This is a genomic window from Streptomyces sp. NPDC028298 (assembly GCF_055565895.1).
This window is the reverse complement of sequence record NZ_JBVHTL010000006.1, coordinates 1-55,036: the sequence shown is the minus strand read 5'-3', so window position 1 is coordinate 55,036 and position 55,036 is coordinate 1. Positions and strand designations below refer to the sequence as shown.

Sequence of the window (55,036 nt, the reverse complement as noted above, 5' to 3'; positions counted from 1 at the left end):
CGGTGTACGTGCTGCCCTGCTGCCAGCCGACGACGGCCGCGCGGCGGAACTGGTCGTTGATGAGGTCGGGGAAGATCTCGGCCGGCTTCTTGTAGGACTCCGCGTAGTCCGTCAGGTCCATCCAGCCGTCGTTGCCCACCCAGTCGGCGCTCTTCGCGCCCTTCGGCCGGCTGATCAGCAGCTTGCGGAGGTCGCCGTTCGTCTTGACACGGTGGTCCTGGGCCGCGGACAGGGGCTCGGGGCCGGGACCCTTCGCCTGGTTCAGCACCGGCTGCGACAGCGAGGGCAGCCGGGTCGGCTCGCGGTGGGCCTGGACCACGAATCCGGTGCAGGTACCGGCGACGAGGCCGAGCACGGCGGCCGTGACGATGAGCAGAGTCGTACGACCGCGTCGGCGGGGCCTGGGCCCTGACGGAGCGTCCGCCGTCGTAGCCGGATCGACAATCGGCGCGCCATCGGACACGCTCGGTCTTTCCGGTGATTCGGATCCTTCGGGTACTACCAAGACGTCCCCCCACAGAAGGTGAAGCACGGATTCCATATCCGCGCACAGGAGACCCATGGCCCCCACACGGGGTTGCACCGGCGTTGATCACGATTCGGACTACGATGGCGGCCATGGCGAACAAGCTCGTGATCAAGGTGACGGCGGGGGCCGACGCCCCGGAGCGCTGCTCACAGGCGTTCACCGTCGCCGCGGTGGCCGTGGCCAGTGGCGTCGAGGTCTCCCTCTGGCTGACCGGCGAGTCCTCGTGGTTCGCGCTGCCGGGCCGCGCCGCGGAGTTCGAGCTGCCGCACGCGGCACCGATGCCCGATCTGATCGACTCGATCCTGGCGGCCGGGCGCATCACCCTGTGCACCCAGTGCGCGGCCCGGCGCGACATCACGGAGAAGGACGTCCTGGAGGGCGTGCGGATCGCGGGTGCGCAGGTGTTCGTGCAGGAGGCGATGACGGACGGGACGCAGGCGCTGGTCTACTGACCGCCGCCCGGCTCCCGGAGCGGGCGCTCCCGCCGGCGGCCGCCGTCGCGGGCCGCCGCCGACCCGCTCGCCCGTGCCGTCAGCCCCGCCGACGTCGCGTGCGCGTGTCCACCCAGAGGCAGAAGGGGTGGCCCGCCGGGTCGAAGAGCACCCGTACGTCGTCCTGTGGCTGGTGCTCGGCGAGCCGGGCGCCCTGTTCCACGGCGCGGGCGGTCTCCTCGGCGAGGTCGTCGACCTCGATGTCGATGTGCAGCATCATCCGCTGGTCGCCGGGGCCCGCGGGCCACACCGGCGGCGTGTAGAGCGGCTCGGTCTCGAAGGCGAGCCCGATCCCCTCGAACGGCGGCCCGATGAGCACCCAGTCGGGCTCCTCCGACCGCACCTCGTACCCGAGCAGCCTCCGGTAGAAGTCGGCGAGTTCATGGGCGTCGGGTGCGTCGAGCACCACGGTGGACAGCCTCGTACGCGACATAGACGCCTTTTCCGCTCCTGCTGCTTCCTACTGCTGCCGCCGCTTCTTGCCGTCCAGTTCGTCCCACCACTCGTCGGACTTCGGGTCCCCGGACGGATCGTCCCACCATCGGTCCTCGGGCCCCCGCCGGTTGGCCACCATCGCGGCCACCGGAGGAATCAGCATGGCCACCACGCACATGGCGACGGCCGCGGGAACCGACCACAGCCGTACGACCGACCACGCGAGGACGAACAGCACGATGCACGTCCCCATCATGGCGAAGTACTGATGCCGCCTGCGCGCGTACATACCACCAGCGTAGGCCCGGACAACCCGTCCGGCGCAGTGCCGGACGGGCCCGGAGGCGGCGGACGAGCCGGGCGGGCCCGGAAGCGGACGAGCCGAAGGGCCGCACCCCGATCCGGTAAGCGTCCAACCCCCGGGGGTGCGGCCCTTCGGCCGTTCAGTCGACTGCCGTCATGGACGGCGGTCCGCCGTTCAGACGGCGATCGCGACCTCGGCGAGGCCGCCCGTCTGGGCGACGACCGTGCGGTCGGCGGTGCCACCGGGCACCAGCGCGCGGACGGTCCAGGTGCCCTCGGCCGCGTAGAAGCGGAACTGGCCCGTCGCGGAGGTGGGGACCTCCGCGGTGAACTCGCCGGTCGAGTCCAGCAGACGGACGTAGCCCGTCACCGGCTCGCCGTCGCGGGTCACCTGACCCTGGATGGTGGTCTCACCGGGCTTGATCGTCGAGGCGTCGGGGCCGCCGGCCTTCGCTCCACACATATTTCGATTCCGTCCTTCAGGCCTTGGGGGTTACTTGTTGGCGCCGAGCTCGATCGGCACGCCGACGAGGGAGCCGTACTCGGTCCACGAGCCGTCGTAGTTCTTGACGTTCTGCACACCGAGGAGCTCGTGCAGCACGAACCAGGTGAGCGCGGAACGCTCACCGATGCGGCAGTAGGCGATCGTGTCCTTGGCGAGGTCGACCTGCTCGGCGGCGTAGAGCTCCTTGAGCTCGTCGTCCGACTTGAAGGTGCCGTCGTCGTTGGCGTTCTTCGACCACGGGATGTTGCGGGCGCTCGGGACGTGGCCCGGACGCTGCGACTGCTCCTGCGGAAGGTGCGCCGGGGCGAGCAGCTTGCCGCTGAACTCGTCGGGCGACCGGACGTCGACCAGGTTCTGCGAGCCGATCGCGGCGACGACGTCGTCGCGGAAGGCGCGGATGGCCGTGTTCTGGGCCTTGGCCTTGTACGAGGTGGCGGCGCGGTCGGGAACCTGCGAGCCGTCGACCAGGTCGCGGGAGTCGAGCTCCCACTTCTTGCGGCCGCCGTCGAGCAGCTTCACGTTCTCGTGGCCGTAGAGCTTGAAGTACCAGTAGGCGTAGGACGCGAACCAGTTGTTGTTGCCGCCGTAGAGGACGACCAGGGTGTCGTTGCCGATGCCCTTGGCCGAGAGGAGCTTCTCGAAGCCCTCCTGGTCGATGAAGTCACGGCGGACCGGGTCCTGGAGGTCCTTCGTCCAGTCGATCCGGATGGCGTTCTTGATGTGGTTCTTCTCGTACGCCGACGTGTCCTCGTCGACCTCGACGACCGCCACGTTCGGGTCGTCCAGGTGGTCCTGGACCCATTCGGCGTCTACCAGGACGTCGCTGCGGCTCATGCTCGTTCTCCTCCGGGGCAGTTGCGGCGGGGTGGTGCGATGGAGAGGCTGCGCGGTGCGGTGCTGCATGCCGGTGAGGGCTGCGCGGCGCAATGGTGGCCCGGACAAGAGAGGTCCAGGGGCCCGGCTCGCGGAAGACGGGAACGCTTCCGCTCAGAAGGTGCGACAGAGCATGGCGGCGACGCGGCACAGGTCTACTGCCCGCCGCTTCGTGAGATCCGCCTGTCGCTTCATGGGTCCGATCGTAGGGACGGACAGGCGGGCATGTCACCGGTGTGTCGGATATTGAGACGCGATCGTCCGCACTGTGAAACGAACATGCCGTCGGGGCCCGTCCCGCACGGATTCCGGAGGGCTCCGCCGGTCACCGCACCGCCCGCCATCTGCGGTACGGACGGGGCCGTCTCGCCTTTCGGACAGCACCCCTCGCGCCGAGACCACGACCGGCCCGGCCGGGTCCCGTCACGGGTCCGGCCGGGTTCATCACCGGTCCGTTCAGGCCTCCTACCGACTACCCGACCAGCCGGACGTCCGAACCCTTCACCGAGATCTCGACCCCGTCGTGAGCCGCCTCGACCTTGTCCAGCTTGATCCCGCCGGGAAGCTGTTCGATCTTCTGCTCGAAGTCGGTGATCGAGCGGATCCGGCCCTCGGCGAGCTGGACGCCCAGCTTGGGCAGGGAATCGGCGTGCACCTTCACGGTGTCGCCGGAGACGGACACGGAGCTGAGCACCGAGAGGGTCTTGGACGCCTTGGAGCCGGGGACGGTCAGCTTCACGGCGACCTTGACCTTGCCGTTGCCGCCGTCGGAGAGGCCCGTGACCTGGGTCTTGATGCCGAACCCGACGTCCAGGGGCTCGGGCTTGGCGGCCTTCAGCAGTTCGGCGTACGAGATCGACGCGGTGCCGGTGGCGCTGCCGGCGGTGGCGGAGCTGTAGTCGCCGCTGAAGGCGACACCGTGCATCTCGGCGTTGAGGTCGTCGATGCGGATCGTGCCCGCGGAGGCGCCCGTCCCGCCCGTGGACGCCTGGTAGTCCTTGATGCCGACCTTCACATCGTCGAGTTCGCCCGAGGCGACCTGGGTGAGGAACGGGAAGCCCCCGATGGACACGTCGGGAGTGGACGCGAGGCCCTCGCTGGTCTTGATGCGGCCCGCCGCCTCGTCCTCCGCGAACCAGACCGCCACCCGGTCGGCCAGTACGAACAGTCCGCCGAGAACGACTAACAGAACCAGGGTTATTCGCAGTGCGCGCATGCTCGTTGTTCCCCTACCTGGGACGGCCCCGTCTGGACGGCCGAGTGGCCACCGGACGCGAGCCTAACCCCGAAGGGCCCCCGATTCGGGGGCCCTTCAAGGTAGTTGTCGATCACCTGTGACGAATCGGCGCGGCCCCAGGACCGCGGACGGCCGCCCGCTCCGCCGGTCAGCCCAGGGCGCGGCCCAGCAGGTAGACCGCCGGGGCGGCCGCGGCCAGCGGCAGCGCCACGCCCGCGGTGAAGTGGACGAAGCGGGAGGGGTAGTCGTAGCTCGCCACCCGGTGGCCGATCAGCGCGCACACGCCCGCGCCGAGACCGAGGAAGGCGCCGTGCGTGCCCAGGTCCGTCATCCCGCCGACCGCGATGCCGGCGCCGGTGGCGGCCAGCAGCGCGACGACCACGGAGGCCGCCGTGGGCAGCGGCAGCGCGCGGGCCAGGATCGCGACGGCCACCGCGGCCGCGCCCACCGTGACGGCGTCCGGCTCGGCGGCCAGATGACCGGCCGCGATGATCGCCAGCGCCGCGGAGACGACGGTCGCCATCAGGCCGTACATGCGGGTGTCCGGGTCGGCGTGGCTGCGGAGCTGGAGCACGAGGGTCAGCAGGACCCACACGCCGAGGGTGCCGAGGATCGCGGCGGGCGCGTTCTCCCGGCCGGCGGCGAGCAGCGCCACGTCGGCGGTCACCGCGCCCAGGAAGGCCAGCGCGATGCCCTGCCGGGCGGGCCACATCCCGTTCAGCCGGAACCAGCCGGCCGCGGTGACGGCCTGGAGCAGGACGAGCGGTACGACGAGCGCGTACTCCCCGATCGCCGCCGTCCCGGAGAGCAGCAGCGCGAGCAGCGCGGTCAGCGCGGCCGGCTGGATCCCGGGCTCGATGATCGGCGACCGTCCCTCGGCGCGGGCGCGCTGCGCGTCGGTGATCCGGCTCTGGCCGGTGACCGTGGCGGGCCCGTAGGCGACGTCGGTCCCGTCGGCGTTCTCGGGCAGGGTCCCGCCGTCCCGCGCGGTCCCGCCGGGGCGGGAGGGGTCTCCCGGGCCGCCGGCCGGCGCGTGGGCCGGGTTCCACGGCTGCGCCGGGGCCTCGGGGGGCAGGGTCGCTCCCGCGGCGCCGTACCCCTGGGGCTCGCCGAAGCCCTGGTACCCCTGCGACGGGGGCAGGTAGGAGGTGTCGGCCTCCTGGACCGGGGCCTGTGCCTGCGTCTCCCAGGTCCGCCCCTCCCACTGCTGGGTGTGCTGCGGCCAGTCGGCGTGCTGCTGGGGCTCCTGGGACTGGTGCTGCTGTGCTTGCTGATAGGGGTCGTACGCCTCGCGGCGACCCTCGTACGGCTGGTTGCTCATCGTCTCGCTCACCCTCCTGCGAACGGCGGGAGCACCTCGACCGTGCCGCCCTCGGCCAGCCGTACCGTCTCATGCCCGCGGGTCCCCACGGGATCACCGTCGATCAGGAACGAGCATCGCCGCAGGACGTGGACGAATTCGCCGGGGTGTCGTTCGCGGGCCGCGTCGAGTGCCTCGGCGAGCGTGCCGGCGTCGTACGGCTCGTCGCCGACGCCTGCAGCGGCCTTGGCGGCGGCCCAGTAACGCACCGTGCCCTTTGCCATCTCGTTCCTCAATCAGCGATCTGGTGTGTGGTGTCCGCGCACCTGTTTGCGTGAACCCCGCCAGGCTAGGCCACGTGGGCGGCGGCCCAGTCGCGGATGCGGGCCAGCAGGGCGTCGGGGGCGGCGTTCTCCGCGTGGCCCATGCCGTGCTCCAGCCACAGCTCGGCGTGCCCGGCGGAGGCCTCGGCCAGCATGCGCGGGTGGTCGACCGGGAAATAGCCGTCCCGGTCGCCGTGGACGATGAGGAGCGGGGTCGGGGCGATGTGCGGGACGCACTCGACCGGGGACGCCGGCACCGGATCCCAGTCACGGTGATGGATCCGGGTCCGCAGACCGACGCGGCCCACGATCCGGCCCTCCGGACGGGTCACCAGCCAGTGCACCCGCCGCATGGGGGCCGTACCCCGGTAGTACCAGCGGGCCGGCGCGCTCACCGAGACCACCGCGTCCGTACGCGCCTGCGCGCGCCCCTCGTGCTCCCGGGCTGCCGCCGGTTCACCGCCCGCGGCCTGCGGACCCTTCTCCCCGTAGAGCGCCGCGTGCCGCAGCACCACCGAGCCGCCCATCGAGAAGCCGACCGTCACGATCCTGGTGTGCCCGAGTTCCCGCGCCCAGGCGACGGCGGCCGCCAGATCGAGGACCTCGCGGTCGCCGACGGTGGAACGGCCGCCCGATCCGCCGTGGCCGCGGAAGGAGAAGGTGACCACCGCCCCGCCGCGGGCGAGGACGCCGGCCGCCCGGCGGACGTGCGGACGGTCCAGATCGCCCGTGAATCCGTGTGCGACGATGAACGCAAGGTCACCGGACGACTCCGTTCCGGGGTCGTAGGCCGCGTCGATGTCCACCCCGTCGGCCGTACGCAGAAACCTCCGCAGAGGGGTGCGCGCCGCCGTCTCAAGGCGTGGACTCTTGAACGAACGCGTCATGTGACCTGCCGGACCTGGGCTCATGTGGGCTATTCTGCTGGGCATGAGGACTCGGGCAGAGTAGCCCCCGGGTCCTTTTGTGCTTTCAGAAGCGTTGTATACGAAGCGGGAAACCGCAGGTGTACGGGCCGCGAAGGCGCGGCGGATCCCGGAGGCGCGGGAGCCGTCATGTACAGGGCAGTGCCGCAAACGTCCTCGCAGGGACCGAGGAGGAACCAGACGTTATGGGCGAGCGAACCGTGCACGAAGGCAGGACGACCCGGGTGGGTGAGGCTCGATGAGCTCTCTCCTGCTCCTGACCAACGCCCTCCAGCCGTCGACGGAGGTGCTTCCCGCGCTCGGCCTGCTGCTGCACAACGTGCGCGTGGCTCCGGCGGAGGGCCCGGCCCTCGTCGACACCCCCGGTGCCGACGTCATCCTGATCGACGGACGACGCGACCTTCCCCAGGTCCGCAGCCTGTGCCAGTTGCTGCGCTCCACGGGACCCGGCTGTCCGCTCGTCCTCGTCGTGACCGAGGGCGGCCTCGCGGCCGTCACGGCCGACTGGGGCATCGACGACGTACTGCTCGACACGGCGGGTCCCGCCGAGGTCGAGGCACGGCTGCGGCTCGCGATGGGCCGCCAGCAGATCGTCAACGACGACTCCCCGATGGAGATCCGCAACGGCGATCTCTCCGTGGACGAGGCGACCTACAGCGCCAAGCTCAAGGGCCGGGTCCTCGACCTCACCTTCAAGGAGTTCGAGCTCCTGAAGTACCTCGCGCAGCACCCGGGCCGCGTCTTCACCCGCGCCCAGCTCCTCCAGGAGGTCTGGGGCTACGACTACTTCGGCGGTACGCGCACGGTCGACGTCCACGTACGCCGTCTGCGCGCGAAGCTCGGTCCCGAGCACGAGTCGCTGATCGGAACCGTCCGGAACGTCGGTTATCGATTCGTTACGCCGGAGAAGGTGGAGCGCGCCGCGGACACCGCGAAGGCCAAGGCGGCCCAGCCAAAGCCGGATGATGCGGACGAGACGGCGCGCCCGGACGGGACCGCTCCCACGCAGGCCGCCGAGCAGCCCCAGGAAGCTGCCGTACGCCCTGCCCAGAGGTAGGTCCATCCGCGTAGACTCCGCGCGTGGCCAAGGTGACTAGGGATGATGTGGCGCGACTGGCGGGTACTTCCACCGCCGTCGTCAGCTATGTCATCAACAACGGACCCCGGCCGGTTGCCCCGGCCACGCGCGAGCGCGTTCTCGCCGCGATCAAGGAGCTGGGGTACCGGCCCGACCGGGTCGCCCAGGCCATGGCCTCGCGGCGGACGGAGCTCATAGGCCTGATCGTGCCGGACGCGCGCCAGCCCTTCTTCGGGGAGATGGCGCACGCGGTCGAACAGGCCGCCGCCGAGCGCGGGAAAATGGTCCTGGTCGGCAACTCCGACTACATCGCCGAGCGCGAGGTCCACTATCTGCGCGCCTTCCTCGGCATGCGGGTCTCCGGGCTGATCCTCGTCAGCCACGCGCTGAACGACCACGCGGCCGCCGAGATCGACGCCTGGGACGCCCGCGTGGTGCTGCTGCACGAGCGCCCCGAGGCGATCGACGACGTCGCCGTCGTCACCGACGACATAGGGGGCGCCCAGCTCGCCACCCGGCACCTCCTGGAGCACGGCTACGAGTACGTGGCCTGTCTGGGCGGTACGGCCGAGACCCCCGCCGTCGGCGACCCCGTCTCCGACCACGTCGAGGGCTGGCGGCGCGCCATGCAGGAGGCCGGCAAGCCGACCGAGGGACGCCTCTTCGAGGCCCCGTACAACCGCTACGACGCCTACAAGGTCGGCCTGGAGCTGCTCGCGGGACCGCACCGGCCGCCGGCCATCTTCTGCTCCACGGACGACCAGGCGATCGGTGTCCTGCGCGCGGCGCGCGAGCTGCGCATCGACGTGCCGGGACAGCTCGCGGTCGCCGGGTTCGACGACGTCAAGGAAGCGGCTCTGACCGACCCCCCTCTGACAACGATCGCATCGGACCGCTCGGCGATGGCCCGCGCGGCCGTGGACCTCGTCCTGGACGACGGACTGCGAGTGCCCGGCTCCCGCCGCGAGCGGCTGAAGCTGTTCCCCTCGCGCCTGGTGGTACGGCAGTCCTGCGGCTGCGAGTAGCCCGCCCCCGGGCGGCGGCCGTCCGCGGCCACCGCCCCGCCCCACGCCTTCTCCACCCGCACACAGAGATCCCCGCGGCCCTGACGGGACGCGGGGATCTCTGTGTGCGGGTGCGGGCCGAAGGGGCCCGGCAGGCCTCTGGAGCTATAGGCCTAGAACAGCAGGTTGTACTGGTTGAAGCCGGTGCCGAGGCTCTTGCGGGTGCCGAAGAGGCTGCTGGAGGCCTTGTTGGTGCCCGGGTAGAGCCACAGCGTGCCGCCCGAGTCGCGGGCGATGACGTCCGCGATGCCGTCACCGGTCACGTCGCCGTTGGCCACGTACGAGGTGAAGTTCCAGCCCGTACGAGCCTGGATGCGCGCCGAGAACGGGGTCTTCTCGACCTGCGTGCCCCGGTAGAGGTACAGGACGCCCGAGCTGTTGCGGACCAGCAGGTCGGCGCGGCCGTCGCCGGACAGGTCGCCGTGACCGAAGATCTTGACGTTCTTCCACGCCCTGTCGACGATCTTGACGCGGCCGTAGAACTGGCCGGTGCCCTTGCCCGGGTAGAGGTAGACCGAACCGTCGGAGTCCACCGCGACCAGGTCGGGGCGCGAGTCGCCGGTCAGGTCGCCGGGGATGGCGTACGACTTGTAGCCGCCCCACACCGAGCTGATCTGCATCCACTCGAACTCGCCCGAGCTGTGGTTCATGTAGCTGCGGTAGAGCTTGCCGTCGCCCTTGTCCCGCATGATCAGGTCCTGGTAGAAGTCCCGGTCCAGATCGGCCTGGAGGACCCAGCTCGCGTTCTGCCAGCCGTTGCCCTGGTAGGCGCGGGCGGCCAGCGAGGTGCCCTTGCTGTCCTGCTCGAACAGACCGCCGGACGGCGTGCGCTCCAGCAGGTCGGCGCGGCCGTCGAAGGTCAGGTCGGCGTCGTCGATGCGCGGCTGGGCCGCCCAGGTGTACGAGGACACCTTGGTGAACACCGGGTAGGCGCCCTTGGCGGTGCAGCCGGAGACGCCCCACGAGACGATGCCGATGATCTTGCCACCGAACATCACCGGGCCACCGGAGTCACCGTTGCACGGGCTCTTGGTGCCCTCGTCGACGCCGGTCGCCGGGGTGCCCGCGCAGAACATCGAGCCCTCGATGAAGTCGTCCTCGCCGAGGACGGTGTTCATCGCGCTGTTGCAGGTCGAGTCCGACACCAGCGGCAGGGTGACCTTGCGCAGGTTCGCCGACAGGTCGGCGTCCGCGGCGCCCGAGGTCAGGCCCCAGCCGTAGACGGTGGCGGAGTTGCCGGCCTTGTACGAGGCGCTGTCGCCCGCGGCCGACAGCTTCGCCCACTGCTGCTCCAGCGGACGGTCCAGGGTGAGGACCGCGACGTCGTTCTGGAGGGTCGAGCCGTCGAAGTGCGGGTGGTTCCACTGGCGGTAGACGCCCGCGACGGTGCCGTTGGTGGTGTCGAGCAGACCGGTGGCACCGGCGACGACCGCGCCGTTGTCCACCCAGTCCAGACCCGCGACACAGTGGGCCGCGGTCAGGACCTTGTTCGGGGCGACGAGGGTGCCGCCGCAGAAGTAGCCGGTCCCCGCCGCACTGTCGTAGTAGGAGAGCTGGACCATCCACGGCGCGGAGGAGATCGTCGTCTCGCTGCCGCCGATGATGAACGGCGTCTTCTTGGGCGCCGTGCCGGGGGTCGCCTGGGTCTTGGCGGCCTCGACGACGCGGTGGCGCAGCTCCTTGTCGGAGGCGGTCGGCGCGGGCGCCGCCGTGGACTGGGCGACGCTCGCGTCGGGCAGTCCGGCCGGGTCACCGGCCGCGGAGGCGGGCTGTGCCGCGATGGCGCCGGCGCAGGTCAGCGCCAGCGCGAGAGCGGCCGTCGGCAACGCCGTGGCGGGGCGTCTCCAACGGGCGCGCAGAGCAGGTATCACTAAGGACTCCTGGGTGTGGGTGCGTACATCTCTCGTCAGTGGCCCGAGAAGGGCGTACGACGCACCGGCCCGACCGTCGACGGCAATCGCTTGCATCGACATCGGGCGTAACCGCGGAGCCCCCCTCCGGCCCGGGAATCGTAGGCCTCACCGATCTCTGGGCACACGGCCTTCACAGGGGTCGGAGAAGTGTTCGCCCCCGGCGTTCCCGGACATCGCCGACGCGCAACCCGCCGTTCACCGGAAGGGGACGGAACCACGCACGGTGCGCGACCGGGCACACGCCGGAAGCGCTGTCTGTACGGCCGCGGAGACACCATTCGCCGGGCGCGGCGCGGACGACGGCGGACGCATCCGGCGAGTGACCCGGCGACGGCGAAAACATCCGGCGAGCGCGCACAGACCGTTCTCACGGTGCCCGCAGGCGTCTCCCGGCCGGCTCACAGAAAGCGTCTTTATATCGGGCATACGAGGTTCTGTCGGGCTTCTCAGAGGCCACTCAGGGAGCTCTCATGATCGGGGGACAGTCTTTTTTCATGACCGAGAGCTTCCGCCGTAGCGGCGAGTACCCCCAGGGCGACCACCACGGGTCCGCGTACCCGGAGCAGCCGTCGCACCCCTCCTCCCCCGTGAACCCCGAGTGGCCCCCGCCCCCGGCGTACGACCCGGCCGGGCCGGTCCACGTCGAGCCGGGCACCACGGTGTGGCCGGGCTCCGGCTCCGGCTCCGGCCACGGCGGCGGGGGTCACCCGGCCGGCCCGTACGCCGGCCACCCCGAGCACGACCCCGCCGGCACCACCGCCGCGTTCGCCACCGTGGCCCCCGGCCACACCGAGCCCCCCGCGAGCCCGGCCGGAAAGCGGCGCGCCAAGGGTCCGTTCGCCCTCCTCGCCGCCGTGGCGATCGTCGCCGCGGCGATCGGCGGCGGCACCGCGTACGCCTTCCAGGAGCTGACCGGCAACGACACCGTCGCCACCTCCAGCACCACCAGCGCCAACGTGGTGCCCACCAGCCAGCGCGGCACCGTCTCCGGCGTCGCCAAGGCGGTCAGCCCGAGCATCGTCGAGATCGGCGCGACCTCGAACGCGGGCTCGTCCACCGGCTCGGGCGTGATCATCACGACCGGCGGCGAGATCATCACCAACAACCACGTCGTCTCGGGCGCCTCCGAGATCAAGGTGCAGCTCGACGACGGCAAGTCGTACGCCGCCACCGTGGTGGGCACCGACAGCAAGAAGGACCTCGCGCTGATCAAGCTGGACCACGCGCCCTCCGGCCTGAAGCCCGCGACACTCGGCAACTCCGACGGCGTCCAGGTCGGCGACCAGGTCGTGGCCATCGGCTCCCCCGAGGGCCTGACCGGCACCGTCACCAGCGGCATCGTCTCCGCCCTCGACCGGGACGTGACCGTCTCGACCGACGAGAGCCAGAGCCAGAGCCAGCAGCAGGACGGCGGCAACGGCCAGTGGCCGTTCGAGTTCGGCGGCCGGCAGTTCAACGGCGACACCGGCTCCTCCACGACGACGTACAAGGCCCTGCAGACCGACGCCTCGCTCAACCCGGGCAACTCCGGCGGCGCCCTCATCGACATGAACGGCAACATCGTCGGCATCAACTCCGCGATGTACTCGGCCGCTTCGGACTCCTCGTCCTCCTCGTCGAGCGCGGGCAGCGTCGGCCTCGGCTTCGCCATCCCGATCAACACCGTCAAGTCCGACCTGGCCACGCTGCGGGCCGGCGGTTCCGACAGCTAGCCGGGAGGTCACCATGATGATCAAGAGCGTCCAGCACACCGCCGCCGCGGGCGACGCCGCCGCACTCGGCCTCGCCCTGGCAATCGCCCGCGAACTGCACCCGCCCGTCCGGCGTGCCCCCGAACTGGCCTCCGCCGTGTCCCGGCCCGCCCGGGGCCGGACCTCCGCCCGCCGCCGCACCGTGCGCAGCTGATCCATTCCGGCACGGCCAGGAACGTGCAAGGCTGAAAGCACCGGATCACCACTCATACCACCCGAGGAACCCGACGCCCATGAGCTCCGCCGAAGGCGACCGTGACACCCAGCGCATCCTGATCGTCGACGACGAGCCGGCCGTGCGCGACGCACTCAGGCGCAGCCTCGCCTTCGAGGGATACGACACCGAGGTCGCGGTCGATGGCGCGGACGCCCTGGAGAAGGCGACGGCCTACCAGCCCGACCTCGTCGTCCTCGACATCCAGATGCCGCGCATGGACGGCCTCACCGCGGCCCGCCGGATGCGCGGCGCGGGCACCACCACGCCCATCCTCATGCTGACGGCCCGGGACACGGTCGGCGACCGCGTCACCGGGCTGGACGCCGGGGCGGACGACTACCTCGTCAAGCCCTTCGAGCTCGACGAACTCTTCGCCCGTATCCGCGCGTTGCTGCGGCGCAGCTCGTACGCGACAGCCGCCGGCGCCGTCGTCGAGGACGACGCGCTGACCTTCGGCGACCTGCGCATGGACCTGTCGACGCGCGAGGTCACCCGTGCGGGGCGGCCGGTGGAGCTGACCCGCACCGAGTTCACCCTGCTGGAGATGTTCCTGGCCCACCCGCGCCAGGTCCTCACCCGCGAGCAGATCCTGAAGGCCGTCTGGGGCTTCGACTTCGAACCGTCGTCGAACTCCCTCGACGTGTACGTCATGTACCTGCGCCGCAAGACGGAGGCGGGCGGAGAGCCGCGCCTGGTCCACACGGTGCGGGGCGTGGGGTACGTGCTGCGATCCGGTGGCGCGGAGTGATGCCACGCTTCACCTCACTGCCGTTGCGCTCCCGGCTGGCCCTCCTGGTGGCGGCCGCGGTGGCCTTCGCGGTGGCGGCGGTCTCGGTGACGTGCTGGTTCATCGTCCAGGGGAAGTTGTACGAGCAGGTCGACACTCAGCTTGATGACGCACACTTCAGGTTGACCGAACCTCAGATCACGGCGCTGCTCGCATCCTGCCCGAAGACCGTGGCAGGCACTTCCGATGCCATGCGCCCCAGGGACTACTACGTACAGGTGGTCAAGCCGAACGGCACGGCATGCGTGTTCAGCGACTCCGCCGGTGTCGTGAAGACCACGGAACAGGACAAGGGCGTCGCAGCGAACCCTGATCAGGGCACACAGACGTTCCACAACACCACTGACACGAGTGGCGACGATGTCCGAGTCATGACCTCACCCCTGGTGATCGGGTTCGGCCCCGGCGCCCAGCTCTACCCGGACGTGGCGCTCACAGTCGGCGTATCTCTTCAGGACACCCAGAAGACCCTCAACGACCTCGCCCTCGTCCTCCTGCTCGTCGGCGGCATCGGAGTGGTCGGTGCCGGAGCGGCCGGGCTCTGGGTCGCGCGGGCCGGGCTTCGGCCGGTGGACGAACTCACCGAGGCCGTCGAACACGTCGCCCGCACCGAAGACCTGACCATCCGCATCCCCGTGGACGGGGACAGCGACGACGAGATCGCCCGGCTCTCCCGGTCCTTCAACTCGATGACCGCCTCCCTCGCGAGCTCACGCGACCTGCAGCAGCAGCTCATCGCCGACGCCGGACACGAACTGCGGACCCCCCTCACCTCCCTGCGGACGAACATCGAACTCCTCACCCGGAGCGAGGAGACGGGCCGCCCGATCCCCCCGGCGGACCGCAAGGCGCTGCTCGCCTCGGTGACGGCGCAGATGACCGAACTGGCGGCGCTGATCGGCGACCTCCAGACGCTGTCGCGCTCGGAGGCGGGCCCCACGGCCGACCGGGTGGAGGTCGTGGCCCTGCAGGACACCGTGGAAGCGGCCCTGCGCCGGGCCCGGCTGCGCGGCCCGGAGCTCACGATCACGGCCGAGCTGGAGCCCTGGTTCGTCCGGGCGGAGCCCTCCGCCCTGGAGCGGGCGATCGTGAACATCCTCGACAACGCCGTGAAGTTCAGCCCCGCGGGCGGCACGATCGACGTCCGGCTGAAGGACGGCGAGCTGACCGTGCGCGACCACGGCCCCGGCATCCCCGGTGACGAACTCCCGCACGTCTTCGACCGCTTCTGGCGTTCCCCGGACGCCCGGGCCCTGCCCGGCTCGGGTCTCGGCCTGTCCATCGTGGCCCGCACGGTCCAGCAGTGCGGGGGCGAGGTGACGCTGAACCCCGCGGAGGGCGGCGGCACGATCGCGGCCGTCCGGCTTCCGGGAGCCCCGACCGCCCCGCCCGACACCCGCTGACCTGCTCGGTCCTGCTCCTCGGTCCTGCTCCTCGGTCCTGCTCCTCCAGCCTGCTCCTCCAGCCTGCTCCTGACGCGGGCGAGCCCCCACCCGGCCTCGGGTGGGGGCTCGCTCGTATGCGGTGCGATGTGACGCGGTGCGGGCGCGGGACCGGTCCGGCGGTCGTCCGCCGGCCCGGTCGCGCGCCTCCGGCTACTTCAGGACCGTGATCCGGTCCGCCGCCGGGACCGGGTACGGCGTCGCGGCCGAGGAGTTGGCCGTCAGGTAGGTCTCCAGGGCCGCCAGGTCGTCGCCGCCGACACGGACGTTGCCGCCCTTGCCGAGCTCGGCGAATCCGTCGCCGCCGCCCGCGAGGAAGGAGTTCATCGCGACGCGGTAGGTGGCCGCCGGGTCGATCGCCGTGCCGTCGAGCTTGACCGAGTCGGCGACGACACGCGCCGCGCCGGTCTTGGTCAGGTCGAGGGTGTAGGTGAGGCCCTTGGAGATCTGGAGGATCTTCGGGGAGGCCTCGTTGGCGCCGCTGACCTGCTGCTGGAGCGCGGTGATCACCTGTGCGCCGGTCAGGTCGACCAGGTTGACGGTGTTGGCGAACGGCTGGACCGTGTACGCCTCCCCGAAGGTCACCACCCCGTCTCCCTCGGTACCGCTCGCGGTGTAGGTGAGTCCGGCGCGGATGCCGCCCGGGTTCATCACCGCGAGGTCGGCCTCGGGGTCGACGGACTTGGCGTACGCGAGCTGCGCGTCGGCGATCAGGTCGCCGGCCTGGGACTCGGTGCCGGTGTTGCCGATGTCGCCCGCGATGTAGCCGATGGGCCGCGAGGCGACCGGCGCGGAGAGGGCCTTCCACTTGGTGACCAGCGACGTCATGTCGGCGGCCTTCGCGACATCACGCGTGACCACGTGGTTCGCGGACTTCACCGCCGTACGGGCGATGTCGCCGGTCCAGCGGTCGTACGTCAGCGTCGTGTCCGTGTACAGCCGGCCGAAGGAGGAGGCCGAGGTGACCATGCGGGGCCGGCCCGCCGGGTCGGGGATGGTGCACGCGTACGCCTGGTGGGTGTGACCGGTGATCAGCGCGTCCACGGCCGGCGTGACGTTCTTCGCGATGTCGACGATCGGCCCGGAGATGCCGTCACCGGCGCCGGGGCTGTCGCAGTCGTAGTTGTACGCCGTCGACGCGGGCGCGCCGCCCTCGTGGATCAGCGCGACGATCGACTTCACGCCCTGGCGCTGGAGCTCCTTGGCGTACTTGTTGATCGTCTCGACCTCGTCGCCGAACTTCAGGCCCTTGACGCCCTCGGCCGACACGATGTTCGGCGTGCCCTCCAGCGTCACGCCGATGAAGCCGACCTTGACGCCGTTCTTCTTCCACACCCAGTAGGGCTTGAGGATCGGCTTGCCGGTCTTCTCGTCGGTGACGTTCGCCGCGAGGTAGGGGAAGTCGGCGCCGGTGAACTTCTTGCCGCCGGCGCAGCCGTCCACCGGGTGGCAGCCGCCCTTCTGGAGCCGGGCCAGTTCCTTGGCGCCCTCGTCGAACTCGTGGTTGCCGACCGAAGTGACGTCCAGGTCGAGGCCGTTGAGCGCCTCGATCGTCGGCTCGTCGTGGAAGAGACCGGAGATCAGCGGGGAGGCGCCGACCATGTCACCGGCGGCCGCCGTGATCGAGTACTTGTTGCCCTTGCGGGCGTTGCGCAGATGCGTGGCCAGGTACTCGACACCACCCGCGTCGATGGTCTTCGTCGTGCCGTCCGCCTGCAGCTCCGTGACCCGGCCCGAGGAACCGGTCGGCGGCTCCAGATTGCCGTGCAGGTCGTTGAAGGACAGGAGCTGGACGTCCTGGTAGCGGCCGCTGCCGTGGTGGTGCGACGGCGTCGCCTCGTCCTGGTGCGCACTCGCCGGGATCGCGGCGGCCAGCGCCCCGAGGGTGGCGAGACCGGCGGCGGCCGCGAGGAGGCGATGAGTACGTCTGGACCGGATCGTGGGCGGCATGGTTCCCCCTGGAGAACGGTGAAATGGCCGAAGCGGTGTGCGGTGCGTGCGCCGAGCGGATGGTGCGTGCCCCGTGCGTCGCACATGAGCCGAGCAGGTCGTACGTGCCCGGTGCGTCGTACGTGAACCGAGCGGATGATGCGTGCCCTGGGGCCCGTGCGGACCGTGGGCGGGCTGATGAACAGCCGTGGCTTTGCACGCACTTTAGAATCAACGCGCGTAGCGCGAAAGGGGGTTAGGGGTTACGGACTGATTGCCATCACCGCACCGCGAGCCGAAAACCACGTCACCGCGGCTCCCGCCCCACCCCCTCGCCCTCCTTCCGCGAACCCGGGAAGCCCGCTCCCGGACTCCCCCGCCGAGGCACGATCCACCCTCCCCGCCGGGCCCCCGCCCGCCACGATCCGTGTCCGCGTCGCCCAACTCCTTGTCCCCCGATCGCCGGGCCGTACCCTCGTATCCATGACCAGCGACGACGCGGCGCCCTTCTCCCTCTCCCGCTCCATCGAGACCTACTCAGCGCTCTCCCCGGCCCAGGCCGAGGACGTGCTCCGGCTGCTCGTGGAGGCCGCTCACACCGATGGACAGCAGGCCGTGTCCGAGCAGGGGCGGCTCCAGCTCAAGGGCGGAAGCCGTGAGGGCGTCCGGCATCTGCTGCTGACCGTCGGCGCCGAACTGGTCGGCTACGCACAGCTCGAGGACACCGACCCGGTCGAGGCCCCGGCCGCCGAACTGGTCGTCCATCCGGCGCACCGGGGGCACGGGCACGGGCGGGCGCTCGGCTCGGCGATGCTCAACGAGTCCGGGAAGCGGCTGCGGGTGTGGGCGCACGGCGGTCACTCCGCCGCCCGGCATCTCGCCCAGGTCCTGGGCCTCACCCTTTTCCGCGAACTGCGCCAGATGCGCCGCCCGTTGGACTCCCTCGACCTGCCCGAGCCGAAGCTGCCGGAGGGGGTCACCGTCCGGAGCTTCGTACCGGGCGAGGACGACGCCGCCTGGCTCGCCGTGAACGCCGCCGCCTTCGCCCACCACCCCGAGCAGGGCTCCCTCACCCAGCGCGACCTGGACGACCGGATCGCCGAACCGTGGTTCGACCCCGCCGGCTTCTTCCTCGCCTTCCGCGGCGACGAACTCGTCGGCTTCCACTGGACCAAGGTCCACGCCGAGGAGGGCTTGGGCGAGGTGTACGTCCTCGGCGTGCGGCCCGGGGCCCAGGGCGGCGGACTCGGCAAGGCGCTGACCACGATCGGACTGCGCCACCTCGCCGCACAGGCCCTGCCCACCGCGATGCTCTACGTCGACGCCGACAACAAGGCGGCGGTCAGCGTCTACGAGCGTCTCGGCTTCGTCACCCACGAGACGGACCTGATGTACCGAACGGAGTCCTGAGCCCGCGCCGCGGGCGCCGTCGCGAGACCGGAGCCGGCGGCGGGCCGTCGCCGAGACGGAGTCAGCGGCGGGCGAGGACGGTTCTCCGGCGGCGCAGGGGCTCGCCCAGGGAGCAGGCTCCCACCAGCACCAGCACGACCAGGACGGCCGCCCATCGTCGGTGCGCGTCGTCCCAGTGCGGGTCGGACGGAGCGACGAAGAGCTCCCAGCGCGAGGGAAGCAGTACGGCGGCGCCGAAGAAGGCGCCCACCAGCCCGGCGGATATCCCGATCCCCGGGTCGGTGGCCCCCGAGTGCCGCACGGCGAGGAGCCCGGCGGTCAGGGCGAGGGTCATGACGGCGGCCGCCTCCAGGGTGATCGCGCCCATCGGGGGCCGGCCCTCGGCGGGTACGAGGAACAGCGCCGCCGTCCAGCACGCCGCCATGAACGGGACGACGAGCACCAGCCGCAGCCCGGTCCGCACCGGGCGTCTGGTCGGCACCGTGGCCGTGGTGTGCCGGGCCGGGTCGTCGAACAGGAACGCCAATCCCAGGCCGAAGGCGAGGGAGGCGGCCCGCAGCAGGGTGAGACACAGCCACGGGTCCGGTTCCCCGGAGACCGTCCGGGAGGATCCGGCCAGCACCAGTCCGAGGACGGCGCCCGTCATCACGGCCCACCGGGGCAGACCGCGCCACACCGGGCGGACCAGGGCGCGGGCCACGACGTGCGCGGACGGGGGCCCGGTGACCTGCGTGAGACGGTCGGCAAGAGCCCCGCTCCTCGTGGTCGCTACTCGCACGATCCGCTCCCCGAGTCCGCCGAGGTCCCCTTGCCTTCGGCCCTCACGCCGAGCAGCTCGGCCACCCGTGCCGTGGACGTCTTCGCGGACGTCAGTTCCGTCCAGTGCGCCTTGACCTTCGCGGCGACCGTGTAGTGCGGCTTCTGGAGCAGTTGGCGCACCACGGCGGTCTGCTGGGCCGACATGGAGACGGGGCTGGTGGGGGCCAGCGCGATCGCGGAGCCCGCGATGCTGTCGTCGAGCCGGACGTCACGCAGGGACTGCATCGGGTCCGGCTGGGTGCTCAGCGCCAGCCACATCGTGGTCACCGCGCGGGCGTCGCACATCTGTCCGGCCTCCTTCTCTGTGCCCGTGACCAGGACCGAGGCGACACCGACCGCGAACTCGGGAAGGCGGTTGCCGCCCCACTTCGTGCCGACCGTGACGTGTCCGGGCGTCGAGGAGGGCTCGATCGCGGCATCGCCCTGCAGGCCGTAGCGGGCGTCGATCTTCTGGCGCACGGTCAGCCGCTCGCCTCGGGCGGAACCGCCCGCACGGGACTGGATGCGGTCGACCGCCTCGGCCCAGTCGGCGATGCGGCCGGTCCACTCGGGGAAGGCGCAGTACGTGGACCGTCCGTGGCGGACACAGGTCTGTTCCTTCTGCGGGCTCACGGAGGCCTGGGTGCGGGCCGCGATCAGCGAGGCCGGATCGCCCGGGGACTGCCCGGCCACGCCGACGGCCGTCGCGGTGAGGGCGAGAGCCGTCAGCGACGTGACCAGCCTCGTCCGGCCGCCGCTCACCAGCACGGCGACGCAGAGCAGCAGGACCACGAGGCCCGTCAGATAGAGCGCGTGCCAGGCGGCCGGGCGGCCCAGCAGTGCGGAGGGGAAGGGGTCGGCGCCCTCTTCCACGACGACCGGTCCGAGCCAGCTCACCCAGTGCTTTCCCTGGGTGGCCGCGGAGACCAGGGTGGTGAGGACGAACGCGCCGATCACGAAGGGCGGGGCGACGAACCCGACCGGTATCACCCGGGCGAGCAGGACGCCGAGGACACCGGCCAGCAGGACCGTCAGCGGGCCCACGGCCAGTTCGGCGAGTGAGCCGTGGCCGACGGCGCCCGGCTTCAGCGCCGCCCAGGTGAACTGGAAGCCGACGACGAGCGCCGTGATCGCGCCGAGGGGCAGGACGGACAGCGCGTGCGCCACCGTACGCCGCCAGTGCTCCATGGGCAGGATGTCGAAGTGCTGGTCGGTGGACTGCCGGCGGGAGCGCAGCACGGCGCGGTTGACGCAGATGAACACGGCGACGGCCAGCAGCATGGGTGTCGGCTGGGTGGCTCTGTCGGTGTCCTGGAGGACCGGGAAGTCGTCCATGCCGTCGCCGCCGAGGAACAACCTCCAGCCGGCATAGCCCACATACAGTGCGAGGAAGAGCAGGACCGGGATCTGGAGCAGCAGTTCGCGTGCTTCGAAGCGGGCGAGTGCCAGGACGGCGGCCGGCCGGGACACCCGGGCCTCGGCGGACGGCTCCACCCCCGTGGGGGCCGTCCTCGTGACCATGTCGGTGGTGCTCATGCCGCCACCTCCGCGGTCCGGGCGTCGAGCGTGAGCAAGTAGCCGTCCTCCAGGGTCGGTTCGAGGAGGTCGGCGCCCTCGGGCGGATCACCGACGTTGCGGAAGGCACCCGTGCCCGTGCGCCATCCGGCGCGGGCCGACGGATCGCGCTCCGTGCTGCTCCACACCCGCCCGGCCGCCCGCTCGGTCAGCTCCGCGGGGGTGCCCTCGAAGCGGATGCGGCCGGCGTCCATGACGATCACGCGGTGGCAGAGCATCGCGACGTCCTCGGTCTGGTGGGTGGAGAGCAGGACGGTGCGGCCTTCTCCCGCCTGTGCGATCAGTTCCCGGAAGCGCATGCGCTGTTCCGGGTCGAGCCCGACGGTCGGTTCGTCCAGGACGAGGAAGCCGGGGTCACCGACCAGGGCGGCGGCGAGCGCGACGCGCTGCCGCATACCGCCGGAGAGCCGCTTGATGCGCTTGCCGCGCACATCGGACAGGCCGACGGAGTCCAGGACACGGCGGACCTCGCGGTGCCGGGCCCCGCGGTCGGTCTGCTCCTTGAGGATGGCCACGTAGTCGACGAACTCGAAGGCCGAGAAGTCCTGGTGGAATCCGGGCGTCTGCGGGAGGTAACCCAGTGCGCGCCGCACGTCGAGGCGTCCGGCGGTGCCCGCCGGGTCGTGGCCGAGGACGGTGAAGGAGCCCCGGTCGGCGGGCACGGCGGTGGCGAGCACCCGCAACAGGGTGGTCTTTCCCGCGCCGTTGGGGCCGAGGAGTCCGGTGACCCCTTCTCGGAGGCGGAGGGAGACGTCGTCGAGCGCGAGCGTCCCGCCGAAGCGGAGGCTCAGCCCGGAGGCGGAGACGGTGGGGATCATGCTGCGTTCCTGTCGGTGAAGTCGGTGAACGGGAGGCGCGACGCGTCGAACCGGTCCCGTGCGAGATAGAGGAGTACGGCGGCCAGTGCCGCGACGGCCCCGGAGACGCCCTGCCCGGCCGCGGTGAACGGGGCGAGCGTGGAGTCGGGTTCCGTGGTCGCCCGGGCCACGAGCAGCAGGGCGATCCAGCCGCCGCCGACCAGGCAGGGGGCGAGGACGGGGCCGAGCCGGGAGGTGAGCGCGAGTCCGGTCGCGGTGAGGGCGAGGGCGGGCAGCAGCCAGGCCAGGGCGTGCAGTCCGTAGGAGGGGAGGGCGAGGGTGGCGAGGCCGCTGAACCCCAGGCACACGGTCAGGACCGCGACCGTGCGGATCATCAGGAGCCGGAAGCCGTGCAGCGGGGAGACCACCGCCATCTCGTACGTCGGGTCGATCCCGGGGCCGTAGGACACCGCGACCCCGGCGAGCGGGAGCAGCGGCGCGAGGGCCAGGAAGAGGGTGGGGGTCGCTCCGGCCCGCACCGCGTCGGCCGCGACCACGGTCATGGCCAGCAGGGAGCCGATCGCGCCCAGCCAGGAGCGGCGCAGGGCGGGGGAGGCGGTCAGCAGCCGTGCCGTGTGGTCGGCGACGCCGAGCCGGACGAGGAGCCACTCCACCGGGCCCGGCCGCGGGGCGTCGAGTTCGGCGTCGAGCCGTTCCCATCCGGCGTCCAGGGCGACGGGGTCGCTGATCGCGGCCAGGGTCTCCCGGCAGCGCGCGCACGCGGCGAGGTGGGTGTCGGCGGACCACAGGCGGGGCGCCGCCAACTCGCCCCGCACATAGGCCTGGAGGTCGTCCTCCGGCACGTGCCAGGTCGTACGGCTGTCACCGCTCATCTCAGTGCCATCGCTTCCGTGACGGTCGTCGCTCATGCCAACGCCTCCCGCAACTGCTTGCGCGCACGCAGTGCCCGCGTCTTGACCGTGCCCGGCGGGATACCGAGCAGGACGGCCGCTTCCCTGGTGCTGAGTCCGTCGATCACGGTGGCCTGGAGCACCGCCCGGAGTTCGGGCGAGAGTCTGGTCAGCGCGCCCGCCAGATCGCCGTGTTCGACGCCCGCCAGCACGCGCTCCTCCGCGGAGGCCTCGTCGCGGTGCCGGAGGCGGGCCAGCGCGTTGCGGAGCCGGCCGCGGGCGCCGTCACCGCGCATCGAGTCGACGAGGCGCCGCGAGCCGATGCGCCACAGCCAGCCGGCCGGGTCGCCCTCCTCGCGGTAGCGGGCGGTGCCGCGCCACACGGCGAGGAAGGTCTCCTGGACGACGTCGTCGACGATCCCGGCGTCGGCGCACCGGCCGCGCAGCCGCGCGGTCAGCCATGGCGCGTACCGCCGGTACAGCTCTTCGAAGGCGCGACGGTCCCCGTCCGCCGCGATGGCCCGCAGCAGCTCTCCGTCGCTTCTCGTTTCCCTCACATCCCCTCATCGGACGAGCCCCGCCGATCGGTTCACACCTCGGCCGGAAATTTTCGAAAGCCTTCGCGTGCCTGGTGAACACCCTGATCCACGGCCGGAGCGGCCCGCCCGGCGGGCCCGGAACTTGACGGCGGGCTCCCCCTTGCATCACCCTTTCACTACTCAATTAGTGAAAGGGTGGTTGTCCGAGTGGTCGTGTACCGCATCGACCGGCGCAGTGGCGTCGCCACCTACCTCCAGATCGTCCAGCAGACGAAGCAGGCCCTCCGGCTCGGCCTCCTCGAACCGGGCGACAAGCTCCCCACGGCCCGCGAGGTCGTCGAAGCCACCGCCATCAATCCGAACACCGTCCTGAAGGCCTACCGCGAACTGGAGCGCGAAGGGCTGGTCGAGGCCAGGCGCGGCCTCGGCACCTTCGTCCGCAGGACGCTCGGCGCCGCCCCCGCGGACTCGCCCCTGCGCGAGGAACTGGAGGCCTGGGCCCGCGACGCCCGCGCCGCCGGCCTCGACCGCGAGGACGTGGCAGCCCTGTTCGGCTCCGTACTGGACGCACACTTCCCGAAGGGGGACCAGTGAGTTCCACCAGCACCACCCGATCCACCGTCGCCGTCGAGACGCACGGCCTCACCGTGCGCCGCGGCCGGCGCGCCGCCGCGGCCCTGGACGACTGCTCCTTCCGCCTCCCGGCCGGGCGGGTCAGCGCCCTCGTCGGCCCCAACGGCGCGGGCAAGTCGACGCTGCTGGCGACCCTGGCCGGGCTGCTGCGCCCCGCCGCCGGCACGCTCACCGTGCTCGGCACGAGCCCGGCCGAGGCACGCGAGCGCATCGCCTACCTCGCCCAGGACAAGCCCCTGCACCCCCAGCTCACGATCGCCGAGACGCTGCGCCTGGGCGCCGAACTCAACCCGGCCCGCTGGGACGCCGCGCACGCCGCCTCGATCGTGGAGCAGGGCTCGCTCGACCCGGGCACCAAGGTCCGGGCCCTGTCCGGCGGCCAGCGGACCCGCGTGGCGCTGGCCCTCGCGCTGGGCAAACGGCCCGAACTGATGCTGCTGGACGAACCGATGGCCGACCTGGACCCGCTGGCCCGCCACGAACTGCTGGGCACCCTCATGGCCGACGCAGCCGAACACGGCACCACCGTGCTGGTGTCCTCGCACATCGTCACCGAACTGGCCGACGCCTGCGACCACCTGCTGCTCCTGGGCGCCGGACGCGTCCGGCTCGGCGGCGGCCTGGACGACCTGCTCCTCGCGCACACCGTGGTCACCGGACGCGGCACCCCCGCCGACCTCGCCCCGCACCTCGTCGTCGAGTCCCGCCCCGCCGGCCGCGGCATCACCGCGCTGATACGCAACGAAGGACCGGTGGACGAACAGTGGCAGGCCGAACGCCCCTCCCTGGAGGAACTGCTCCTCGCCCATCTGCGGTCCCCCCGGACCCCCGCGCTGCTCACCCCCGGCACCACCGCGGCCCCCGTGGCGGTGACCCGATGAGCGCCCTCGCCCAGGCGGCCCCCGCCCGCCGCGCCCTGCCCGCGCCGCGCGGCCTGGTCTGGACGGTCCTGCGGCTGCACCGCACCGCCCTGTGGATCTGGACCGGCTTCGTCGTGCTCACCGCCGGACTCCTGCTGTGGCTGTACGGCCCCGGCGCCGGCCACACCGAGCACCTGCTCGACACGTTCGGCTACGCGGGCGTGCAGAAGGACGCCTGGACGGGCGGCATCATCGGCTCCACGTTCTCGGGCGTCTACAACGACCTCTTCTACGACCCGGCCTCCCTGCTGAACATCGCCTCGTTCGCCGTCGCCGTCTTCGCGGCCGGCTCCCTGACCGCCCGCGAACTGGAGAACGGCACCGCGCGCCTGGCCTGGACCCAGTCCGTCACCCCGGCCCGCTGGCTCGCCGCCAAACTGGCGGTTCCCGCGCTGCTCGTCGCCGCGGGCACGGGCCTGCTGGTCGTGCTGTACCGGATGCTGTGGTCGGCCCACGCCAATCTCCTGCTGGCCGGCATCGGACCGCGCGCCGTCTACTTCTCCATCGGCCCGGCCACCGTCGCCGCCCCGCTCCTCGGACTGGCCGTCGGCGCCGTCGCCGGTCTCGCCCTGCGCCGCACCCTGCCCGCCCTGGCCGTCGCGGGTCTCACGCAGTACGCGGTCATCGCGTTCCGCGCCAACTCCTGGCCCTTCCAGGGCAGTTACCAGCAGCCCGAACTGTCCGTACACAGCCGGGCGATCACCTCCACGGGGGCGGAGATCCCCGACCCGGGCTGCTACGAGAGCCACGCCTGCCTCGCCCGGCACGACATCGTCCACTTCACCCGCACCTACCTCCCCTCCCCCGACTACTGGCCCCGCCAGCTCCTGGAGACCGGCGTCCTGCTCGCCGCCACCGCGATCCTGGTCGCCGCCGCCTTCGCCCTCGTGCGGAGGGTGTCGACCTCATGAGCACCCTGACCGGGCGACGCCCGGCCCCGTACCGCCCGTCCGGCCTGACCTGGACCGTGCTGCGCCTGCACCGCACGGCCCTGTACGTCTGGGGCGCCGCCCTGCTCGCCGCCGTGGCGGCCCTGATCTGGCTGCTCGCCGTCGGCCCCGACGCCCGCGCGATCGTCGGCGGCTGCGACGCGTCGGACCCGTTCCCGATGGACTGCGGAACCGCCCGGTGGACCACGACGGCCAGGACCTACGCCACCGGCCTCGCCCTGGTCTCCGCCTGCGTCACGTTCCAGATGTACGCGGTCGCGGTCTGGGCGGGTGCCGCGCTGACCGGCCGCGAGCTGGAGAGCGGCACGGCGCGGCTGGCGTGGACCCAGTCCGTCACCCCGGCGCGCTGGCTCGCCACCAGGCTCGCCGTCCCCGCGGTCCTGCTGACGGCGGGCACCACGCTGGCGGTCCTGCTCGGCAACTGGACCCGCCGTGCCGGGCGAGGGGACCTGTCCGGCGGCTGGTTCAACGCGAACGTCTTCATCTCCTCCGGGCCGGTGGCCGTCGCGTACGCCCTCGCGGGCCTCGCCCTCGGGGCGCTCGCCGGCCTGGTCCTGCGCAGGGCCCTGCCCGCCGCAGCGGCCGCCCTCGCAGCGGCCGTCGTCCTGCACGAGGTGCTGGACGGGTTCCGGATGAGCCTGTGGCCCGCCGTGACGACCACCGGACGGGCCGCACTGCATGTGCCGTACGGCTCCATGCTCCTCGAACACGGTTCCGTCACCGCCGACGGCGAGCGGGTGAACACCAGCCTGGCCTGCGTCGGGACCGACGGTTCCGCCCTCGAGGCGTGCATCAGGCGGGGTCCGTGGACCGACTTCTGGAGCACCTACCAGCCTCAGTCCCACTACTGGCCCCTCCAGCTCGTGGAGAGCGGCCTGCTCCTGGCCGTCGCGGGGCTCGCGGTCGCCGCGGCCTTCGCGCTGCTGCGCCGACGGCTCACGTAACCGTCGGTAGCACGCATCCGCGACCGAGGGGGCACGGCATCCGCGACCGGAGGCGGCGCCGGCGGACGCGCACGCGACGCGGGTGGGTGTGTACACGGCTCCCGGACATGCAGACGTCCGGGAGCCTCCCCCAGATATCCCGCACGTCATGTCGCCGTAACCATCGATTCAGGTGACCTTGCGACGCTCGAGCAATGCAGCCCGCCGTGCCCGAGCCTTCTCCCGCGCCGGAGAACGAGCCCTCCCCGTCGACGCGGAGTCAGCGTACGCCAGCGAAGCGGAACGGGATTCTCCGCATCAGCGCGCTGACGCCCGCCCTCTCCGACGCGCCGGTCTCGCCCTCGGCACGGAAGAATGGGTCCATGAACCAGCGAAGCGCCCAGGCACCCGTGCAGCACCCGCAGCCCTCCGTCGGCTCCATCGCCGCCCACCGCCCGCACACCGTCGCGGCGAACGTGTCCGACCTGGAGCCCGATCTCGACGCCGACCTCGACGCGTACGAGGACCTGGAGCAGGACGGGATCATGCTGCCCCAGGGGCGGTTCCTGGACCGCGAGCGGAGCTGGCTCGCCTTCAACGAGCGCGTCCTGGAACTCGCCGAGGACCCGAACACGCCCCTGCTGGAGCGCGCCAACTTCCTGGCGATCTTCGCCAGCAACCTGGACGAGTTCTTCATGGTCCGCGTGGCCGGCCTCAAGCGCCGCATCGCCACCGGTGTCGCCACCAAGTCCGCCTCGGGCCTCCAGCCCCGCGAGGTCCTGGAGATGATCTGGGCCCGCTCCCGCGAACTCATGGCCCGCCACGCCGCCTGCTACCAGGAGGACGTCGCCCCCGCGCTCGCGGAGGAGGGCATCCACCTCGTCCGCTGGAGCGAGCTGACCGAGAAGGAGCAGGCCCGCCTGTTCACTCTCTTCCGGCACCAGATCTTCCCGGTCCTGACCCCGCTGGCGGTCGACCCCGCGCACCCCTTCCCGTACATCTCCGGCCTGTCCCTGAACCTCGCCGTCGTCGTACGGAACCCGGTCAGCGGCCACCGTCACTTCGCGCGCGTCAAGGTCCCGCCGCTGCTCTCCCGCTTCCTGGAGGCCTCCCCGAACCGCTACGTCCCCATCGAGGACGTGATCGCGGCCCACCTGGAGGAGCTCTTCCCGGGCATGGAGGTCCTCGAGCACCACACCTTCCGGCTCACCCGCAACGAGGACCTGGAGGTCGAGGAGGACGACGCCGAGAACCTCCTGCAGGCGCTGGAGAAGGAGCTCATGCGGCGCCGCTTCGGCCCGCCGGTGCGCCTGGAGGTCGAGGAGTCCATCGACCGCTACGTCCTGGATCTCCTCGTACGCGAACTGAAGATCTCCGAGGCCGAGGTGTACCCGCTGCCGGGTCCCCTCGACCTCACCGGCCTCTTCGGCATCGGCTCCCTGGACCGGCCCGAGCTGAAGTACCCCAAGTTCATCGCGGGCACCCACCGCGACCTCGCCGAGGTCGAGTCGGCCTCGCCGCCCGACATCTTCGCCGCGCTGCGCGAGCGCGACGTCCTGCTGCACCACCCGTACGACTCCTTCTCCACCTCGGTGCAGGCCTTCCTGGAACAGGCCGCCGCCGACCCCGACGTGCTCGCCATCAAGCAGACGCTCTACCGCACCTCCGGTGACTCCCCGATCGTGGACGCGCTGATAGACGCGGCCGAGTCCGGCAAGCAGGTCCTCGTCCTGGTCGAGATCAAGGCGCGCTTCGACGAGCAGGCCAACATCAAGTGGGCCCGCAAGCTCGAGGAGTCCGGCTGCCACGTCGTGTACGGCCTCGTCGGCCTGAAGACCCACTGCAAGCTGTCGCTCGTGGTCCGGCAGGAGGGTGAGACCCTGCGCCGCTACTCCCACGTCGGCACCGGCAACTACCACCCGAAGACCGCCCGGCTCTACGAGGACCTCGGACTGCTCACCGCCGATCCCCAGGTCGGCGCGGACCTCTCGGACCTCTTCAACCGGCTCTCGGGCTACTCGCGCCGCGAGACCTACCGCCGTCTGCTCGTCGCGCCCAAGTCGCTGCGCGACGGCCTGGTCGCGCGGATCAACAAGGAAGTACAGCACCACAAGGCCGGGCGCCCCGCCTTCGTCCGCATCAAGGTGAACTCGATGGTGGACGAGGCGCTCATCGACGCGCTGTACCGCGCCTCCCAGGCCGGTGTCCCGGTCGACGTCTGGGTGCGCGGGATATGCGCCGTCCGCCCCGGCGTCCCGGACCTGTCCGAGAACATACGGGTCCGTTCCGTCCTCGGCCGCTTCCTGGAGCACTCCCGGGTCTTCACCTTCGGCAACGGAGGCGAACCCGAGGTGTGGATCGGCAGCGCCGACATGATGCACCGCAACCTCGACCGGCGGATCGAGGCCCTGGTCAGGGTCACCGACCCGGCTCACCGCGCAGCCCTGAACCGGCTGCTGGAGACCGGCATGTCCGACACCACGGCCTCCTGGCACCTCGGCCCCGACGGCGAGTGGATCCGCCACGCGACCGACGCGGAGGGACAACCCCTGCGGAACGTCCAGGAGATGCTCATAGACGCCCGGAGGCGCCGGCGTGGCACAGCAGCACCTTGATCCCCCCACCGGTTCCGTGGCCGAAACGGCCTCCCTCGGCGAGGGAGACACCCCGATCGGTGACGCCCTCGCGGGCTATCTGCGGGCCCAGGCCACGGAATTCCTCCGCTCACTGCGCCAGCACCGGGAAACCGGGGGCGCGGCGAGCGGAGGAGGGGAGCCCGGCGACGCGGCGCGCTCCCTGCGCCACTCCGCGCGCCGCATCAGCGGCAGCCTGCACACCTTCCGACCGCTCCTCGACCCGGACTGGTCGGAGGGGATGCGCCCCGAACTGGCCTGGCTCTCGGGCACCCTGGCGCGCGAACACGCCTACGCCGCGCGCCTGGAACGGCTGATCGGCGCGCTGAACCGGCTCTCCGGCACGGCCACCGTGCCCGGCCAGACGGGCCGGGCCCCGGCCGCGGCCCCCAAGACCGGCAGTCTCACCGTCGGCGCCGCGAAGGCGGGCGCGCTCCTCGACCGCCAGCTCACGCTCGCCCGCACCCGCGCCCACTCGGCGGCCCTCCAGGCACTGGGTTCCTCCCGCTTCCACGCCGTCGCCGACAGCGTCGCCGTGCTGGCCAGCGAGGTTCCGCTGGCCCCGGCCGCGGACAACGCCGATCTGCGTCCGCTGGCCACCGCGGCCCAGGAACGGCTGGCCGACGCCGTCAGCGCGCTGCCGCTGGTCGTCGCGGGCCGTCCCTACAACGCGGAAGCCCTCGTGCACGGCCTCTCCGCCGACACCGCGCCCCAGCCGCAGGACGCGCCCTGGCACCAGGTCCGGCTGCTGCTGCGGCTGCACCGCTACGCCGGTGAGGTGCTGCACCGGGGCGAGTGCCCCGTCGACGTACGCCTGCTCGGCGCGGGCACGGCGCTGAACCGGCACCGGGACGCGGCGGAGGCGGCCTCGGCCGCCGCCTCGGCGGCGCGCACTCCGCGGATCGCGCCGGCGACGGCGTACGCGCTCGGCGTGCTGCACGCCGACCAGCGCCACGAGGTGGAGGCGGCACGGTTCGCCTTCCAGCAGGCATGGCAGAAGGAAGCCGTACGCACCCCCTGAGGGAGGCCCCATGGCCGACGACACCATCCACGCGGCGGGCTGCGTCCTGTGGCGCCGCTCCCCGGTCGACTCAGCGCTGCAGATCTGCCTCGTCCACCGGCCCAAGTACGACGACTGGTCGCACCCGAAGGGCAAGCTGAAGCGGGACGAGGAGTTCCTGGCCGGCGCGCTGCGCGAGGTCGAGGAGGAGACGGGTTACGGCGCCGTCCCCGGTGCCGTGCTCCCCACCCTCCGCTACGACGTCGGCGGGCGCCCCAAGGAGGTCCGTTACTGGGCCGCCGAGGCCGCCGACGGCCGCTTCGCCCCGAACGACGAGGTCGACCGCGTCCTCTGGCTCTCCCCCACCGCCGCACGCCACCGCCTCACCCAGCCCCGCGACCGCGATCTGGTCGACGCGCTGCTGGACGCGCTGCACCTGGCCTGACGTGTTCCCCTGGAAAGGAGAGGCGCCGCCCGGGCTTCCGGCACGGCGCACGTCCATGGGCGACATCGAGCCCGGGGAGCCGACGGCGGACACTCACCGTAGTCGGCGCGCCCTTCGCTGTTGCTCATGAGGAAACCGGGGCGAATGAGCTATGACGGGAACATGGGCTCCACGCGTCGCGACCGCACCCGTTCGATTACCTGGAGTTTCCCTTCCGGCCCCCTCGGCCGGGACACAGCCGTGTCCTCGACGTGAGCGTTCCGTGACCTCACCGCACCGCCGTCAGGGGTTCACCCCCCGTTCACTTACGGCCTTCGGCGCCTTCACCTGATCTGCTTAATTTCGGCCTTACGCGGTGCGAAGGACGCCTCAGGGCGAACTCTTCTCATCGCTACGGACCGCAGTACACAGACATCGCACGCCGCCACCTGACGGCGGCTCCTGGAAGGAACTCCCGAAGTGAAGCTTCAGCGCATGAACCGGCGGGCCCTCACCCTCGGTGCTCTCGCCGTCTCTGGCGCCCTGGCCCTCACGGCGTGCGGTTCTGACGACACCGGCAACACCAGCGGTGGCGGCAGCTCGGCCTCGGCCAGCAACAACAGCGCCATCAAGTGTGACGACGCCAAGGGTCAGCTGCAGGCCTCCGGCTCCTCCGCGCAGAAGAACGCGATCGACGCCTGGGTCAAGGCCTTCACGGCCGCCTGCAAGGACGTCCAGATCAACTACAACCCGACCGGTTCGGGCGCCGGCGTCACCGCGTTCACGCAGGGCCAGACCGCGTTCGCCGGTTCGGACTCGCCGCTCAAGCCCGAAGAGGCCACGGCCGCCAAGAAGGTCTGCAACAACAACGCCGCGGTCGACCTGCCCATGGTCGGTGGCCCCATCGCGCTCGGCTACAACGTCGACGGTGTCGACAACCTCGTCCTGGACCCCGCGACGATCGCCAAGATCTTCGACGGCAAGATCAAGACGTGGGACGACGCCGCCATCAAGAAGCTGAACCCCGACGCGAAGCTCCCCAGCACCAAGATCCAGGCGTTCCACCGCTCGGACGAGTCCGGCACCACGGACAACTTCACCAAGTACCTCAAGGCCACCGCCCCCTCCGACTGGAACTACTCCGGCGGCAAGGCGTGGCAGGCCAAGGGCGGCCAGTCCGCCCAGGGTTCGTCCGGCCTCGCCCAGCAGGTGAAGCAGACCCCCGGCGCGATCTCGTACTTCGAGCTCTCCTACGCCGCCGACGGCATCAAGACCGTCGACCTCAAGACGGACGCGGCCACCCCGGTCAAGGCCTCCGTCGAGAACGCCACCAAGGCCATCTCCAGCGCCAAGGTCGTCGGCACGGGCAACGACCTCGCGCTCGAGCTGAACTACAAGCCGACCGCCGAGGGCGCCTACCCGCTCACGCTCGTCACCTACGAGATCGTCTGCGAGAAGGGCAACAAGGCCGACACCCTGGCCGCCACGAAGGCGTTCCTCACCTACATCGCGAGCGAGGACGGCCAGAACCAGCTCACCGCCGCCCAGTACGCCCCGATCCCCGCCGAGATCATCACCAAGGTTCGCAGCACCGTCTCGAACCTGAGCTGACCCGAGTGTGCGGCCCGCCTCGCCGAGGCGGGCCGCACCGTCCGGTGCACCGCCGCCTGGAGCCGGTACTCGAACCGGCTCCGCAGACCGGAGACTCATGATGGACATATCGACACGGAACACTGAAGCACCTCCCCCCACCCCACGATCTTCGGGCGCCACGCGCAAGCGCGCCGCCCGTGGTGCCACCCGCCCCGGAGACCGCGTCTTCCTCGGTCTCTCGCGCGGTTCCGGCATCCTCCTCCTGGTGATCATGGCCGCCATCGCGGTCTTCCTCACCTACCGCGCCTCCCTCGCGCTCAGCAAGAACGAGGGCAACTTCCTCACCACCTTCGAGTGGAACCCCAACCTGGTACCGCCGGTCTTCGGCATCGCGGTGCTGGCCTTCGGCACGGTGGTCTCCGCGATCATCGCCATGGCCCTCGCGGTCCCGGTAGCGGTCGGCATCGCCCTGTTCATCACGCACTACGCGCCGCGCAAGCTCGGCGGACCCATCGCGTACGTGATCGACCTGCTCGCCGCCGTCCCCTCCATCGTGTACGGCCTCTGGGGCGCCATCGTCCTCGTACCGCACATGGTCGGGCTGTTCGGCTGGCTCGACACCTACTTCGGCTGGACCGGCATCTTCACCTGGCAGGACGGCGCGCCCCGCTCCATGCTCACCGTCGGCATCCTGCTCGCGATCATGATCCTTCCGATCATCACGAACGTGAGCCGTGAGGTCTTCCGCCAGGCTCCGCAGATGCACCAGGAAGCCGCACTCGCTCTCGGCGCCACGCGCTGGGAGGTCATCCGCATGTCGGTGCTGCCCTTCGGCCGCTCCGGCGTGATCTCCGCCTCGATGCTCGGCCTCGGCCGCGCGCTCGGCGAGACGATGGCCGTCGCCACCGTGCTGTCCCCGAGCTTCGACATCCAGGCCAGCCTGCTCGATCCCGGCGGCGGCACGTTCGCGCAGAACATCGCGGCCAAGTTCAACGAGGCCAACGAGTTCGGCCAGGACGCCCTGATCGCCTCGGGTCTGGTCCTGTTCGTGATCACCCTGCTGGTCAACGGCGCGGCGCGTCTGATCATCAACCGCCGCAAGGAGTACTCGGGGGCCAACGCATGAGCAACGCACCCGTCACCCGCAAGCACGCCAGCTCCCTGCGCGGCGGCAGCCTTCCCAAGTGGTCCCCCTGGGCCCTCGCGGTCGGATCCATCGCGGTCGGAGTGGGCATCTCCTTCGCCGCCGGCCTCGACAGCAAGATCCAGTGGGGCCTGATCGCCGCGATCCTCTTCGTCCTCGGTACGTACGTCGTCGCCGCGCGCGTCGAGGGCCGCCGCCAGGCCAAGGACCGGGTCGCCACCAGCCTGGTGTGGGTCTGCTTCATCGTCGCCGTCGTCCCGCTCGTCTCCCTGATCTGGGAGACGCTCAAGCGCGGTGTGAAGGTCTTCGACACCTACTTCCTGAGCCACTCCATGGGCGTGGTCGCCGACGCCGAGACCGGCGGCGGTATCTACCACGCGATCATCGGCACCCTGGAGCAGGTGGGCATCGCCTCGCTCATCGCCGTGCCGATCGGTGTGCTCACCGCGATCTACCTCGTCGAGTACGGCCGCGGCAAGCTCGCCAAGGCCGTCACCTTCTTCGTCGACGTCATGACGGGCATCCCGTCGATCGTCGCCGGTCTGTTCGTCCTCAGCTTCTGGATCCTGATCCTGGGCATGGGCTACTCCGGCTTCGCCGGCGCGATGGCCCTGTCGATCCTGATGATGCCCGTGGTGGTCCGCTCCACCGAGGAGATGCTCAAGCTCGTCCCGAACGAGCTGCGCGAGGCCTCCCTCGCGCTCGGCATCCCGAAGTGGCGCACCATCCTCAAGGTGGTCCTGCCGACGTCCATCGGCGGCATCACCACGGGCGTGATGCTCGCCGTCGCGCGCATCACCGGTGAGACCGCTCCCGTGCTGCTGCTCGTGTGGGGCACCGGGTTCATCAACAACAACCCGTTCGACGGTCCCCAGGCGTCGCTGCCGCTGTACATCTACCAGCAGTACGCGGCCGGAACCACGGCGTCCACCGACAGGGCCTGGGCAGCGGCGCTCGCCCTCATCCTGTTCGTCATGATCCTCAACATGGGTGCCCGCGCCATCGCGCGCTGGAAGGCACCCAAGACGGGCCGCTGACGCGGCCGATCAGCGATCCGATCCTTTCGAAAGAAGCAGTGACTGACATGGCCAAGCGAATCGACGTAAGCGGTCTGACCGCCTACTACAGCGCCCACAAGGCGATCGAAGACATCTCCATGACGGTCGAGCCCCGCTCCGTGACGGCCTTCATCGGCCCCTCCGGCTGCGGAAAGTCGACCTTCCTGCGCACCCTGAACCGCATGCACGAGGTCACCCCCGGTGGCCGCGTCGAGGGCAAGGTGCTGCTCGACGACGAGGACCTGTACGGGAACGGCATAGACCCCGTCGCCGTGCGCCGCACCATCGGCATGGTCTTCCAGCGCCCCAACCCCTTCCCCACCATGTCGATCTTCGACAACGTGGCGGCGGGTCTGAAGCTCAACGGCTCCTACAAGAAGTCCGAGCTCAACGACATCGTCGAGCGGTCCCTCAAGGGCGCGAACCTCTGGAACGAGGTCAAGGACCGGCTGAACAAGCCCGGGTCCGGCCTGTCCGGCGGTCAGCAGCAGCGTCTGTGCATCGCGCGGGCCATCGCGGTCGAGCCGCAGGTCCTCCTCATGGACGAGCCCTGCTCGGCCCTGGACCCGATCTCCACCCTCGCCATCGAGGACCTGATCGGTGAGCTGAAGGAGCGCTTCACGATCGTCATCGTGACGCACAACATGCAGCAGGCCGCCCGCGTCTCCGACCGCACGGCGTTCTTCAACCTCTCCGCGGTGGGCCAGCCCGGCCGCCTCATCGAGATCGACGACACGGAGCGGATCTTCTCCAACCCGTCCGTCCAGGCCACGGAGGACTACATCTCCGGTCGCTTCGGCTGATCGGACCGCCTCCCGAAACCCCTCGCGGTGCTGCATGGCGGTGCCACCGCGAGGACGAGAAGGGCCCGCCCCTGGCTCCCGGGGGCGGGCCCGTTCGCGTTCCCTGCGGGTCCCTTCCCAGCGGACCGAGACGGGTGGGCGGGCGGGAAACCGGGGGTCTGGGGGCGGAGCCCCCAGAGGCCGGCGGAACCCCGGGGGCCGGGCCGGTCCCCGGGCACAGATCGCCACCGCGCGCAGATGGCCGCCGCCATGTCACCTGGGCGGAAAGACGAAGGGGGCCGGCCCCGAAGGACCGGCCCCGCACACCGCCGGACACCGGCGGCGTCGTACTCGCACTTCTACAGGAACGCCAGATTCACGACCCAGAAGCTGGCCGCGGCCACGAGAGCGGCGGCCGGCATGGTGATGAACCAGCCGAGGACGATGTTCTTGGCGACACCCCACCGCACGGCGTTCACCCGCTTCGTCGCCCCGACACCCATGATCGCCGAGGTGATGACGTGGGTCGTGGAGATCGGCGCCTTGAAGAGGTAGGCGGTCGCGAACATGATCGAGGCGCCGGTGGTCTCCGCTGCGAACCCCTGCGGCGGATCGAGCTCGATGATCTTCCGCCCGAGCGTCCGCATGATGCGCCAGCCACCGGCGTACGTCCCCAGCGACAGCATCGCCGCACAGACGATCTTCACCCAGACCGGAATCGGGTCGTTCGCGCTCTGCTCGCCGGCGATGACCAGCGCCATCACCACGACACCCATCGTCTTCTGGGCGTCCTGGAGACCGTGCCCGAGCGCCATGCCGGCCGCGGACACCGTCTGCGCGATACGGAAACCGCGCTTGGTCTTGTGCGGGTTGGACCGCCGGAACAGCCACATGATCAAGGCCATCACGAGATAGCCGACGAGCAGACCGACGACCGGCGACAGGAACATCGGGATGATGACCTTGTCGACCAGCCCGCTCCAGTAGACCGTCGTACCGCCGGCCAGGGCCGCCCCGACCATGCCGCCGAACAGGGCGTGCGAGGAAGAGGAGGGCAGACCGAAGTACCAGGTGATCAGGTTCCAGGTGATAGCGCCGACGAGCGCCGCGAAGAGGATGCCCATCCCCTTCGAGCCCTCGGGCGTCTGGATCAGCCCCTCACTGACGGTCTTGGCGACCCCGCTGCCGAGGAACGCGCCGGCGAGGTTCATCACCGCGGCCATGGCGAGCGCGGCCCGCGGCGTCAGGGCACGCGTGGACACGGACGTGGCGATGGCGTTCGCCGAGTCGTGGAAGCCGTTCGTGTACGTGAAACCGAGCGCGACCCCGATGGTCACGATCAAAGCAAAGGTGTCCATGAACGGGTCAGGACTCCTTGACGGCGATGGTCTCCACCGTGTTCGCCACGTGCTCGAACGCGTCGGCCGCTTCCTCCAGCACGTCCACGATCTGCTTGAGCTTCAGCACCTCGATGGCGTCGTACTTGCCGTTGAAGAGGTGGGCCAACAGCTTGCGGTGGATCTGGTCGGCCTGGTTCTCCAGACGGTTGACCTCGATCCAGTACTCCGTGAGGTTGTCCATGGTCCGCAGATTGGGCATGGCCTCGGCGGTCAGCTCGGCGGCACGCGCCAGGACCTCGATCTGCTGCTCGACGCCCTTGGGGAGTTCCTCGACGTTGTAGAGGACGACGAGATCGACGGCCTCCTCCATGAAGTCCATGATGTCGTCGAGGGAGGAGGCGAGGTTGTAGATGTCCTCGCGGTCGAAGGGCGTGATGAAGGAGGAGTTCAGCTGGTGGAAGATCGCGTGTGTCGCGTCGTCACCGGCGTGTTCCGCGGCCCGCATACGCTCTGCGATCTCGGCCCGAGCGGAAGTGTCCGCCCCGAGCAGTTCCATCAGGAGTTTCGAGCCCGTGACGATGTTGTCCGCGGATGCGGAGAACATGTCGTAGAAGCTCGTCTCCCTGGGGGTCAGACGAAAGCGCACGTTGGGGTCCTCGGGGTGCTTCGGTTTCGGTCAGGCTGATGCTAGGCGCATCATCCGGCCACGGCTAACGGGCCGCCACCCAGTGTCGCCCATCAGGCACAGCGATCGGCACGGGGTCCGGTACCGGCGCCGGGCAAGGGCTCCATACCCAGCAAAGTTCGGTACGATATACCCACCAGGGGTATATGTAAGTGGCGTTTCAGACAGGATCGCCGATCGGATCCACAGGAGGACGCGATGACGACCACCGAGGCCGGCGCGACGGCGCCCTCCGGAGACCCGCAGCAGACCGTGACCGATCACGACCGCGGCATCCACGGCTACCACCAGCAGAAGGACGAGCACCTGAAGCGGCTGCGCCGCATCGAGGGCCAGATCCGGGGCCTGCAGCGGATGGTCGACGAGGACGTCTACTGCATCGACATACTCACCCAGGTGTCCGCCTCCACCAAGGCGCTCCAGTCCTTCGCCCTCCAGCTCCTGGAGGAGCACCTGCGGCACTGCGTGGCGGACGCGGCCGTCAAGGGCGGCGACGAGATCGACGCGAAGGTCGACGAGGCGACGAAGGCGATCGGCCGCCTGCTGCGCACCTGAGCCGGCCGCCGCGGCCTCGCGAAGTGCGCGAAACGTGAGAGATACGACGCATGTGACATCCGCGACGTGCGCGCCTCGGCCACCGGGACGGGGCCGGAAAGGACTAGTCCTCCCCGCCCCGCTGCACGGGAGCGCGCTCTTCGGCCACTTTCAGGACCGCGTCGATGCTCTCCAGGCTGAGGCGGTCCTCGTGCGCCGCGGAGGCCGCGATGATCAGCTCACCGCACAGGTCGATCTCGGCGAGGGCCACGTGGTCCTGAACTGCCGCACCGCCGACCGGAGCCACGAACATCACCTCTTCCTGCCGTAACCGACTTCCTAGAGTAGGGAGCGGCCTACGCACCGCGCATGGCACGGAAGGGCCATTTCCAGCCCTCCTCTGAAGCTACGGCTCCGGATGCTCTTGCCCATCCCCCCGGAAGCCACTACTCCGCGATCTTCCCGGCGTAGATGTCGGAGGAATCCGGCAGCCGTACGACGGCGGGGCTGCCGAAGTCGTACAGCAGGAGCGTCGAGGCGACGGCCACGGTGCCCTTGCGCTGCCCGTTGACGAAGCTGAACCGGTGCCGGACCTTGCGCAGCCGCCCCTGGTCGTCGAGGTAGGCGTCGAAGGGCACGGCGGTGGTGGCGAACCCCTTCGCGGCCGCCCTCAGCGCCGGCCGCTGCCCCGTCGAGGCGTCCCGCGCCGCGGTGCCGAGGTCGGCGGTCCCGCGATAGTGCCGTACGGGGACCCCGGCGACCTCGGTCTTCCCCACATAGGTCACCGACCGCGCGCCGCGCAGCAGTTCGGCCGCGGCGTACGGGTCGGTGGCGCCGCCCGTGACGAGGTTGCCGTCCGTGAGACCGGCCGTCTCCACCCGCACCCATTTGTCGGCGGGCACACCGGCCCCCCGGTTCTTCATGAACAGAGCGCCCGGAGCGAGGAGTTCGGTGATCGGCCGGTGCTCGGCCGCGCCCGCCGGGTCCTGCGGCAGCAACACCTTCAGCCGCCCCGTCTGCTTCCTGAAGTCGTACACGCCCTGCCCGCGGATGGTGACCCGGGTCCCGCCGGTGGCCATCTCCATCGACGTACTGGCCTTCGCGCTGCCGGCGCGCTCCAGGGCGGCCACCGCCCGGCGCAGCGTGTCCACGGTGCCGGGACCGCTGCGGACGTCCTCCGCGGCCGCCCCGCCGCCCGAGCATCCGGTGCCACAGACCATGAGTCCCGCCGCGACGAACGCGACCAGGACCCGCGCGCGTTCCTGCTGCTGCGCCACCATCGTCCACCGACCCCCAGCCGGTCCGTCCCGGGCCATCCCGTCGTCCGGTTAACGACAGGTGGAGGCACCCGTCACGCGACGGGAATCCGTTCACTTGCCTTGGGTAACGTTGTCGGTGTGGAGCATCTGGACGAGACGGACCCCGACCCCGGTCATCGGACGACCACGGTCGAGCAAGGCCCCTTCTGTCTGGCCCGCTGCACCTGCGGCTGGCGCGGCCCGGCCCGCCGCGCCAGAAGCCAGGCCCGCACGGACGCCGCGACCCACGCCCTGGCCATGACCCCCTGAACCGGCGCACCGCCCAGCCTTTCCTCGCCCCCTCCGCCCCTACCCGACCCGAACCTGGGGCTCCGCCCCAGACCCCGCTCCTCAATCGCCGGAGGGGCTGAACTTTCGCCGGCCGGGGCTGGAAGCTTCGGCGGGCCGGGGCTGGAACCGTCTGGACCCTGGACCCGCAGCCGGGATCCGCGAGGGGCCGTGCCGGTACGGCGATGCCCGTAGCCACCACGACGCACCCGCAGTCGGCGTCCGGCGGAAGGGGCCGTGCCGGTACATCAATGGCCGTCGCCACCGACGGTCACTCCTCACCCAACGGCGACGGGCTGATGCACCGGCACGGCCCCGACCCCCCACCGGACCGGAACCGCCCCCACCGGTCCCAGCCGGACCGAACCCGCCCCCACCGGTCTCGGCCACCCCGCCGCCATCACCCGAACCCCACCGTGCTGGGATGCGCAGTGCTGTAGCCGTTCTGCGACACAGCCGTGCGGAACCCCCGGACCCGGGGGCCCGTCTCGTTCCACGGAACCCACGGGAGGCACACATGCAACGGCGTTCGTTCATCGGCGGCACCACGGCCGTCCTCGCGACGGCGGCAACGTCCGCGTGCAGCGGCAGCGGCAAGGGCGGCACGCACGCCGACGGCAAGGGCGGGTCCACGAACGCCACGGCCGGGGCGGCCGACACCAGCGGCATACGCACGGCGACCGCGGCCGACGCGGCAGCCGCCAACTGGACCGCGCTGTCGCGCCAACTGGACGGCTCCCTGATCCGCCCCGGCGACCGGAGCTGGACCACCTCCCACCAGCTCTACAACACCCGCTTCGACAACCTGAAGCCCGCCGCCGTCGCCTACGTCGCGCACGCCGACGACATCCGCACCACGATGGACTACGCCCGCGCCCACGGCGTGAAGGTCTCGATCCGCAACGGCGGCCACTCCTACGCGGGTTGGTCCTCCGGCGACGGCCGCCTGATCATCGACGTCTCCAAGCTGAACAAGATCCGCGCCTCGGCGAACGAGGCGGTGGTCGGCGCCGGTTCCAAGCTGATCGACGTCTACCGGGCGCTGGCCGCGAAGGGCGTCACCATCCCCGCCGGCTCCTGCCCCACCGTCGGCGTCTCCGGCCTGACCCTGGGCGGCGGCCACGGCGTGGTGTCCCGGGCGTACGGACTGACCTGCGACAGCCTCACGCAGGCGACGCTGATCACCGCCGACGGCAAGCAGCTCACCGCGAACGCGACCGAGAACAAGGACCTGTTCTGGGCACTGCGCGGCGCCGGCAACGGCAACTTCGGCGTCGTCACCGAGCTCCGCTTCAAGACCCACCCCGCGCCGCAGGCCGTCTCGGCGTACATGACCTGGCCGTGGGCCAAGGCCGCCGCGGTGGTGAAGGCCTGGCAGGAGTGGGGCCCGAGCCAGCCGGACGAGATCTGGTCGTCCTGCCACCTGTCCAACGCGGCCGGCGGCACCCCCACCGTCTCCATAGCCGCCTTCTCCCTCGGCACCTACGGCGAGCTCCAGAACGCGGTGGACCGGCTGGCGGACCGGATCGGCTCCCCCGCGCGCAGCGTCTCCCTCAAGCGGCGCTCGTACGAGGAGTCGATGGAGGTGTACGCGGGCTGCTCGTCGTTCTCCGCCGACGCCCAGTGCCATCTGCCGGGTTCCACGCCGGGCCGCAGCCCGCAGGGCGCCCTCGGCCGGGAGACGTACGCGGCCCGCTCGGACTTCTTCGACCGCTCGATCTCGGCGGCCGGCGTCCAGACGCTCCTGAACCAGATCTCCGGGGTCCGCGGCGGCGGCGCGGGCAGCATCGCCCTCACCGCGCTGGGCGGCGCGGTCAACCGCGTGGCGCCGACGTCCACCGCGTTCGTGCACCGCCGCTCGCGGATGCTGGCGCAGTACATCGTCTCCTGGCGGGCGGGCACCTCCGGCACCACCGCCCAGTCCTGGCTGACGGGCGCCCACAACGCGATGACCCGGTACGCCTCGGGCGCGGCCTACCAGAACTACACGGACGCGACGCTGACGAACTGGCGCAAGGCGTACTACGGAGACGCGGCCACGCGCCTCGCGGCCCTGAAGCACCAGTACGACCCGAACCGCTTCTTCTCGTTCCCGCAGGCCCTCTGAGACCACCACGGGCCGCAGCACGGGCCCGGCGGCCCACCACCACACGGGTTCACCGGGCCGGACAGGTCAGCCAGATCAACCGGATCAGACGGATCAGCCGGATCAGCCGGATCAACCGGATCAGGCACCCGCCCCAGCGAGCCCCTACGCGGCGAGATCCCGCTCCTCCGAGTGCTCGGCCCGCGCCCCCGGGATCAGCGTCTCCCGCCCGGCGGGCACGGCGCCGCGCGCCCGGATCAGAAGGCCCGCGCGCGGCGCCGCCTCGACGGCCTTCATGACCGGCGTGAGCAGGGCCATGGCGAGCGGCGACAGCAGCAGGACGACGGCCGTACCGAGCGCGAATCCGCCGACGACGTCCGTCGGGTAGTGCACGCCCATGAAGACCCGGCAGAACCCTTCGAGCAGGGCCAGCGCGATCCCGGCGAGCCCGAACTTCCGGTTCGCGACGAAGAGTCCGACACCCATCGCCATGGTGATGGTCGCGTGGTCGCTGACGAAGGAGAAGTCGGTCTTGCCGCCCACGAGGACGTCCAGGCCCTGGTGGTCCACGAAGGGGCGCGGACGCTCCACGAAACCCCTTATCGGGACGTTCACGAGGAGGGCGACACCGGCCGCGAGCGGGGCCCAGACGAGTGCGGCCACGGTCGCCGCCGCGTCGGAGCCGCCCCGCCGCCGCACGCTCGACCAGCACCACACGACCAGCAGGACCATCGCGAGCAGGAGACCCCACTCGCCGACGAACTCCATGGCCCGGTCGACCCAGTGCGGCGTGTGCTTGGCCAGGCCATTGATGCCGTAGAGCAGGTCGACGTCGGGGTTCGAACCGGATTCGGCGAGTTGCGCCATGGCGCTGCGGCCCCTTCGTCGTCATTCCCGCGACCGCGCCCTTTCGCGCGCCGCTCCGTCCACCCCCGTGGTTGTAGATCGGTTCTCTACGTCAACAGGAACGCACGGTCCCCTCCAATACGTTCCACCCTCCACGGAATGATCACGCACACGTTATCGAAGAGAGATATCTCCGCAGATCAGAGGGTGGATTCATACCGAAGTGGGCAATGCTTTCGCGCCATCCTCGGTCACCCGTGTGGCCCCGAAATAGTCGGGCGTGTCGACGGGGTCGAACCGGATGACGGCACCCGGCCGGGGAGCGTCGATCATGTATCCGCCGCCCACATAGATACCCACGTGCCGGATGGCGCGGGAGTTGGTGAGGTCGTCGGAGAAGAAGACCAGGTCCCCGGGCAGCAGTTCGTCCCGCTTGGGATGCGGCCCCGCGTTGTACTGGTCGTTGGCCACCCGCGGCAGGCTCACCCCGACACTCTCGTACGAGGCCTTGGTCAGACCCGAGCAGTCGAACCGTCCGCCCTGGTCAGCCGTGCCGTTGCCACCCCACAGGTAGGGGGTGCCGAGCTTCTTCTGCGCGTACGTGATGGCCCCCGCGGCCTGCTTCGAGGGGTCCACACGGGTGACGGGAGCGGCGAAGCTCTTCGCCAGCGTGGTGATCGTCTTCACATAGTTCCGGGTCTCCGCGTACGGCGGCACGCCCCCGTACTTGATGACCGCGTAGGCGCCCGCGTTGTAGGCGGCGAGCATGTTCTCGGTGACGTTTCCCGGAGCGTTCTTCACATAGGAAGCGAGCTCGCAGTCGTACGAGGCGGCCGACGGAATCGCGTCATTCGGGTTCCAGACGTCACGGACGCCGTCCCCGTCGCCGTCGACGCCGTGCGTGGCCCACGTCCCCGGAATGAATTGCGCTATCCCTTCCGCCTGTGCCGGACTCTTCGCGTTGGGATTGAATCCGCTCTCCTGATAGAGCTGCGCGGCGAGCAGGGCGGGATTGATCGCGCCGCAGAGATTGCCCCACTTCTGTACGAGGGACTGGTACGCGGCGGGCACAGCGCCCTTGGCGAGCCCGACCGAACCGCCGCCGATGCCGCCCGCGAGGTTCCCGGCGACCAGGTAGACCCCGACGACGAGGACCATCACGAAGCCCATCCCCGCGCCCACGGCCGCGGTCGCCACGATCCAGGCCTTACGCACCGTCAACCGCCCCTCGCCGCCCAGGAGTCCGCCGACGTCAGTGTAGAGGCGGGCCCCTGCGGGAGAGGGGTGTCACGCGCACGGACGGAGCGGTTCGTCCCGTCGGAGCGGCGTCAACCGGCCAGGGCGGCCACGTGGTACAGGTTCTCGGCCTCGGTGCCGAACACGGGGCTGTACGAGACGTCGTCGGTGTCCCCGCCCTGTTCGTGGCCGCCGATGACGCCGACGACCGCCCCGTCCCCGTTCACCCAGGGGCTGCCGCTGGTCCCGCCGGCGAAGGCGGGGCAGGCGACGCGCTGCTGCGTACGGCTGTGCGCGGTGGGCTTGTCGGTGCAGGTGACGGGGGCGTCGAGGGAGCCGGGGTATCCGGTGACGGTGACGGCGGTGGCCCCGGTGGCGCGGTGCGCGGCGAAGGCGTTCCCGCCGCCGACGGCGTCCTCGACGCCCTCGCCGTCGCGGGTGGCGAGCACGGCGAAGGCGACGTCGCTGTCCTCGTCCTGGTCCTTCTTCCAACCGTCGGGGAGGAACACGCCCTCGACGTCCCAGAACCCGTGGGGCGCCTTGCCGTCGCGGTAGCCGGGCGCGAAGGACAGTTCCGCCTCGCCGTCCAGGCAGTGGGCGGCCGTGACGACCAGATCGCGCCCCTCGCTGTGCACGACGGAGGCGGTGCAGAAGTGCCCGCCGGCGCCCTTGCTCGCGGCGCTCCCGTGGAACAGGGCGCCCACGCGGGCACTCCGGCCGTTGTCGGCGGCCCGGACGGTGACGCCGAACGGCCCGGGGCCGTCGTCGGCCGCGGCGACGGACGAGGACGTCACCGCGAGCAGCACCAGGGCCGCACCGAGCAGGACCGGCCGCCGGGTCTCCGGGAGACGGGTGATGCGGATGCTCTTCATCGCCCCTCACCTTGCCGCAAGCGGGTGAGAAAAACCTCGGACCAGTCCGAGTATCACCTGTGAACGCCGCCCCCGCCCGGCCACCGCGCCCCACCAGCCACGACGCCCCCTCCCGGCCCTCCGGTCCGGGCCGCCGCGAGCGCCATGGAGTCCGCGCCAGGTACTCCCATCGGCGCCGGAGCGACGAGACACCGGAGCAGCCAGACACCGGAGTGGCGAGAGGACAGACGGAGAGAAGCCCGCGCGGGACGAACCGTCGCCCGGAACAAGGACCACCCGGACCACCCGGCGATCCCCCGGCGATCCTCCGGCACCACCCGGATCACCCGGCGATCCCCTGGCACCACCCGATCCCAGGGGAGCCGGAGGCCACGGCTCCGGGTCGGCGATACGGTGGCCGTGAACGTCTCCGATCACACAGGGGAGTTGGAGTCCGCGATGCCCACGCCCGTCCGGCGGAAGTCCGAGGAGCACGACCGTGACTGACCTCCCCGCCGGCCTCGACTGGACCCGTGCCGCGCCCGAGGACGCGACCGGCCCGGGCCCCTGGATCGAACTCGCCTTCGGCGACGACGACTTGGTCTACATCAGGGAGACCGGCGATCCGGAGAACGTCGTGACGACCACGCGCAGGAAGTGGGACGCGTTCGTGCTGGGGGTCCGGGCGGGCGAGTTCGACCACTTCGTCGAGGGGCTGCAGGACGGCCTCGGGCCGCACGACGTGACGCCGCCACCCGTGCAATTCCCCTGAAAAAGCTGTGAGTCGGGTCAAGCGGCCGTCAGCCATCGGCCATCCGTGAGCCATGGGAGGGTCACGCGCCCGCCGCGTTCGGCAATGCGCGAGCAAGGCTTCCACGAGCCTCTTGTTGTCACGTACTCAACAAGGGATGGTCGTCCGCGGGCTCGCCCGGCCACCGGCGCCGCGGCGCACGACCCGTAAGGCATCACGATCGGCCGGAACACGTTCGGCGGCACCGGCCACCTGGGCACGGGCCACGTCGCCACCGCGACTCCGGGCCACGACGGCCCGACCCGCCGGGGCACCCCGGAGGCGGTCACCGCGTTCACCGGCCGGCCTCCGGAGTAGGGCGGACGCCGGGAGACGTGGGGTTCCCCGGCACCACCCGGCGGAACGGGCCGCGGTAACCAGCCGCGGCCCGTTCCGTGCGTCCACCCCGCAGGGCCCCGGCGACCCGGGGAACACCGGCGCGACGCACCGTCAGAAGCCCCTCCCCGCAACCGCGTCCGTTCGAATATCTCCCCGCCGTCCCCCCGCGCGCGAGGCACAGAAGGGGACAACGACGGAACCACGCGCCAGGTTTCGCTTCCGCTTCATTGCCCGGCGTGACCACCCGTGATACACAGAGTGACGATACGACTCTCGTACACCGCCGTACGCCTCCCGCGAGGGTCCCGCGTACGCCGGTGACAAGGAATTCGCACGAATCCCGCCAACCAATGACGTCAAGTCGACATACGAAGGCGTCATTGTCGGCGAGAATGGGCCCGACCTCTGCGCGCAGTGGCAGGGGGTGCAGAACTACCCACTAGGGGCGGTGACTTACATGCTTTTCGCAGCCGACAAGGGCGACATCAACACAATCATCGGCGGAATCGCCCCGGACTGGGGCCCCTTCGGCAGCCTGGGCAACGAAGCCAAGGTGATGGTCGAGGTGGTGATGGCGGTGGCCATCCTGCTCTGCCTCGGCATCGCGATCTGGGGTGCGGCCAAACAGCGCATCGGCGCGACCGCGCTCCGCGACACCTTCAGCGCCGAACAGGGCAAGGGACTCATCATCGCCGGGCTCACCGGGGTCTTCATCATCGGATCCCTCGGCACGCTCTTCACCATCGTGTACGGCATGGCCGTGTAGCCCGGCACGGCCATGCCGCACCGGCGTGCCGCCAGTACCCGGCCGGGCGCGCCCGGATTCTCGTCCTCCGATCCATCCGTCCGTCGTGCCCACCGGCTGAGGTTGCAACTCCCTGATGTCCAGTCACCACACCGCGCCCGCGCGGGAACCAGCACGGCTACCGTCGTACTACGTGGTTCAGCGAGAGATTGAGGGGGCGTACGCGGCATGAGTCTCGGTGACGAACCCGGGTACGGCGACGGCCCGCGCGGCGAGGACGGGGGGTACGGCGGCTCCGGCCAGACCCGTACCCGCCTGCCCGACCGTCCGGGCGACGTCTATGGCGGCGCGCGGCGCGGACGCGGATCCTCCTCGCGGAGCCTGGTCACGGTCGTCGGTGTCGTCGTCCTGCTCATCGCCGCGATCGCCTTCGCGAACCGCGGGGACGACGCGGCCTCGTCGGGCGACGGCAGCGGCGACAAGGCGAAGACGTCCCCGACGGCCGCCTCCGGCAACCACCCGGTGACGACGAAGTCCGCCGGCATCCCGTCGGGCTTCCCCCACACACCGGAGGGCGCACAGAGCGCGGCCGCGAACTACGCGGTGGCGCTGGGCTCGGCCGACATGTTCGAGAAGTCCAGGCGGGACCAGATCCTCGCGACCGTGATCACACCCGCCAAGGTGTCCGAGTTCGAGGCGACACTGGACCAGGCGTACACGCCGCAGTTCAACAAGAACGTGGGCCTGAACGAGGACGGCTCGGCTCCGCAGGGCTTCACCTTCGTCTCGCGCACGAGTCCCATCGGGACCAAGACCACCCAGTCCTCGGAGAACGCGGCGACCGTCGAGGTCTGGTGCGGAGGCCTTCTCGGTCTCGCCGGAGACAACTCGACCAACCCGGTCACCAGCAGTTGGTTCACCATCACCATGAAGCTGGAGTGGACCGGTGGCGACTGGAAGATCGTCTCGCACTCCCAGAAGGACGGCCCCGCGCCCGTCCCGGGGGACGACCGCGCCGCCGGCGCCGACGACATCGCGAAGGCCGTCGAGGAGTACGGAGGGTTCACGTATGCCCGCTAACCACCGCGTACTCAAACTGACCGCGGTCATCGGGGCCGTACAGGCCTCGGCGGTGCTGCTGGCCACGAGAGCGGTCGCCGCGCCCACGCCGTCGCCGGCCCCCTCGCGGAGCGACAACCACTGCAGTCTCATTCACGGCCCCGCCCGGAACTACTGCGAATCCGGAACCAAGGGCTCCGGCAAATCCGGCCTCACCACCGACCCCGGTACCTCCACCCTCGACCCCCTCTCCTCCCTCGCGAACGGCTGCGCCGACGCCGCCTCCTGGACCATCAACAAACTCTCCGCGGCCGTGAACGACACCGCCAACGTCGACTTCACGAACCCCAAGTTCCTCCAGCAGTACGCCGTCGTCTTCGCGGCCTCCACGATCCTCACCCTGCTCCTGTGGCTGCTGGCCGTGGCGAAGCGGGCCGTACGGGGTGTCCCCCTCGGCACGGCCCTGTCCGAGGCGATCGGCTTCCTCTGGCTGACCGTGCTGGCCTCCGCGTTCACCCCGCTCATCCTCTACACGGTCGTCTCCGCGACGGACGGCGTGACCGAGGTGCTCGCCAAGACCACCGGCAACCAGACGGACGCCTTCTTCGGAACGTTCTCCGGCGCCCTCGACAAGGGCGGCAACATCGGCGGCGGCCCGATCATGCTCATCGTCGTCTCGATGGTCTCGATCCTGGCCGCCGGAATCCTCTGGCTGGAGCTGGTCATCCGGGCCGCCCTGCTCTACGTCGGCGCCCTCCTCGGCACCGTCGTCTACGCGGGCCTCGTCGACAAGAACCTGTGGGGCCACGTCCGCCGCTGGGCGGGCATCATGATCGCGGTCATCCTGGTGAAACCGGTCATCGTCATCGTGCTCGGCCTCGCCGGCGCCCTCAGCTCCGACAACGGCCCCGACGCGTTCTCCGCCGTCGTCTCCGGACTCGCCATCATCCTGCTCGCCATCTTCGCCAGCGCGATGATCTACCGCTTCGTCCCCGGCTTCGGCGACGAGATCGCCGGCTCCCGCAACAACCGCATCATGCAGGGCGCCGAGGGCAAGGCCGCCGCCGTCATCAGCTCGCCGGCCACCCTGGTCGCCCAGGGCATCAAGACCCACAGCTCCCGCGCCGACAACAACGGCGGCGGAGGCGGAGGCGGCAACAGCCAGCCCCGCCCCGCCAACCCCGCGTCCGGCGGTGTGGCCGCGCACAGCAGCCGCACGCCGAACGGAGGCGGCGGATCCGTCCCCTCCGCCGCACCACCGCCGCGCAGCAGCGCGATCAACACCCCGCACGCAAGCAACACCCGCAACAGCAACCGCACGGGAGGTGAAGGGCGTTGACGACCGAGTCCCACCTGTCCCATCCGGTCACGCCCCGCCGTACATATCTGATCGGCCGCGCCCGGCCGAACGCGATCGTCGGCCGGAACCGCGAGTCCGGCGAGATCGCGCTCATCATCGGCGGCGCGTTCCTCGGCATGATGTGCGGCCTGCTCGTCCCGGTGCTGTCCCTGCGGATCGTGCTGCTCATGGGCTTCCCGCTGCTCGCGCTCGCCGCGGTGTACGTCCCGTACAAGCGGCGCACGTTCTACAAGTGGTTCGAGATCAACCGCAGCTACAAGCGGACCCTGCGCCAGGGAACTGCCTACCGCAGCCAGGTGATGGAGGCCGGCGTCCACCTCGACGGCAGGGAGGTCGAGATCGGACCGCCGCCCGGCATCGGGCGCATCGCCTGGCTCGCCGCCCCCTTCGGACCCGACGAGATCGCCGTCCTGCTCCACGCCGACCGCCGGACCGTCACCGCCGCCATCGAGATCGAGGGCCCGGGCGTCGGCCTGCGCGACAGCGAGGACCAGGAGGCCCTCGTCGACCGCTTCGGCACGCTGCTCAAGCACGTGGCGAACGGCGACGGCTTCGTCACCCGCCTCCAGATGCTCGCCCGCACCCTCCCCGCCGACCCGGACGCCCACGCCAAGGACGTCTCCGTACGCGGCGACGAGCGCGCCCCCGGCTGGCTCCAGCAGTCGTACGACCAGCTCCAGTCGATGGTGTCCACGAGCAGCGAGCAGCACCGCGCCTACCTCGTCGCCTGCATGCACTACTCGCGGGAACTCGCCGCCGAGGGCCAGGCCATGGCCCGTGCGGCCCGGCCGCAGGGCGGACGCAAGGTCGACCGGGACGCCGGACTCGCCGTCGTCATGGCCCGCGAGCTCACCGACATCTGCTCCCGGCTCCAGGAAGCCGACATCCGCGTACGGCAGCCGCTCGGCCAGGGACGGCTCGCCTCCCTCGTGCACTCGATGTACGACCCCGACCACCCCATCGACCACATCCAGGCCATGACCAGGCGCAACGCCTGGCCGGCCGAACTGGACGCGATGGAGCCGACGTACCTCCAGGCGAAGACCCGCGAGTCCTCCACCCGCGCGCCCTGGTGCCACGCCACGGCCTGGGTGAAGGAGTGGCCGATGACCCCGGTCGGCGTCAACTTCCTCGCCCCGCTCCTCGTCCACACCCCGGACGTCATCCGCACGGTCGCCGTGACCATGGACCTCGAACCCACCGAGATCGCCATCGAGCGCATGCTGACCGAGAAGACGAACGACGAGGCCGAGGCCAGCCGCGCCGCCAAGATGAACCGGACCGTCGACCCGCGCGACATCGCCTCGCACAACCGCCTCGACCAGCGCGGCGAGGACCTCGCGAGCGGCGCCGCGGGCGTCAACCTCGTCGGCTACATCACCGTCTCCTCCCGCAACCCCGAGGCCCTCGCGCGCGACAAGCGCACCATCCGCGCCTCGGCCGGCAAGTCGTATCTGAAACTGGAGTGGTGCGACCGCGAGCACCACCGTGCCTTCGTCAACACACTGCCGTTCGCCACCGGAATCCGCAGGTAGGGGCTGATGCACTGATGCGGGATCCGCTGTCCGCCGCGACGGACGCCTTCACGTCCTTCCTCTTCGGCAAGGTCGAGACGACCCGCCTGCCCGTACGCACGTCCACGGGCCAGGCGCAGGCGGTCTACCTGCCCACCGCCGCACCGGGTCTCGGCGACTCGGGCGTCATCATCGGCCGCGAGGTCTACTCCGGCAAGGGCTACATCTACGACCCCTTCCAGCTCTACGGGCAGCAGCTCCCCGCCCCGCACTGGCTGGTCCTCGGCGAGTCCGGCAACGGCAAGTCGGCCCTGGAGAAGACGTACGTCCTGCGGCAGTTGCGCTTCCGGGACCGCCAGGTCGTCGTCCTCGACGCCCAGGGCGAGGACGGCGTCGGCGAATGGAACCTCATCGCGCAGGAGCTGGGGATAACTCCCATCCGGCTCGACCCCACGGCCGCCCTGGACATGGGCATCCGGCTCAACCCGCTCGACCCCTCGATCACGACGACGGGGCAGCTCGCCCTGCTGCGCACGATCATCGAGGTCGCGATGGGCCACGGCCTCGACGAGCGGTCCGGCTTCGCCCTGAAGGTCGCGCACGCCTACGTCAACGAGACGATCGTCGAGCGCCAGCCGGTGCTCACGGACATCGTCGAGCAGCTCCGCCACCCCGAACCGGAGTCCGCCGAGGCGATGAACGTCGCCATAGACGACGTACGAGCCTGGGGCCTGGACGTCGCCCTGGTGCTGGACCGGCTCGTCGACGGTGACCTCAGGGGCATGTTCGACGGCCCGACGACGGTCGGCATCGACCTGGACGCCCCGCTCATCGTCTTCGACCTGTCGCACATCGACCGGAACTCCATCGCCATGCCGATCCTGATGGCGATCGTCGGTGTGTGGCTGGAGCACACCTGGATCCGGCCCGACCGCAAGAAGCGCATCTTCCTGGTGGAAGAGGCCTGGCACATCATCAACAGCCCCTTCGTGGCCCAGCTCTTCCAGCGGCTCTTGAAGTTCGGGCGCCGCCTCGGCCTGTCCTTCGTGGCGGTGGTCCACCACCTGTCGGACGTCGTCGACGGAGCGGCGGCCAAGGAGGCCGCCGCGATCCTGAAGATGGCCTCGACACGGACCATCTACGCGCAGAAGGCGGACGAGGCCCGGTCCACGGGCCGGGTCCTCGGCCTGCCCCGCTGGGCGGTCGAGATCATCCCGACGCTGACCCCGGGCATCGCGGTCTGGGACGTCAACGGCAACGTCCAGGTGGTCAAACACCTGATCACCGAGACGGAACGCCCGCTGGTCTTCACCGACCGCGCGATGACGGAGTCCTCCGCGGACCTGCTCTCCGACGACGCCATGCGCGCCGCCGAACTGGAGGCCGAGGAACGGGCGGCCGCCTTCATGGAACAGCACCTCAGCGATCTCGACGGCTCCACCGAGTCCACGGTGGCGTGATGAGCCCGTACCCCGACCAGCGCGACGACCGCCACGGCCCCCGGCACGAGGGGGCGGGCGGCATTCCGGACGGCCTGCTGATCGGGGTGCTGGGCTTCCTGCTCGGCATGACCCTGATGGTGTGGTCGGCGACAGGCCTCGCGGGCTGGTTCTCCCGCGGCGCCTGGCCGGACGCCATCACCTTCACCCGTACGCCCCTGGCCATGCGCCACCTGATCGGCGAGCCGCACGACATCGCCGACGCCTGGCCCGACACTCCGCCCGCCCAGCTGTCGGGCTACGGCCTCTTCTGGGGCCTGTTCATCGGCCAGTTGATGGTCCTGCTGGTCCTCACCGTGTTCGTGATGGGCACCCTGGCACGGTGGCGCGCCGGACGAGCACGACGACGAGCGCAGGGCCTGGAGCCCAAGGCGTCCAAGCGCGCGTCCAGGGCGTCCAGGACAACTGCGGAAGCGCCCGATCCGGTGGTACCCCCGGCCAGGACGGAACAGCGGCCACTGCCCGCACAGCCCCTGGAGACGGCCCCCAGGGCGGCCGCGCCGGACGGGACGCCCCCGCAGGTGCCCGAACCCGCGGGCGCGCCGGCCCACGAGCACCTGGGCGGCCTCGACACCATCGCCGCCGAAGCCGCCGTAGCCCCGGCCGTCGCCGCGGCACCGCAGCCGGGACCGGCGTGGACGTCCGCGCGCGCGGTCGTCCTCGCCCCCGCCGAAACACGTCACCTCACCGCCGCCCAGGCCGTCCGCGACGCCGAGGGCCCGGTCCTCGTCATCACCTCCGCCCCGCGCATCTGGTCGGAGACCAAGGACGCCCGCGCCAAACTGGGCCCCGTCCTCCTCTACGACCCCGCCCACCTCTGCGACACCCCGGCCCGGCTGCACTGGTCCCCGTCGGCAGGGTGCGAGGACAAGGAGACGGCGGCGGCCAGAGCGGCCGCCCTCCTCGCCCCGGTACGCCCCTCCGCCAAGGCCGACCAGGCGATGGCCGACGTCGCCGAGACGCTCATGCGGTGCTATCTGCACGCCGCCGCGGTGGAGGGCAAGGCCATCCGCCACGTCCACCGCTGGGCCCAGGGCTCACAGGTGCAGGACGCCGTACGAGCCCTGCGGACGCATCCCAGGGCGGCGTCCGGCACCGCCGGGGAACTCGAGGCCGCGCTCGTCTCGCATCCCGAACGCCGTGACATCGCCCAGGAGCTGACGGCACGTGCGCTGTCGGCGCTCGGCACGGTCAACATCCGAGAATCCTGCACTCCGAACCGAAGTGACAGCCTCGCCTTGGATTCCTTCGTCAATGAAGGGGGCACGCTTTATATGATCGGTGAACCCCTCGAGGACCCCAAGGCCGGCCCCGGCGCCATGCCTCTCCTGACGGCCCTCGCCTCAAGCGTGGTCGAGCGTGGCCGGCGCATGGCCGAACGGTCATCCTCCGGTCGGCTCGACCCACCACTCACGCTCGTCCTGGACGACATCGCGGCCGTGGCCCCGCTCCCCCAGCTCCCCGACCTGCTGACCACGGGCCCGGCCCGCGGTCTGCCGACCCTGGCGCTCGTCCGGTCCCGCGAACAACTCCGCTCCCGCTGGCCGCAGTACGAGCTTCCGGTCTGAACGGTCCGGAGCCCGCCCCCGACACCGGACCGGATACGTAGCTGATGCTGATTCGGGGCTGATGCGGATTCGGGGGCTGATACGGATACGCGGCTGATACGGACGGGCCGCCCGCCCTACCCCCGCTCGATGACGAACTCGAGCTCCAGCTCGCCGGTGTCCCCCGGCATGGGGGTCGTCCGCCCGGTGGGCAGGAAACCCGCCTTCCGGTAGAACGCCTCGGCACGACCGTTCTTCTCGTGCACGAACAGCCGCACGCGGTCGAGCCCGGCCTCCCAGGACCACGCAAGAGCGGCGTCGAAGAGCCCCCGGGTCACACCGGCCACGCTCCCCCGGTACTCGGGCCGTACGTACACCCCCACCAGATGACCCTGGGTGCGCTCGGGCACGTCCCCGAACGCGTCCTGCACCCCGGCCTCCTCGACGAGGACGGTCACGGACCCGGCCCACACCCCGTCCTCGCCCACGGCGACGATCTGCTGCCGCGCGGTGGCGTCGACAGCGGCCCCGGCCGCCCGGTCCTGCCAGAAGCCGTCCGGCTGGGTCACCGCGTCCTCGTAGGTCTCCAGGAACGCGAGGTGCGCGACGGGGTCCCGCAGGGCGTCGAGCCTGAGCTCCTTCACCTGCGGCCACTCGTCGGAACGTATGGAACGGATCACGTGGGCAACCGAGTTCATGGCAGTCACCGTAGTACGCGCACACGGCCGGGCTCATCCGATATCCACCCTGCCGATCAGCGCCGGCCCGGCCACCGTCATGCTCTTCCCTGTACGGCATTGTGAGCCGACCGATCCGATCACGCGCAAGCCCTCCAGGGAGAACACCGCATGGCCAAAGTCCAACTAGAGGAACTCCGCAACGTCATCCACCCCACGGGCAAGTTGGACAGCCGGGCGGAGCACTGGGCCGGACGCCTCTACATGAGGTCCCTCTCCCTTCGCGTGACCCGCCATCTCGTCGACACCCGCATCTCGCCGAACCAGATCACCGTGATCATGGTCTTCGCGGGGATGCTCTCGGGAGTCGCCCTGATCCTGCCGGGCCTCGGCGGCGCCGTCCTCTCCGTCGTCTTCATGCAGCTCTATCTGCTGCTCGACTGCGTGGACGGCGAAGTCGCGCGCTGGCGCCGCCAGTTCAGCCCGCTCGGCGTCTACCTCGACCGCCTCGGCGCCTACCTCGCCGATGCCGCCGTGATGGTGGGCATGGGCATCCGCGCCGCCCAACTCGGCCTCGATCTCTACCTGGTGGCCGGACTGGCCGCGGCGATCGGTGTGCTGCTCCTGAAGTCGTCCTCCGACCTCGTGCACGTGGCCCGCTCCGACAGCGGCATGGAGAAGGCGACCGACGCGTCCGTCGTCCCGCGCTCCAGCGGCCTCGCCCAGGTCCGCCGGCTGGCCTCGGCCGTGGGCCTGCACCGCCTGGTCAACGGCATCGAGTGCACCATCCTGCTGCTCGTCACCGCGGTCGTCGACCTGGCGCTCGGCGACCTGACCGCCACGCGCATCGCGACCGTCGCCGTGACGGCGATCGTGTGGCTGCTCGTGCCGGCACACGTGGTCTCGATCGTCGCGTCCTCCCGCCTGAAGTAACCGCACCAAAAAAGAAAAGGGGGCGGTCTCCTGATGGAGACCGCCCCCTTTCCCATGAGAGCTGTTGAGATTCCCATGAGAACTGTTGAGAACCTTTGAGAACCTTTGAGAACTGTTCTTGAACGCAGAAAACCCCCGGACCGGTATCCCCGGTCCGGGGGTCTTCTCACAATTTGTTCGGCGGCGTCCTACTCTCCCACAGGGTCCCCCCTGCAG

At 70.9% G+C, this 55,036-nt stretch carries 55 protein-coding genes (1 of these 55 cut by a window edge); 30 read left to right on the top strand and 25 right to left on the bottom strand.

All coding sequences use genetic code 11. The features are described 5' to 3' along the window. A protein-coding gene (locus ACZ4TO_RS25865) for a hypothetical protein (RefSeq protein WP_382792238.1) crosses the window boundary here: on the bottom strand, nt 1-355 show its 5' portion. 305 nt of this gene lie to the left of the window's left edge; the window shows 355 of its 660 coding nt (coding positions 1-355); it begins with the start codon at nt 353-355; its stop codon lies beyond the left edge, outside the window. 263 nt (nt 356-618) lie between these two features. Between ACZ4TO_RS25865 and ACZ4TO_RS25860 the strand changes: the two genes are divergently transcribed. Next, nucleotides 619-981, top strand: a complete 363-nt coding sequence (locus ACZ4TO_RS25860) for a DsrE family protein (protein WP_468025337.1) — start codon at nt 619-621, stop codon at nt 979-981. A 79-nt stretch (nt 982-1,060) separates the two neighbouring features. Here ACZ4TO_RS25860 and ACZ4TO_RS25855 read toward each other — a convergent pair whose 3' ends face one another. The 9 genes from ACZ4TO_RS25855 to ACZ4TO_RS25815 all read right to left on the bottom strand — a co-directional run bounded on the left by ACZ4TO_RS25855 (nt 1,061) and on the right by ACZ4TO_RS25815 (nt 6,883). Then, nucleotides 1,061-1,453, bottom strand: coding sequence for a VOC family protein (locus tag ACZ4TO_RS25855; protein WP_382792234.1), 393 nt, complete (start codon nt 1,451-1,453; stop codon nt 1,061-1,063). A gap of 27 nt (nt 1,454-1,480) precedes the next feature. Continuing rightward, entirely contained in the window at nt 1,481-1,744 is a 264-nt protein-coding gene (locus tag ACZ4TO_RS25850) for a DUF3099 domain-containing protein (RefSeq protein WP_103552296.1), read from the bottom strand. 189 nt (nt 1,745-1,933) lie between these two features. Next, a complete protein-coding gene (locus ACZ4TO_RS25845) occupies nt 1,934-2,221 on the bottom strand; it encodes a DUF1416 domain-containing protein (protein ID WP_054232391.1) in 288 nt (95 codons plus the stop codon). Between the two features lie 30 nt (nt 2,222-2,251). Then, nucleotides 2,252-3,097: a sulfurtransferase gene (locus tag ACZ4TO_RS25840; protein WP_468025336.1), complete on the bottom strand. Its 846-nt coding sequence runs from the start codon at nt 3,095-3,097 to the stop codon at nt 2,252-2,254. A gap of 153 nt (nt 3,098-3,250) precedes the next feature. Beyond that, on the bottom strand, nt 3,251-3,331 hold the full coding sequence (locus ACZ4TO_RS25835) for a putative leader peptide (protein ID WP_350310325.1): 81 nt from the start codon (nt 3,329-3,331) through the stop codon (nt 3,251-3,253). Between the two features lie 277 nt (nt 3,332-3,608). Then, a complete protein-coding gene (locus ACZ4TO_RS25830; RefSeq protein WP_382792227.1) occupies nt 3,609-4,352 on the bottom strand; it encodes an LmeA family phospholipid-binding protein in 744 nt (247 codons plus the stop codon). Nucleotides 4,353-4,521: 169 nt separating this feature from the next. Beyond that, complete coding sequence (locus ACZ4TO_RS25825) at nt 4,522-5,694, bottom strand: hypothetical protein (protein ID WP_382792224.1); 1,173 nt, start codon at nt 5,692-5,694, stop codon at nt 4,522-4,524. A gap of 8 nt (nt 5,695-5,702) precedes the next feature. Further along, nucleotides 5,703-5,957, bottom strand: a complete 255-nt coding sequence (locus ACZ4TO_RS25820; protein WP_355759864.1) for a MoaD/ThiS family protein — start codon at nt 5,955-5,957, stop codon at nt 5,703-5,705. Nucleotides 5,958-6,022: 65 nt separating this feature from the next. Further along, on the bottom strand, nt 6,023-6,883 hold the full coding sequence (locus tag ACZ4TO_RS25815) for an alpha/beta hydrolase family protein (RefSeq protein WP_382792221.1): 861 nt from the start codon (nt 6,881-6,883) through the stop codon (nt 6,023-6,025). Between the two features lie 277 nt (nt 6,884-7,160). Between ACZ4TO_RS25815 and ACZ4TO_RS25810 the strand changes: the two genes are divergently transcribed. Both ACZ4TO_RS25810 and ACZ4TO_RS25805 read left to right on the top strand, forming a co-directional pair. Further along, the gene (locus tag ACZ4TO_RS25810; protein WP_339130227.1) at nt 7,161-7,979 is read left to right on the top strand and encodes a winged helix-turn-helix transcriptional regulator; all 819 of its coding nucleotides are present in this window, start codon (nt 7,161-7,163) and stop codon (nt 7,977-7,979) included. Between the two features lie 23 nt (nt 7,980-8,002). Further along, on the top strand, nt 8,003-9,025 hold the full coding sequence (locus ACZ4TO_RS25805; RefSeq protein WP_339130229.1) for a LacI family DNA-binding transcriptional regulator: 1,023 nt from the start codon (nt 8,003-8,005) through the stop codon (nt 9,023-9,025). 152 nt (nt 9,026-9,177) lie between these two features. Here the strand turns inward: ACZ4TO_RS25805 and ACZ4TO_RS25800 are convergent, their stop codons facing one another. Beyond that, entirely contained in the window at nt 9,178-10,935 is a 1,758-nt protein-coding gene (locus ACZ4TO_RS25800; RefSeq protein ID WP_468025335.1) for a trypsin-like serine protease, read from the bottom strand. Between the two features lie 536 nt (nt 10,936-11,471). On the opposite strand from ACZ4TO_RS25800, the gene ACZ4TO_RS25795 reads away from it, so the two are divergent. The 4 genes from ACZ4TO_RS25795 (at nt 11,472) to ACZ4TO_RS25780 (ending at nt 15,135) form a co-directional block, all read left to right on the top strand. Further along, complete coding sequence (locus tag ACZ4TO_RS25795; protein WP_382792214.1) at nt 11,472-12,689, top strand: S1C family serine protease; 1,218 nt, start codon at nt 11,472-11,474, stop codon at nt 12,687-12,689. A gap of 13 nt (nt 12,690-12,702) precedes the next feature. After that, nucleotides 12,703-12,882 carry a hypothetical protein gene (locus ACZ4TO_RS25790; protein WP_468025334.1) on the top strand — a complete coding sequence of 60 codons (180 nt, stop codon included), beginning with the start codon at nt 12,703-12,705 and terminating at the stop codon, nt 12,880-12,882. 79 nt (nt 12,883-12,961) lie between these two features. After that, a complete protein-coding gene (locus tag ACZ4TO_RS25785) occupies nt 12,962-13,693 on the top strand; it encodes a response regulator transcription factor (protein WP_382792208.1) in 732 nt (243 codons plus the stop codon). Next, nucleotides 13,693-15,135, top strand: a complete 1,443-nt coding sequence (locus ACZ4TO_RS25780) for a sensor histidine kinase (RefSeq protein WP_468025333.1) — start codon at nt 13,693-13,695, stop codon at nt 15,133-15,135. The genes ACZ4TO_RS25785 and ACZ4TO_RS25780 overlap by 1 nt, the downstream gene beginning before the upstream one ends. Before the next feature lie 192 nt (nt 15,136-15,327). On the opposite strand, the gene ACZ4TO_RS25775 is transcribed toward ACZ4TO_RS25780, so the two are convergent. Continuing rightward, nucleotides 15,328-17,124, bottom strand: a complete 1,797-nt coding sequence (locus tag ACZ4TO_RS25775) for a bifunctional metallophosphatase/5'-nucleotidase (RefSeq protein WP_468025332.1) — start codon at nt 17,122-17,124, stop codon at nt 15,328-15,330. Between the two features lie 462 nt (nt 17,125-17,586). Here ACZ4TO_RS25775 and mshD point away from each other — a divergent pair, with 462 nt between their 5' ends. After that, nucleotides 17,587-18,513 (top strand): mycothiol synthase, encoded by a 927-nt coding sequence (gene mshD / locus ACZ4TO_RS25770; RefSeq protein ID WP_382792199.1) that lies wholly within the window; start codon nt 17,587-17,589, stop codon nt 18,511-18,513. Between the two features lie 61 nt (nt 18,514-18,574). Here mshD and ACZ4TO_RS25765 read toward each other — a convergent pair whose 3' ends face one another. From ACZ4TO_RS25765 to ACZ4TO_RS25745, 5 genes are read right to left on the bottom strand one after another with little or no spacing between them, the layout of a single operon-like run. Continuing rightward, nucleotides 18,575-19,291 (bottom strand): ABC transporter, encoded by a 717-nt coding sequence (locus ACZ4TO_RS25765; RefSeq protein WP_468025331.1) that lies wholly within the window; start codon nt 19,289-19,291, stop codon nt 18,575-18,577. Next, nucleotides 19,282-20,847, bottom strand: coding sequence for an ABC transporter permease (locus ACZ4TO_RS25760; protein WP_468025330.1), 1,566 nt, complete (start codon nt 20,845-20,847; stop codon nt 19,282-19,284). The genes ACZ4TO_RS25765 and ACZ4TO_RS25760 overlap by 10 nt, the downstream gene beginning before the upstream one ends. Continuing rightward, a complete protein-coding gene (locus ACZ4TO_RS25755) occupies nt 20,844-21,704 on the bottom strand; it encodes an ABC transporter ATP-binding protein (protein ID WP_382792192.1) in 861 nt (286 codons plus the stop codon). Before ACZ4TO_RS25755 ends, ACZ4TO_RS25760 begins: the two co-directional genes overlap by 4 nt. Beyond that, nucleotides 21,701-22,612 carry a cupin domain-containing protein gene (locus ACZ4TO_RS25750; protein WP_382792189.1) on the bottom strand — a complete coding sequence of 304 codons (912 nt, stop codon included), beginning with the start codon at nt 22,610-22,612 and terminating at the stop codon, nt 21,701-21,703. Before ACZ4TO_RS25750 ends, ACZ4TO_RS25755 begins: the two co-directional genes overlap by 4 nt. After that, nucleotides 22,609-23,151 (bottom strand): RNA polymerase sigma factor, encoded by a 543-nt coding sequence (locus tag ACZ4TO_RS25745; protein ID WP_266760215.1) that lies wholly within the window; start codon nt 23,149-23,151, stop codon nt 22,609-22,611. Before ACZ4TO_RS25745 ends, ACZ4TO_RS25750 begins: the two co-directional genes overlap by 4 nt. A 189-nt stretch (nt 23,152-23,340) precedes the next feature. On the opposite strand from ACZ4TO_RS25745, the gene ACZ4TO_RS25740 reads away from it, so the two are divergent. From ACZ4TO_RS25740 to pstB, 11 genes are all read left to right on the top strand, one after another. After that, on the top strand, nt 23,341-23,727 hold the full coding sequence (locus ACZ4TO_RS25740; protein WP_382792874.1) for a GntR family transcriptional regulator: 387 nt from the start codon (nt 23,341-23,343) through the stop codon (nt 23,725-23,727). After that, nucleotides 23,724-24,647, top strand: a complete 924-nt coding sequence (locus ACZ4TO_RS25735; RefSeq protein ID WP_382792185.1) for an ATP-binding cassette domain-containing protein — start codon at nt 23,724-23,726, stop codon at nt 24,645-24,647. The genes ACZ4TO_RS25740 and ACZ4TO_RS25735 overlap by 4 nt, the downstream gene beginning before the upstream one ends. Then, entirely contained in the window at nt 24,644-25,597 is a 954-nt protein-coding gene (locus tag ACZ4TO_RS25730) for a hypothetical protein (RefSeq protein WP_468025329.1), read from the top strand. The genes ACZ4TO_RS25735 and ACZ4TO_RS25730 overlap by 4 nt, the downstream gene beginning before the upstream one ends. Continuing rightward, complete coding sequence (locus tag ACZ4TO_RS25725) at nt 25,594-26,580, top strand: hypothetical protein (protein WP_468025328.1); 987 nt, start codon at nt 25,594-25,596, stop codon at nt 26,578-26,580. The genes ACZ4TO_RS25730 and ACZ4TO_RS25725 overlap by 4 nt, the downstream gene beginning before the upstream one ends. A 362-nt stretch (nt 26,581-26,942) precedes the next feature. Then, the gene (locus ACZ4TO_RS25720; RefSeq protein ID WP_382792178.1) at nt 26,943-29,174 is read left to right on the top strand and encodes an RNA degradosome polyphosphate kinase; all 2,232 of its coding nucleotides are present in this window, start codon (nt 26,943-26,945) and stop codon (nt 29,172-29,174) included. Continuing rightward, entirely contained in the window at nt 29,155-30,213 is a 1,059-nt protein-coding gene (locus ACZ4TO_RS25715) for a CHAD domain-containing protein (RefSeq protein WP_468025327.1), read from the top strand. The genes ACZ4TO_RS25720 and ACZ4TO_RS25715 overlap by 20 nt, the downstream gene beginning before the upstream one ends. 10 nt (nt 30,214-30,223) lie before the next feature. Beyond that, nucleotides 30,224-30,637 (top strand): NUDIX hydrolase, encoded by a 414-nt coding sequence (locus tag ACZ4TO_RS25710; protein ID WP_382792173.1) that lies wholly within the window; start codon nt 30,224-30,226, stop codon nt 30,635-30,637. A 459-nt stretch (nt 30,638-31,096) separates the two neighbouring features. Then, nucleotides 31,097-32,227, top strand: a complete 1,131-nt coding sequence (pstS, locus tag ACZ4TO_RS25705; protein ID WP_382792170.1) for a phosphate ABC transporter substrate-binding protein PstS — start codon at nt 31,097-31,099, stop codon at nt 32,225-32,227. Nucleotides 32,228-32,327: 100 nt separating this feature from the next. After that, nucleotides 32,328-33,335: a phosphate ABC transporter permease subunit PstC gene (gene pstC, locus ACZ4TO_RS25700; RefSeq protein ID WP_382792871.1), complete on the top strand. Its 1,008-nt coding sequence runs from the start codon at nt 32,328-32,330 to the stop codon at nt 33,333-33,335. Beyond that, nucleotides 33,332-34,390, top strand: a complete 1,059-nt coding sequence (pstA, locus tag ACZ4TO_RS25695) for a phosphate ABC transporter permease PstA (RefSeq protein ID WP_385042306.1) — start codon at nt 33,332-33,334, stop codon at nt 34,388-34,390. Before pstC ends, pstA begins: the two co-directional genes overlap by 4 nt. Before the next feature lie 47 nt (nt 34,391-34,437). Then, nucleotides 34,438-35,214 (top strand): phosphate ABC transporter ATP-binding protein PstB, encoded by a 777-nt coding sequence (pstB, locus tag ACZ4TO_RS25690; RefSeq protein WP_382792164.1) that lies wholly within the window; start codon nt 34,438-34,440, stop codon nt 35,212-35,214. A gap of 338 nt (nt 35,215-35,552) precedes the next feature. Here pstB and ACZ4TO_RS25685 read toward each other — a convergent pair whose 3' ends face one another. Both ACZ4TO_RS25685 and ACZ4TO_RS25680 read right to left on the bottom strand, forming a co-directional pair. Further along, nucleotides 35,553-36,551: an inorganic phosphate transporter gene (locus tag ACZ4TO_RS25685; protein ID WP_382792161.1), complete on the bottom strand. Its 999-nt coding sequence runs from the start codon at nt 36,549-36,551 to the stop codon at nt 35,553-35,555. Nucleotides 36,552-36,558: 7 nt separating this feature from the next. Then, nucleotides 36,559-37,179 (bottom strand): DUF47 domain-containing protein, encoded by a 621-nt coding sequence (locus ACZ4TO_RS25680; RefSeq protein ID WP_028804313.1) that lies wholly within the window; start codon nt 37,177-37,179, stop codon nt 36,559-36,561. A gap of 237 nt (nt 37,180-37,416) precedes the next feature. Between ACZ4TO_RS25680 and ACZ4TO_RS25675 the strand changes: the two genes are divergently transcribed. Then, on the top strand, nt 37,417-37,773 hold the full coding sequence (locus tag ACZ4TO_RS25675; protein ID WP_467845331.1) for a metal-sensitive transcriptional regulator: 357 nt from the start codon (nt 37,417-37,419) through the stop codon (nt 37,771-37,773). 103 nt (nt 37,774-37,876) lie between these two features. On the opposite strand, the gene ACZ4TO_RS25670 is transcribed toward ACZ4TO_RS25675, so the two are convergent. Next, nucleotides 37,877-38,065: a hypothetical protein gene (locus ACZ4TO_RS25670; RefSeq protein WP_382792156.1), complete on the bottom strand. Its 189-nt coding sequence runs from the start codon at nt 38,063-38,065 to the stop codon at nt 37,877-37,879. A gap of 133 nt (nt 38,066-38,198) precedes the next feature. Next, a complete protein-coding gene (locus ACZ4TO_RS25665) occupies nt 38,199-39,032 on the bottom strand; it encodes an SCO4651 family lipoprotein (RefSeq protein WP_382792153.1) in 834 nt (277 codons plus the stop codon). 117 nt (nt 39,033-39,149) lie between these two features. Here ACZ4TO_RS25665 and ACZ4TO_RS25660 point away from each other — a divergent pair, with 117 nt between their 5' ends. Together ACZ4TO_RS25660 and ACZ4TO_RS25655 are read left to right on the top strand one after the other, a co-directional pair. Continuing rightward, nucleotides 39,150-39,320, top strand: coding sequence for a hypothetical protein (locus tag ACZ4TO_RS25660; protein ID WP_468025326.1), 171 nt, complete (start codon nt 39,150-39,152; stop codon nt 39,318-39,320). 535 nt (nt 39,321-39,855) lie between these two features. Continuing rightward, entirely contained in the window at nt 39,856-41,445 is a 1,590-nt protein-coding gene (locus ACZ4TO_RS25655) for an FAD-binding oxidoreductase (RefSeq protein ID WP_468025325.1), read from the top strand. A 144-nt stretch (nt 41,446-41,589) separates the two neighbouring features. Here the strand turns inward: ACZ4TO_RS25655 and ACZ4TO_RS25650 are convergent, their stop codons facing one another. From ACZ4TO_RS25650 to ACZ4TO_RS25640, 3 genes are all read right to left on the bottom strand, one after another. Continuing rightward, nucleotides 41,590-42,291 (bottom strand): phosphatase PAP2 family protein, encoded by a 702-nt coding sequence (locus tag ACZ4TO_RS25650; RefSeq protein ID WP_468025324.1) that lies wholly within the window; start codon nt 42,289-42,291, stop codon nt 41,590-41,592. A 192-nt stretch (nt 42,292-42,483) separates the two neighbouring features. Then, complete coding sequence (locus ACZ4TO_RS25645; protein ID WP_382792141.1) at nt 42,484-43,491, bottom strand: bifunctional lytic transglycosylase/C40 family peptidase; 1,008 nt, start codon at nt 43,489-43,491, stop codon at nt 42,484-42,486. A 107-nt stretch (nt 43,492-43,598) separates the two neighbouring features. Then, nucleotides 43,599-44,378: a trypsin-like serine peptidase gene (locus ACZ4TO_RS25640; RefSeq protein ID WP_382792138.1), complete on the bottom strand. Its 780-nt coding sequence runs from the start codon at nt 44,376-44,378 to the stop codon at nt 43,599-43,601. Between the two features lie 478 nt (nt 44,379-44,856). On the opposite strand from ACZ4TO_RS25640, the gene ACZ4TO_RS25635 reads away from it, so the two are divergent. The 7 genes from ACZ4TO_RS25635 to ACZ4TO_RS25605 all read left to right on the top strand — a co-directional run bounded on the left by ACZ4TO_RS25635 (nt 44,857) and on the right by ACZ4TO_RS25605 (nt 53,231). After that, nucleotides 44,857-45,129, top strand: coding sequence for a DUF397 domain-containing protein (locus ACZ4TO_RS25635; protein ID WP_468025323.1), 273 nt, complete (start codon nt 44,857-44,859; stop codon nt 45,127-45,129). 814 nt (nt 45,130-45,943) lie between these two features. Continuing rightward, a complete protein-coding gene (locus tag ACZ4TO_RS25630) occupies nt 45,944-46,252 on the top strand; it encodes a hypothetical protein (protein WP_037622434.1) in 309 nt (102 codons plus the stop codon). Nucleotides 46,253-46,459: 207 nt separating this feature from the next. Beyond that, nucleotides 46,460-47,311: a DUF8175 domain-containg protein gene (locus ACZ4TO_RS25625; RefSeq protein ID WP_385049882.1), complete on the top strand. Its 852-nt coding sequence runs from the start codon at nt 46,460-46,462 to the stop codon at nt 47,309-47,311. Continuing rightward, nucleotides 47,301-48,629, top strand: coding sequence for a hypothetical protein (locus ACZ4TO_RS25620; RefSeq protein WP_385049879.1), 1,329 nt, complete (start codon nt 47,301-47,303; stop codon nt 48,627-48,629). The genes ACZ4TO_RS25625 and ACZ4TO_RS25620 overlap by 11 nt, the downstream gene beginning before the upstream one ends. Continuing rightward, nucleotides 48,626-50,185: an SCO6880 family protein gene (locus tag ACZ4TO_RS25615; RefSeq protein WP_382792126.1), complete on the top strand. Its 1,560-nt coding sequence runs from the start codon at nt 48,626-48,628 to the stop codon at nt 50,183-50,185. The genes ACZ4TO_RS25620 and ACZ4TO_RS25615 overlap by 4 nt, the downstream gene beginning before the upstream one ends. A gap of 14 nt (nt 50,186-50,199) precedes the next feature. Continuing rightward, nucleotides 50,200-51,624: an ATP-binding protein gene (locus ACZ4TO_RS25610; protein WP_382792123.1), complete on the top strand. Its 1,425-nt coding sequence runs from the start codon at nt 50,200-50,202 to the stop codon at nt 51,622-51,624. Then, nucleotides 51,624-53,231 carry a type IV secretory system conjugative DNA transfer family protein gene (locus ACZ4TO_RS25605; protein ID WP_468025322.1) on the top strand — a complete coding sequence of 536 codons (1,608 nt, stop codon included), beginning with the start codon at nt 51,624-51,626 and terminating at the stop codon, nt 53,229-53,231. The genes ACZ4TO_RS25610 and ACZ4TO_RS25605 overlap by 1 nt, the downstream gene beginning before the upstream one ends. 116 nt (nt 53,232-53,347) lie before the next feature. On the opposite strand, the gene ACZ4TO_RS25600 is transcribed toward ACZ4TO_RS25605, so the two are convergent. Continuing rightward, nucleotides 53,348-53,908, bottom strand: a complete 561-nt coding sequence (locus ACZ4TO_RS25600; protein ID WP_385049873.1) for a GNAT family N-acetyltransferase — start codon at nt 53,906-53,908, stop codon at nt 53,348-53,350. Nucleotides 53,909-54,058: 150 nt separating this feature from the next. Here ACZ4TO_RS25600 and ACZ4TO_RS25595 point away from each other — a divergent pair, with 150 nt between their 5' ends. Further along, a complete protein-coding gene (locus ACZ4TO_RS25595; protein WP_388783275.1) occupies nt 54,059-54,820 on the top strand; it encodes a CDP-alcohol phosphatidyltransferase family protein in 762 nt (253 codons plus the stop codon). Nucleotides 54,821-55,036 lie beyond the last annotated feature (216 nt).

What these genes read in the sequence shown, in the direction of transcription:
- ACZ4TO_RS25810 (WP_339130227.1), top strand. Translation starts at nt 7,161, where the DNA reads ATGAGCTCTCTCCTGCTCCTGACCAACGCCCTCCAGCCGTCGACGGAG.
- ACZ4TO_RS25605 (WP_468025322.1), top strand. Translation starts at nt 51,624, where the DNA reads ATGAGCCCGTACCCCGACCAGCGCGACGACCGCCACGGCCCCCGGCAC.
- ACZ4TO_RS25845 (WP_054232391.1), bottom strand. Translation starts at nt 2,221, where the DNA reads ATGTGTGGAGCGAAGGCCGGCGGCCCCGACGCCTCGACGATCAAGCCC.
- ACZ4TO_RS25625 (WP_385049882.1), top strand. Translation starts at nt 46,460, where the DNA reads ATGAGTCTCGGTGACGAACCCGGGTACGGCGACGGCCCGCGCGGCGAG.
- ACZ4TO_RS25670 (WP_382792156.1), bottom strand. Translation starts at nt 38,065, where the DNA reads ATGTTCGTGGCTCCGGTCGGCGGTGCGGCAGTTCAGGACCACGTGGCC.
- ACZ4TO_RS25835 (WP_350310325.1), bottom strand. Translation starts at nt 3,331, where the DNA reads ATGAAGCGACAGGCGGATCTCACGAAGCGGCGGGCAGTAGACCTGTGC.
- ACZ4TO_RS25855 (WP_382792234.1), bottom strand. Translation starts at nt 1,453, where the DNA reads ATGTCGCGTACGAGGCTGTCCACCGTGGTGCTCGACGCACCCGACGCC.
- ACZ4TO_RS25860 (WP_468025337.1), top strand. Translation starts at nt 619, where the DNA reads ATGGCGAACAAGCTCGTGATCAAGGTGACGGCGGGGGCCGACGCCCCG.
- ACZ4TO_RS25730 (WP_468025329.1), top strand. Translation starts at nt 24,644, where the DNA reads ATGAGCGCCCTCGCCCAGGCGGCCCCCGCCCGCCGCGCCCTGCCCGCG.
- ACZ4TO_RS25815 (WP_382792221.1), bottom strand. Translation starts at nt 6,883, where the DNA reads ATGACGCGTTCGTTCAAGAGTCCACGCCTTGAGACGGCGGCGCGCACC.
- ACZ4TO_RS25785 (WP_382792208.1), top strand. Translation starts at nt 12,962, where the DNA reads ATGAGCTCCGCCGAAGGCGACCGTGACACCCAGCGCATCCTGATCGTC.
- ACZ4TO_RS25830 (WP_382792227.1), bottom strand. Translation starts at nt 4,352, where the DNA reads ATGCGCGCACTGCGAATAACCCTGGTTCTGTTAGTCGTTCTCGGCGGA.
- ACZ4TO_RS25755 (WP_382792192.1), bottom strand. Translation starts at nt 21,704, where the DNA reads ATGATCCCCACCGTCTCCGCCTCCGGGCTGAGCCTCCGCTTCGGCGGG.
- ACZ4TO_RS25790 (WP_468025334.1), top strand. Translation starts at nt 12,703, where the DNA reads ATGATGATCAAGAGCGTCCAGCACACCGCCGCCGCGGGCGACGCCGCC.
- mshD (WP_382792199.1), top strand. Translation starts at nt 17,587, where the DNA reads ATGACCAGCGACGACGCGGCGCCCTTCTCCCTCTCCCGCTCCATCGAG.
- ACZ4TO_RS25820 (WP_355759864.1), bottom strand. Translation starts at nt 5,957, where the DNA reads ATGGCAAAGGGCACGGTGCGTTACTGGGCCGCCGCCAAGGCCGCTGCA.
- pstC (WP_382792871.1), top strand. Translation starts at nt 32,328, where the DNA reads ATGGACATATCGACACGGAACACTGAAGCACCTCCCCCCACCCCACGA.
- ACZ4TO_RS25780 (WP_468025333.1), top strand. Translation starts at nt 13,693, where the DNA reads ATGCCACGCTTCACCTCACTGCCGTTGCGCTCCCGGCTGGCCCTCCTG.
- ACZ4TO_RS25720 (WP_382792178.1), top strand. Translation starts at nt 26,943, where the DNA reads ATGAACCAGCGAAGCGCCCAGGCACCCGTGCAGCACCCGCAGCCCTCC.
- ACZ4TO_RS25760 (WP_468025330.1), bottom strand. Translation starts at nt 20,847, where the DNA reads ATGAGCACCACCGACATGGTCACGAGGACGGCCCCCACGGGGGTGGAG.
- ACZ4TO_RS25685 (WP_382792161.1), bottom strand. Translation starts at nt 36,551, where the DNA reads ATGGACACCTTTGCTTTGATCGTGACCATCGGGGTCGCGCTCGGTTTC.
- ACZ4TO_RS25665 (WP_382792153.1), bottom strand. Translation starts at nt 39,032, where the DNA reads ATGGTGGCGCAGCAGCAGGAACGCGCGCGGGTCCTGGTCGCGTTCGTC.
- ACZ4TO_RS25825 (WP_382792224.1), bottom strand. Translation starts at nt 5,694, where the DNA reads ATGAGCAACCAGCCGTACGAGGGTCGCCGCGAGGCGTACGACCCCTAT.
- ACZ4TO_RS25750 (WP_382792189.1), bottom strand. Translation starts at nt 22,612, where the DNA reads ATGAGCGACGACCGTCACGGAAGCGATGGCACTGAGATGAGCGGTGAC.
- pstA (WP_385042306.1), top strand. Translation starts at nt 33,332, where the DNA reads ATGAGCAACGCACCCGTCACCCGCAAGCACGCCAGCTCCCTGCGCGGC.
- ACZ4TO_RS25840 (WP_468025336.1), bottom strand. Translation starts at nt 3,097, where the DNA reads ATGAGCCGCAGCGACGTCCTGGTAGACGCCGAATGGGTCCAGGACCAC.
- ACZ4TO_RS25710 (WP_382792173.1), top strand. Translation starts at nt 30,224, where the DNA reads ATGGCCGACGACACCATCCACGCGGCGGGCTGCGTCCTGTGGCGCCGC.
- ACZ4TO_RS25600 (WP_385049873.1), bottom strand. Translation starts at nt 53,908, where the DNA reads ATGAACTCGGTTGCCCACGTGATCCGTTCCATACGTTCCGACGAGTGG.
- ACZ4TO_RS25850 (WP_103552296.1), bottom strand. Translation starts at nt 1,744, where the DNA reads ATGTACGCGCGCAGGCGGCATCAGTACTTCGCCATGATGGGGACGTGC.
- ACZ4TO_RS25630 (WP_037622434.1), top strand. Translation starts at nt 45,944, where the DNA reads ATGCTTTTCGCAGCCGACAAGGGCGACATCAACACAATCATCGGCGGA.
- ACZ4TO_RS25620 (WP_385049879.1), top strand. Translation starts at nt 47,301, where the DNA reads ATGCCCGCTAACCACCGCGTACTCAAACTGACCGCGGTCATCGGGGCC.
- ACZ4TO_RS25795 (WP_382792214.1), top strand. Translation starts at nt 11,472, where the DNA reads ATGACCGAGAGCTTCCGCCGTAGCGGCGAGTACCCCCAGGGCGACCAC.
- ACZ4TO_RS25595 (WP_388783275.1), top strand. Translation starts at nt 54,059, where the DNA reads ATGGCCAAAGTCCAACTAGAGGAACTCCGCAACGTCATCCACCCCACG.
- ACZ4TO_RS25775 (WP_468025332.1), bottom strand. Translation starts at nt 17,124, where the DNA reads ATGCCGCCCACGATCCGGTCCAGACGTACTCATCGCCTCCTCGCGGCC.
- ACZ4TO_RS25640 (WP_382792138.1), bottom strand. Translation starts at nt 44,378, where the DNA reads ATGAAGAGCATCCGCATCACCCGTCTCCCGGAGACCCGGCGGCCGGTC.
- ACZ4TO_RS25655 (WP_468025325.1), top strand. Translation starts at nt 39,856, where the DNA reads ATGCAACGGCGTTCGTTCATCGGCGGCACCACGGCCGTCCTCGCGACG.
- ACZ4TO_RS25610 (WP_382792123.1), top strand. Translation starts at nt 50,200, where the DNA reads ATGCGGGATCCGCTGTCCGCCGCGACGGACGCCTTCACGTCCTTCCTC.
- ACZ4TO_RS25650 (WP_468025324.1), bottom strand. Translation starts at nt 42,291, where the DNA reads ATGGCGCAACTCGCCGAATCCGGTTCGAACCCCGACGTCGACCTGCTC.
- ACZ4TO_RS25675 (WP_467845331.1), top strand. Translation starts at nt 37,417, where the DNA reads ATGACGACCACCGAGGCCGGCGCGACGGCGCCCTCCGGAGACCCGCAG.
- pstB (WP_382792164.1), top strand. Translation starts at nt 34,438, where the DNA reads ATGGCCAAGCGAATCGACGTAAGCGGTCTGACCGCCTACTACAGCGCC.
- ACZ4TO_RS25725 (WP_468025328.1), top strand. Translation starts at nt 25,594, where the DNA reads ATGAGCACCCTGACCGGGCGACGCCCGGCCCCGTACCGCCCGTCCGGC.